A 57,671-nucleotide genomic window follows, 5' to 3' on the forward strand; every position below is an offset into this window, starting at 1 on the left:
TATGATATGTAAGCATGAGTTCACCTATTAAATATAATAATGATCTCTTACCATATCCATGACCTTGATAATCTAAATCAATCATGATGTCATCAATCCAGGCTTCATCATTAAATAATCCTATAACTGCAAATCCAATCATTGTTCTTGTTTCATTATCCAAATGGATAGATAAAACTTTCCAATTATCTAAATCTTTATAATCCTTTAAAATAACGTCTACTGAATCAAGATATGTTTTTTGATTCTCATTTAAATGTAACTCAAATAATTCTTTTGGTGGATTTTTTTTATCAATCAATCGATATTCCATAAAATAAAATATTCACTTCCCTATATTCTGAATTATACGCTTAATTTATATATAGTAAAGTAATACGTCTATATTAATAATTTTATTTAGTAATTGTAAACAATATTGTTTTTTCAGCAATTTCTATCAAATTTGAGTACACTTGTAATTATAAAAAATATTACATATGCAATATCAATAGTTATTAAAGAAAAAAGGCTTAAATAGGCCTTTTTATATAAATACATTATTTTTAAAATGATTAATTATTAATTTAGAAGGTGTTGCAAAACTCATAGGATTTTCTAAATCATCAGAACCAGCAAAGTTTATACCTACAATGTTTAAATCAAGATTAATTAACATACTTCCGCTTGATCCACTTTCAATAAGTGCTGTGTGAATAATCGCATCAAAATCTTTATATTCTATTCTGTCGTTCATATCATAAACATAAACTTTATTATATTTTACAACATAACCATTGGTTAATACGTTTTTTCGGTCGCCTGGATTACTTAAAACAATTACATGTTCATTAATCTCAACGAAACCATCAACAAGATTTAAAACTGTTAATTTTTCTTCCTTTTTCTCAAACACAATGATTGCAATATCCAACATTTCATCTTCACTATTGGGATAAACAAAACCATAGTATATGCGTTCATGATAATCTTCAACAAGTATTCGTTGATTACTTACATTTTCATAATTTTCAACAACATGTTGATTTGTCAAAGCATAATAGTAATTATCAGTTTCATAAAATATAACTCCACTACCATGAACTTCAGTATATGGTGAAAATATAGTTGATGAATAGTACATTCTATTTTTTATTTTAATATTTGCTGTTGAAATCTTTTCATTGACATCACTTAATGATATATCATTCCAACTTTGAGTTGTTTGGATATAAGGTTCAAAATCAATATTTGAAAGTTTATACGATTCATAATCAGGTATTTCATAATTAATACCCAAAACAAAATCACAACTTGTTAAAATAACTGATGAAAATAGTATAGAGATAAAGATAATTATTTTTTTCATATATTCTCCTTTATCTATCTATTATTTCATATATTATAGTTTTATTTACTTGATTTAATAAATACAATCTAAAAATCATCTTTGGACTGATTTTCATTATCATCTTTATTATTAAAAAGTTTAGACATTTCTTCTTTAATTTGCTTCATACTTACTCTTTTATCTAATAAAACAAATCGTTGAAATATAAGAGCAATAACTAATGTTAATGGCATTAGTGGTGTAAAAGGCGCTGTCCAAAATGCAAATATCCCAGCTCCAATCCCCATAAGATATGGATTTCGGAATATCCATCCCAAAATGAAAACACCTGAACCACTTAAAATTGTCCAAACAATAATAAAACTTATAATTCCCCTAATGCTACCTAATTTTTTAATAAGTATCCACATTGCAAGGAAAAACTTTTTCCAAAAGTTTATAAATTTCTTCAACATATTTTTCATCGCTTATGTGCATCCTTTTTCTTTTAATAATTATAACATACAAATATAGAATCATATTTTTATGTTAAAAATCATAGATAATTTATTGTTTATATTAAAATCTGTGCTAAAATAAAATAAACGGGAATGAAGTTCTCCCTTCGTAAAACGAAAACCGCTTAATGAGCTGATGACTTCTACGAATTTTTTTCGTAGGTCATCATTTTTTTTGGTAATTGGAGGTACATATGTTATTATCACTTTCACTTATGATTTTAGTAGGTTTAACCTTATCTGAAATATTTAAAAAATTAAGAATACCACATATTATCGGATATATTATAACTGGTATTTTACTAGGACCATTTGTTCTTAATTTAATTGATATCAATATACTTAATATCTCAGCTGATTTAAGACAAATTGCATTAATTGTTATATTACTTAGAGCAGGATTATCACTTAATATCGAAGATTTAAAAAGAATAGGAAGACCAGCATTATTTATGGCATTTATACCTGCAACATTTGAAATTGTAGGTATAGTTATATTAGGGTCACTTCTATTTAATTTAACACTTGTTGATTCACTTATATTAGGATCAATTTTAGCTGCTGTTTCTCCTGCTGTCGTAATTCCTAAAATGTTAAAATTGATGGAAGAAAACAAAGGTACTGAAAAAAAGATTCCTCAATTAATTTTATCAGGTGCTTCTGTTGATGATATCTATGTTATTGTACTTTTTACATCTTTTATATCATTTTCTTCAGAAGGTACTGCTTCAATTATGACTTTCATTAGTCTACCAATCTCAATTTTATTAGGAACTTTAATAGGGATTATTGTTGGTTATTTACTAAATATATCATTTAAAAAATATCATGTAAGAGATACTTTAAAGGTGTTATTTATTCTAAGTATATCCTTCTTACTTGTTGTTTTCGAAAAAGCAAACATCATTCCTTTTTCAGGTTTAATTGCTGTTATGTCATTAGGTATTACAATACTTGCTAAATATCAGGATTTAGCTCAAAGACTTGTCAAAAAATATGAAAAAGTTTGGATATTCTCAGAATTATTACTATTTATATTAGTAGGTGCTGCAGTAGATATTACTTTAATACCAAATATTGGTTTTACTGCAATCATTATGATATTTGGTGCTTTAATTTTTAGAGCTATTGGTGTTTACATATCATTACTTAAAACAGATTTAAATTATAAAGAACGATTATTTGTAATAATTTCGTATATTCCAAAAGCTACAGTACAAGCATCAATCGGATCAATTCCATTATCTTTAGGTTTGAATCAAGGTTCATTCATGCTAACAGTTGCTGTATTAGCTATATTACTTACAGCACCTCTTGGAGCATTTTTAATTGACTTAACAAATCGTTTGCTATTAACAATCAATATAGAAGAAAAAAGTGTTAGTTCAAAGGACTAACACTTTTTATTACATTTCTTCAATATAGTTTACGTATTCTAATGTTCTTAATGCTTCAATAATTTCTTTATGTGTTTTAAATTTCTTTAATTCTTCTTTTACAATCGATACTGAAACTGAATAAACACTTAATCCTGAATTTACGTATGCAGGATTAGATTCAATTCCATCAATTCTTAAACCTAATTCTCGAATAATAGTTGAAAAATCTTTTAAGAAACTTACACTTTTTAATTCAAGATGAAACTCAAAATGATTTGAACGATTTTTAAAATAAATTTCAAGTGGTGGTAATAAAGACAATACTGCTACAAATGCAACAAATGTAAATATTAAAACTGTATAATAACCAGTTCCCACTAATAAACCTAACGCACCTGTAACACAAAGTGCAACTGATGTTGTAAGTCCTTTAATTTGACTTTTTGAACTATATAACAATGTATTAGAACTAATAATAGCAATACCTACTGTTGTCGTAGCAGCAATTAACCACCCTTGTCCACCTGTTAGTTCAACTAAAACTAAATCAATAATCATTGCAAGTGTTGAACCTAAAGATACTAGAATAAATGTTCTAATTCCTGCTGCATGTCGTTTATTCGTTCTTTCAAAACCAATTATCGCAGCAAGAACAATCGATAATGAAATTCTAAAAATGATACTCCAAACATTCAATTCTGTAGACCAAGTGCCTAAAAGTTTACCAATTGGATCATTTAGTATATTCATAGATTACACACCTCCTATTTTCTTATAAATCCTGTTTTTTGAACTTGAGAATAATACTTTTCTGCTTCTTCTGTAAATGCTATTTCTTCTTGTTTAAGGCTTTGTTCATGTTTTGGAATTCTTTGTTGAATGTCATTAATTCGATCAATCAATTCCTCAAGTGGTGTCTTAATTGTTCCATCTTCCTTAACTAATGGTACTTCTGTTAAATCTTCGAGTTTATTTGAGTATGATTTAGACAAGTATAATGATAATTTAGCACATGCTGGACCAATTAGTTCATAAAGTACACTAGACGCAAGAATAATTGTTTCTAACGTTGTACCTGCTTCTCCACCTAATGCTCTAGCACCTAATGCAGCAAGCCCAATTGCAACCCCAGCTTGTGGTATTAACGCTAACCCTAAATAATTCTTAACTTCTTTAGATTTTTTAACACTTGCTGATCCTAAATAAGCACCAACATATTTACCAAGAATTCTTACAATAAAGTATACAATACCAATTACAACTAATGGTACTGCACCTGAAAATGTAGATGTATTTACAAGTGCATCCAATTTGAAATTAGCACCAGATCTAACAAAGAAAATTAACAATATTGGAGGTGTAAAGTAATTTAGTTGTTTAAATAATTTATCATCGTCTGTTAAATTGATATAAACAGTACCCATTGACATACATCCTAATAATGGAGATACATCGAATAAAGCACATATACCACAGAACATAAATATTAATGCGAGTGAAACAATTAAACGATTATCATTAGATCTTTTTTGTGTCATAAAAAGTTTCATAATAAACCCAAATAGTCCACCTAATGCGACAATTCCAATGTTTGTAATAATTGGAATAATGATAGAACCAATACTTACAGCTTCTCCACTATGAGATGCAATTGCAACAGAAATTGCAAGACTATATGCAACCAAACCAACAACATCGTCTAAGGCAACAACTTGAATTAACGTATCAACAAAGTCACCTTTTGCACCTGTTTGGCGAATAGTCATCATAGTTGATGCTGGAGCAGTTGCAGCAGCTAGTGCAGCTAATACAATACTAAATGCTAAATCCATTCTTAATACAAAGAATGTAACCAAGAATATTAATAGTGATGCCATCAATGATTCAAATATCGTAATGACTACTACTTTAGAACCATTTTTCTTTAAAACGGATAATTTAAAATATTCTCCTGTTGTAAATGCGATAAATGCTAATGCAATATCTGCTAAAAAATCCATACCACTAACAACTGTTTGTGGTACTAAATTTAAAACATAAGGTCCAATTAAAATACCTGTAACAATATAAGCAGTAACATTTGGAAGTTTTAATTTTTTAGTCAATCTAGTCATTAGAAAACCTAAAAACAACATTAAGCCTAATGACATAATGATAATTGCAACATTTGATGTTATCCCTAACTTTTCATAAATGTTCATAAATAATCCCTCTTTTATAAATACTTTATTACAATTATTATTAATTATCTCACATCTATATCATAAAGTAAAATAATTTTTTATTAGGTATATATAATTTATTCTTATAGTATGAAAACAATTGATAATAAAAAAACTTAACTTTTGAATGTTAAGTTTTAATGAATACGATATTGATCATAAAATGGTTTTAAAATACCACGATAATTATCTTTCCAAGGCTTATTACGTCCTAAATAATGAATGATAATTGTATTCTCTTTGACCCAATGCATATCAATTTTTTTTCGATGTTTTAAATTATATAGTGTAATAGCTCTATCTGATAAGTTATATTTAAGCGCATCAACAGTGATAATACGATTACCATATAATGCATTAATAATATCCTGGTCAGGTAATGTTAATACATATTTTTTATTTTTGATAAATGTATATATATCTGTTGATTTTATTACTTTTCGCATTTCCTTTAAATTCATCAATAGTACACCGGTATTAATATATTGATAATTTTTACGTGCACCATTTTTAACTTGATTAAATCTTAATAAAAAACCTTTAATATTTGACGAACCAACAAAAAGATTATCATACATTTCCATTTGATAAAGTTCATCTAAATTTCCTTTTACAATGATATCAGGATCTAAATATAAAATTTTATCAATTGATTCTGGAAGTAATTGAGCAGCAAAAAGTCTATAATATATAACTCTAGGATATCTTTTTGAAATTGGAGCACCCTTTAAATCCTCATCAGTAATATTAATTACTTCAAAATGATGTTCATACATTAAAAATTTTTTATATTTAGTAATATCCTCATCTTTTACGTCATTTGAAATAATATAGATTTGATGATTCCCAGGATTATCGGTTTCAAGTGAGCGAATTGTTTCAAACACATGAACCAAATAATTATTATTTGTCGTAAATAAAATATTCATGAAATCCTCCTAAATAATCCTGCCTACTATTCATTTTTTTAGTTCACTTACTTATCCATATTATAGGTTAATAAAGGGGGAAAGTCTACTGAGTTTATAATATTTAAATCTATTTTTTTATTTCATTACTATTATTAAACTAAAATAAAAAAAACTTGAAACAAGTGTTTCAAGCTTTTAAAATTTGACTTTCTTCTTCTAAAACATTTTCTTTATTTGCGCTTGTTTGAAGTGATTGAAATAACCAGTAATTTTTATTTTTTAGCGATATAAATCCTAACGTTGATGCAATTAATGCACCAATTGAGTCAATGATTAAATCTTTCATTGTATCACTTAAAGCCTCATGTCCAGTTAGAATAGTACCATCTGCTGTCATGTATTTTTGCATATTAAAACCTAATAATCCATCAACTGAAAATTCATATATTTCCCATAACATTCCAATCATACATGAAAAACAAAATGCAAACAATGCAACAAAAAATGGTGATAAATTTAATAAAAGTTTTGAATCCTTATTTAAATAGTCAATAACTAAAAATCCAAATAACCCTGTCATAATACTACTTAAAAAATGTAATATACTATCCCAATATGGTACTAAGTAGTAAAAACTTCTTACTTCACCTAAAAAAATCGCACAATGCAAAAATATTAAGTATGTAATAAATAAAAATGAGGGTATTTCAATTTTAAATTTCTTTTCTAAAAAAGATGGTATATGAACAACAATAACACCTAATACACACTGAACTAACATAAGCATATAATCAGCACGTGAATGAATAACAGTTGTACCATCAGTATCTACTAAATCTCCAATGATAAATCGTATCAATATATAAATAATAGTTGCAATAAGACTCGCGATCACATAAATATAAAGTCCAACAGCAACTTTTTCTTTTTTCGATAACTTCTTTTTATTAGACATGTATATCACACCTTTTTAGAATTGAAACTACAATTTAATGTAACATAAATGATATTACTTTGTAAAATTATTTATGTTTAATGCCATAAATATGTGATTTTTATATAACATAATTAATAACCAATAGTTATTGATTTAACTCGTTTTTGTTAATTCTTCAAAATGATAGCGTTTTTAATACTATATTTTCTTAATTTTAAGGATAGTAACGTTATAATTAACTTAAAGAGGTGTATATATATGAGTCAAGATATTAAATTTATATTACGTGAGAAAGATTGGCGTAATGGTGCATTAGTTTATCAAGTCTTAGTTGATCGATTTAATCCATCAAATGATTTAGAACTAAGAAAAGATTTATATCAATATCCAAAAAAATTAAGAAGTTGGAATGAATTACCTAAACCAGGTAAATTTTTAGAAGATGTTAGATATTGGTCTCACGAACTTGATTATTGGGGTGGTAATTTAAAAGGTTTAATTGAAAAACTCGATTATATCATTAATTTAGGTGTGAACGTTTTATATTTAAATCCAATATTTGAATCTTTATCTAATCATAAATATGATGCTTCAGACTATCTAGAAATATCTAAAGAATATGGATCTAAAGAAGATTTAAAATTATTAATTGATAAAATTCATGAAAATCAAATGAAGATTATGCTTGATGGTGTATTTAATCACGTCGGTGTATCCAATCCTTTATTCCAAAAAGCTTCAAAAGGGGAAGCTTATCAAGATTTTTTTGACTTTAATGAGAAATATCCTTATGGCGTAAGACTTTGGGCAGATGCTCCAAGTTTACCTGAACTGAATTTAGAAAGCGAAAATGTAAAAAGTTACATTTATAAAGCTAAAGATTCTGTAATTCGTAGCTATTTAAATTTAGGTATAGATGGTTGGCGATTAGATGTTGCTTTTGATTTAGGTTTTAATATTTTAAAAGATTTAAGAGATTATGCAAGAAATGAAAAAGAAGACGTCATGATTGTAGGTGAAATATGGAACTATCCAAAAGATTGGTTGAAATCTATTGATGGTGTGATGAATTTCACATTTAGACAAATCATCTTAAGTTTATTATCACAAGAAATATCAACTAAAAAAGCTATTGAAATGATTAGTGAAGTAATAGGTGATTCAGATTATGATGGCCTTTTAAAATCTTGGAATGTTCTAGACAATCATGATGTTCCACGCTTAAAAAATCTTATACCTGATGAAGCACTCCAAAAAATAGCTCAAGTACTTCAATTTACACTTCCTGGTTCTCCTAATCTTTATTATGGTACTGAACTAGGTATGGATGGTGGTGGTGATCCGTTAAATCGTGCACCTATGCGTTGGGATTTATTAAATGATGAAAACGAAACTTTCAACTGGATAAAGTCATTAATCAATCTACATAAGTCAGAAAGAGCTTTAAGAGTAGGTGACTTTATACCGATTTTTGCTAATGATTTATTAGTATTCATGCGTGTTACAGGACGTGTTGAGGATACTTGTATCATAGCAATAAATCCAAGTGATAAAACTATGAAAGAAACTGTTTTACTTAAAGATTCAAGACTAATGAACTACTCAAGATTCAAAATTCTTTTAGGTGATGTTGAACCTCTAAGTTTAAGATCAGGATTAATTACATTAGGTCTAAAAGCTAAATCATTTGTAATCTTTAAACCAGACATTGAACCAGAAAAAAGTTATACACCATATAAAAGAGTATAAAAAAGGTAACCGCACGGTTACCTTTTTCGTTAAACATTTTCGAATTGTGAATTGTAAAGTTCAGCATAGAATCCATTCTTACTTAATAATGATTCATGATTTCCTTGTTCGATAATATCAGCATTTTTAATCATCGCACGTGCGATAGTTATTTGTTGTTTTATAAGTCATATATTTTAGAAAATATAGTCTTCTTTTTTATTCCAATAAACTATGATTTAAAATGTTCTCTAAGTTATCACGAATGATAAGTTTTGCATATAAATCATATGGTGTTTTACTTTTATTAATAATAACTAGATTACTACCTTTAAAATAGGTTACTAATCCAGCAGCTGGATTTACTAGTAAAGATGTTCCAACAACTATTAATAGATCAGCATGTTCAATATGATAAATTGAATCTTCAAGTGTTTTTTCATTAAGCGGTTCTTCATATAGTATAACATTAGGTTTAATAATTCCACCACATGAGCATTTTGGAATATCCTTACTATTCATCACATAATCAATTGAATAAGCTTTATCACATTTTATACAATGATTTTGATAAATTGATCCATGAAGTTCTATGACATTTTTACTTTTTGCTTTTTGATGTAATCCATCAATATTTTGTGTAATAACGGCTTTAACATTTGGAATTTTTGAAATCATTTCATGTGCTATATTAGGTTTAGCATCTAAATAAATCATTTTATTTTTATAAAAATCATAAAAAGTTTTTGGATTTTTCATAAAAAATGAGTGTGATAAAATACGTTCTGGTGATAATTCACTATTTTTGTCACTGTAAATGCCACTAGAACTTCTAAAATCAGGAATACCAGAAGGTACTGATATACCTGCCCCTGTTAAAAATACAATATAATGACTATTTTTTATCATATTTTTTAATTCTAACTTTTTATCAATCATCTTCATCACTTCTTTCATGAAACACCTATAGCTATCCTATATAGTATACATCTATATGCTTAATTATTCAAAAATATAAAAAATACCATGACAAGTGGTATTTAAATTTGACTTATCATGAATGATGATTATTTTTTATTATAAGACCAACCAAAATCATTATGATAAATCATTCGTTTTGTCATCCCACCATCTATACAAATGTTTTCACCAGTAATAAACCCTGCTTTATCAGAACATAAAAACATAACCATTTCTGCGATATCATTTGGTGTGCCTATTCTTCCTGCAGGATGTTGAATATGATCTACTCTTGAATACTCATTTTGAGTTGTGTTAATCCATCCAGGAGATATTGAATTAACTCTAACACGACCACTTAGTGATATTGCTAGTGCATGTGTTAATGCTGAAATACCACCTTTAGCTGCCGTGTAACTTTCAGTGTTAGGTTGACTTTGACGATCTCTTGAAGATGCGATATTTATAATTGATGCATTTTCAGAAAAATATTTATTAAATAATTTTGTTAAGTAAAAAGGTGCTACGACACCAACAGCTAATGCATTTTGAAAATCCTCGTATGATGAATCTTCAATACCATGAGTTTGTGGTGGTGCATTATTAATTAAAAAGTCAATATTACCAAAATCATGAATCACTTTTGATGCAAACTTTTCCAAGACTTCCTTTTGACCCATATCACCAACAAAATAAGGGTTATCTTTTACATCAATAATTGCTACTTTAGCTCCTAATGAAATAAATTTTTCGACGATTGCTTTACCAATTCCGCTTGCTCCGCCTGTTACAACAGCTATTTTATCTTTAAATACCATTTTCTACTCCTTAATTATTTTTTATGATAAATCTTGACACTTTTAGTGGTTCTCATTAATATTTTAACAATTTATTTATAAGACAGTAATACCACATTCTATTATTATTGAATTTTCATTTATAGGATGCTAATGTATTGATATAAATTGAAAAGGACTTTTATATGAAAACATTAGCAAAAATTAGTTTTTTATAGCATTTTAGGTTTATTACTTGGTATTTTTATAGAGAATTTACCAAATTAAATGATTTTACTGGTCAAACAGTATTAGGAGGGTTACATACTCACGTCTTGGTATTAGGTACCTTATTCTTTTTATTAGTGTTGTTATTTGAAAAACATTTTAAACTTATCATTCAAACAAAAACATATAAAATGTTCTTAATTGTTTATAATATCGGTTTAATTTCTTTAGTTATAATGATGGGGGTTCGTGGTGTTTTTGAAGTATTAAGTACAAATTTACCTAATGCAGGCGATATCACAATTTCATGGTTGGCAGGTATAAATCATATGATTATGGCAGCAGGTATTGTAAAATTCTTCATGATTTTAATTAAGCAAATTGACAATATCGAAAAAGAAAATCAATAAAATAAAACCAGAACTTTTACGTTCTGGTTTATTTTTTAAAAATTATCCAAGTGCAACATCAAGAATCATCATAATAACAAAACCAACCATAACACTCCAAGTTCCCCAGTGGGAATCTTCACTTAAGTGTGCTCCAGGAATTAATTCTTCTGCAACTACATACATCATAGCACCTGCTGCAAATGATAAAAACCAAGGCATTAAAGTTGTTAATGAACTTGCAAGTATAATACCAACTAAAGCAGCAATTGGTTCAATTATCCCCGAGAAAACTCCATATGCAAAAGCTTTATTTCGACTTCCTAACTCTTCAGCCATTGGAAGTGAAACTGCTGCACCTTCTGGGAAGTTTTGAAGACCAATACCAATTGCTAATCCTAATGCAGATGCAAATGACGCTGCTTGCACAGTACCCTGTGTGGCTAATGCTACCCCGAAGGCAAATCCGACAGCTAATCCTTCTGGTACATTATGAATCGCAATAGCTAAAAAAAGCTTTGTAGATCGAGATAATTTATTTTTAACCCCTTCTTCCTGTTTGGAATCATTATGGAAATGTGGAACAATTTTATCGATTCCAAATAAGAATAAGCCTCCTAACAAGAAGCCTAAAGTTGCAGGTAAAAATGCTAAATTACCTAAAAAATCACTTTGCTCAATTGATGGGATTAATAAAGACCAAATACTTGCAGCAATCATAATACCTGCTGCAAATCCTAAGAATATTGTATTTAATTTTTCAGAAATACCATTTCTAAATAAATATATAAGCGCAGAGCCTGCGCTTGTCATTATAAAAATAAATGACACTCCAAAGATAATCATCTGTGTATTGTCCAAAATCATCACCGCTTTCTTTATACATTATAGCAATTTTCAGAAAATTTTACATTTAATATCATTAATTAAATGAAATATATTTTTTTATGTTTAGTTTATTCAATGTTATGAATTATATCTTCAAAATCCTTTGGTAAAGGTGCTTTTAAATCTTTATGGTTAAGATATTCTGCTATACCTGATAAACGATTAAAAGTAATACGACTATGATGAAGACAAAGCGTTTTAAATTGATCTTCTCTACCATACTTATGATCACCAACTAAAGGGTGATTTATACTAGATAAATGCACTCTAATTTGATTGGATCTACCTGTTTTTAGTGTTACTTTTAAGAGTGTATATTTACCAAATCTTTGAATAACTTCATATTGAGTGATCGATTTTTTTCCACTCTCTTCAACATGTACTAAACCACGTTTCTCATCTTTAACAAGATTACTTACAATTTCACCATCTTCTTTAAGATCACCATGTGCAAGTGCCATATACTCTCTTATGACTGTATTATCGTGTAGGGCTTTACTTAATTTTTGATGAATTTCTTGTTTTTTCGCGAAAATAACTACACCACTTGTATTCTTATCAATTCGATTAATTGGACTTGGCACATATGCACGAGATTTTGGATCAAATTCTTGTTTTTCATAAAGATATGTTAAAACTTGATTATTTAGTGTATTATTTTGTTCATGTATATCAGGATGTACTAAAATAGCACGTTTTTTGTTGATTACTAGAATATTTTCATCTTCATATATAATAGAGCTTGTTAATGGAACTTTTACAAATTTGTATTCCGTAATAAATTCATTTTTTTGATCAGTTGTTAAAAAAATAGTAATCTCATCATCAATATTGAGAATGTAATCCACATCCACCTTTTTATGATTTACTCTAACGTCTTTCAGCCTAAAAAGACGATAAATAAAACTAAGAGGTGCATTAGATAACTGCTTTTTTAAATATTTATCGATTCTATTATTTGCGTCAATCTCAGTGACAGTAAAAATTAGTTTTTCCATGTTTATATGATATCATATTACTTTTAATGTTGAAAGATTCAATATTCTTCTTTTCTTTGATGTTTATAATCTGATTAATTAATACGAAAAAAGACATACTAGAAAATTAATTCTTAGTATGTCTTTTATATTGGAAATAAATAATTCTATAAAATTAAATATGCATAAATCAATTTCAATGTATTTTCAATACCCTTGATATGCGTTCTTTCCATACCATGAGATGCACTTACACCACTACCTATTAATGCACCTTTCATATCAACCCCAGCTCTTCTTGCAGCACCAATATCACTACCATAGAATGGGAATATGTCAACTGTATATGATATATGATGTTCTTTTGCAAGATTAATTAATCGTGTTGTAAGTTCATAATCATATGGTCCTCCTGAATCTTTAGCACAAATGGATACAGCGTATTCACTTCCAGCTAAATCAAGACCTATACACCCCATATCTAATGTGACAAATTCATCAATATTCTTATCAACAATAGAAGCTCCATGACCAACTTCTTCGTATGTTACAAAATAAATCTTAGTGTCATACTTAAATTTTATTTTATGTTCAGATGCATATTTTAATAGCATTAACAATATAACCACTGATGCTTTATCATCAACAAATCTAGTCTTTAAGAAAAGTGAATCAGTAATTGTAAATTTTGTGTCATATGCAACAATATCTCCGTTTTGAATACCTAACTTAAGAACATCATCTTTTGAATAAACTTCTTCATCTAATCTTACTTCTAATTCATCAATGTCTCTTGATTTAGTATTAGCATCTTTATATACATGTACTGCTGGTGATGTTGAAAGTATTGTACCTGTGTATTTTCTTCCATCTCTAGTATATATTACACAGTATTCACCATCTAATGTTGGTGTAATCGGCCCACCTAAAGTTGTTAATGCTAATTTACCATTTGGTTTAATCGAACGAACCATTAATCCTAAAGTATCACAATGTGCTGATGTTGCAACAAGTTTTGATGAATCATTACCTTTTATAAAAACTTCTAAAGTCCCATTATTTAATATTTTTGATTCATAACCATAAGAATCAACATAACTCTTAACTAATTGAATGATATTTTTTGTGTAACCAGTCGGAGAATCACATTTAAAAACATCTTCTGCTAAACTTTTAAAATCATCTAAATTGAACTTAATCATTATATATTTCTCCTTTACATAAATATAATATCAATTAAGATATTAATCTTTTAAATTATATTTATTAACTCTATCAAAAAAGTTTGTGTAATTTTGAATGTATAAAGTTTTTTTAGTTATTCTTATTACTTTTAAAAGTAATCTTAAACTTCTTTTATTAAAATCATACATAATGTTATATATATAAAAATGTATTTATACAAAACTATACCTTGATATTCTTTGATATTTCTTCAATACATTATTTTATAAATCAATTTTCTCAAATGATTTAACAGACTTTTTATAACCTACAAAAGTAAATAATGCATATAAAATTATTCCTATGAATAGTCCTATCAATTGAATTCCTATATTATCAAAACCAAAAGAATTTAATACTTCTAATCCAGGAAAATATCTTAACGCTTCTGCAAGACCTACAACTAAAAAACCAATGATTCCAAATGAAACAAATGGTTTTCCAAAATTATATCCTGTTTTAAAAAATCCTCTTACAAAGAGTATGTTAAAACATCCGAAAATGATCAATGCGTATCCTAAAAATACTAAATTCGCGGTTAATAACGGGTTATTAACATATACTGATGCATCTTTTAGTAAAGTCATTCTTATTAATGTAATTATTGCCATTAAAGTAAGAGTCATAAGTTCAATTGAACTTACAAAAATGAATTTTGCTTTTACAATATCTTTTTTAGTGACTGGAAGTAAAATTGAGTATGAAATATCGTTTGATTCTCTATATGATTGAAAAGATTGAAAAATCCCTAAACATGAAAAGAATACACCTACTAAAATCGGATATCCAGGTATAAATGTCATAAAGCCAAATGCGATAAATAAATATGATAATATGTGCGCACTCAATTTAAATTCTTTTCTTACAAGATTAATCATGTTTGTCCCTCTCAAGTCTAAGAATAATACTTTCTAATGTTTCATTATCTTTTTTATATTTCTTAATAAAATCAACTTTACTACAAGCACCAATGATTTTACCTTTTCTTATATATACAATATCATCTGCACATTTTTCTAAGTCTGATGTTATATGTGTCGAAAACAGTATCGCAGTACCTCTTTTTTTAAGTTCAATAAAAATTTCTAATATTTCGTCTCTAGAAAAAGGATCAAGTCCACTAGTTGGTTCATCAAGAATTAATACTTTAGCATGATGACTTAAAGCCAATAATAAATTAAACTTAACCTTCATGCCTTCTGACAATTCACTTGGCGTTTTTGAAAAATCTAATTGGAATAATTCTTTATATTCATTCATCAAGTTATCATCCCAATTCTTATAAAACTTTTTAGTAACATTTATAATATCTATTAATTTTTTACGTGGATAATAATTTGTTGTTCCACTAGAATAACCGATTTGGTTTTTAATGATATTTTCATTATTCTTTAAATCCAATCCGAAAAACTTTACATCACCGTGTTTTGTTTTAACAATATTTAAGATAGATTTAATTGTTGTTGTTTTACCTGCACCATTTCTTCCAATAAAACCAACAATATGTCCTTCTTCAACATTGAAGCTCACATTATCTAATATAAATGTTTTATATTCTTTTGTTAGATTTTTAATTTCTATTGCATTCATTTGTCTTCACCTAAAATCTTTTTATATATAACATCAAATTCACTTTTAGGTGGAATTGCAATACCACGATTCTCATCAGCTAAAATAATTAAACTATCCCCTGGTTTAATATCAAAAATATCTCTTGCTTGTTTAGGTATAACGATTTGACCTTTTTCTCCAACAATAACTGACCATATATATTTTCCCTTATGTTTATCCATTTTTACCTCCTTGTATAACTTGTTATACTTTTCATACTTATTATACTATTTATTATATTATAAGACAATTAAGAGAATATAAAAAGTGTCTTTAATACATAAAAACTAAGTACCTGAATATAAATAATAAATTCTAATTAACGAATTTTTACAAAAAAAAGATGTCAGTAGCATTATTTGACTACAAACATCTTACCAATTCAATTATCTATAAAGAGCATACTTCTGATAGATTCTTAAACAACGTTTTTATATTAAATATTTTATTTTATTACATTTATAAAAAAATAATTCACATATCATTGCAATGATATGTTTCGATTTGATTTATTATCATGTCGATGATTTCACTTGTTGTAAATTGTTCAGCATCGATTTCATGCCCATCCTGTAGAATTAATATATTTTTTTCTTCTTCTGTTTGAATAGTAATATAAAAATCATTATTACTTTCAAGAGATGAGTGAATTTGGATTTCACAATAGTCATTTACTTCTAAAAAAAATCAATAACTAAATTATATTTTTCAACCAACAGCATAACATCCAATTCTAAACCATTAATTAGTAAATACATGGTTTCCATCGTTGAATTTTGATCCTTGTATGCATTTATGTAACTAATAAATTCGCTTTTAATTCTTTCTTGTGTTACTTTTAATCTGGATTTATTCTTATCTATTAACCACTTAAAAAAAATAAAACATAGGTTTTTCCATTATTTTTAATAGTATTAAATTGATACTTATCTTTTAAATTATCATCAATCTAATATATTTTTGCTCATATTAAATATAACATTTATTACCATTAATATCCGTTTTTTAGTTGAAATATTTATATTTTTAGACTTTATCGTGTTATTTTTTTAATACAATTTTATATAAGTATGTAACAACTTAATTACGAATACATATATAAATTCGTTTACTAATTTGAAACTTACGTTTAGGTTTTAATAAACCTGTTTGTTCTCTTACTTCTTTTACATACTTAAAGAATGATGAACTTTGGACATCAAATTCAGAAAAGTCATCTTTAATCCTTTTATATAAAACGGTATTGTTTATTTGAGGACTTATTTTCAAAATCTCAATGATGTATTGTCGATAGTTATCTAAAACATACTCATGATTCTTTTGAAAAGTCTTAAAGAATGCTTGGTCTTTGTCCCACCAGTTACAAATCGTCTTATAAGATAGGTTCAACTTTTTAGATACTTTTACTTTGGATAGCCCTAGTTCCTTATACTCTTGAAGCTTCTTGTACTCTTGTATACTTAACATTAATTTAACCTCCTACAGTTTGTTAGTACACAAATAGCTTTCAACCCTCATGTGACATCACTTCCTTAAATTTACCTTTATTATAGTGAAAAAACGGCTGCATTTATAGCCACCGCTCTAATATTAATAGAATAAATAAATTTAATAACTGTTTCTAATAGTAAGTTTTTATTTGTTCTATACTTCTTGTATTTTTTCAGATTGATAACATTTAAAATACAATTTTACCTACTTCAAACTGAATAAAATCATCCTCTTTTTCCAGTAATTCCCTAAATTTATCATTTACAAATACCACACCATTTTTAATGGTAATTTCTTTTTCAAGTTGGTTTTTCTCAATAAATTTTATAACCACTTGAGATAATCCCATTTTGATAAAAGTAAGTTTTCTTTTATCATTTGTACCATAGGTAAACATATTATATTCACTTTCTTCAATAAGGCTCAAATCAAGCAATACCTTTACAAATTTTCCAAGCTTAAATCCTACAAAATCGTCTTCAATTTTTGACTTAATGATTGATAAATTAATCTTTTCCTTTGGCGTCTTATTTTTTATATTAACATACACATTCCTAAATGGATTTATTTCCGATGGTATTTCTCCAAAAGATTCACCTATAAAATAATATTCATTTTTTGATTTTTCAAAATATGATTTGAAAAATCTAATCTTACTTTTCAAGTCCAAATGATATACTTCTTTAACATAACTTTTATAAAAATTAATTGTTGCTTGTTGGTTCAATCTTACTAGTTCAAAATCAGTAACATTTTCACAATCATTAAAAAACACTTTGCTTATCTTATTTATTAAATCTAAACCACGAATACTAGAGATATTGGATATGTTAGCTATATGCTGTGATATTGAATCCACGTCTTTATAAATTGAAGCAATACCGTTTTTAATCAATATTGTTTTTATATCTTTATTGAGATAATCATTAATAAAGCTGTTTTCTTGTTCTAAAATTTTTCGCCCTTTATTATCAAGATTTGCTTTTAATAGCAAGGGGTTTTGTACTTCATCATTAACATCAGATCTTAAAAGTGATATTTTGGTTTTAATGTTTGTATTTTTTAAACCATAATCTATAAAATGTATATCACAAAATAGTTTTGACAAGTCGTTATTTAGAAACACATCACTTAATCTGTTTATTCTTCCAACCAAATTAAATAAATCATTTTGTTTTAACCCATAAACATCAAATATAAACATTGTATCTAATGATAAATTCATACCTTCAAGAATTGATGAATTTGATATTAATATTTTCATTCCATGAACGGAAGTAAATTTGTTAATTAAATAATCTTTTATAACATCAGGCATTTTTCCGTGAATATAAATAATTCCAAAATTAATCAATTCAACAAGATTATAATCATTATCCACATATTTTGAAATCATATCAGCTATTTTTTTTGTTTCCATGTCGTTAGATTGGTTTTGAATTTGAAAAGCACCCATTTTAATATTAGATAATAATTCTTGAGAAAAATTCTCAATATCTTTAGGTCTGTTAAAATAAAAAAGGTTTTTCTTCCCAAGATTATTAAATATATAATCTAAATGGTTATCATATTTACATCCCATGAAATAATAACTATCAACAAATCTATTATATAGTTCTACAGAACCATCTTTATTACATAAAGCAACATTAAACTCTTTTATATTAAAATCAATTTTTTTCATATCGACATTATCATTTTCAAAAAATATTAAATTATTAGCATCTTTAATCAGTGGTGATAAGTATACAACTCTATGATTAGAATTAATCTTTTTATTCAATTTAATTAAGCGTGCAAGTAAAACATTTCGCTCGTCTTTTTCAAATAAATTATGTGCTTCATCAATATATAGTGTATCAAATGCAAATGATGAATCTTGAAGAAGTCTTATTGCTCTTTCCTGAGTAAAAATACAAATTACTTTTTCTTCATTATTATATTCTGTATCATGAAGTAAAATCTTGTAATGTAAATTCTTAACATTGTTTTTAATATTTCTAAATGTTTGCCAAATTAATGCTTTTTTAGGAACAATAATACCTATTTTATTAACAGGGTTATTAAAAATATCTTCTATTATCGCTGAACTTTTACCATAAGAAGTTGGAGCGATATATGCTCTATTTTGTGCAGCTGATTCTATCAACGCTTTTCTAGATTCAAATTGTTTTTTTAACTCATATATACCACCTTTTTTATAGAAATTAATACCTTCTTCAAATACGACATCATGAATATTTTTATCATAATCATAAAAAATACTTTTTGCAATCGGATATAATCCATTGTTTATAGAAAACATCAATAACGGATTAAAATCTTTTGTTTTCAATGAATACTTTAAGACAAGATAATATGAAAATTCCATATAACCTATTTTATCTTTTTTTAGATATTCATCATAAAATATCAAACTTAAAGATAAAATATAAGAATATTCTTCGTTGGAAAATTCATCATTTTTAGTTATCTTTTCTAATATTTTATTAAAAACATTATCTTCCTTATTTAATTTTGTAAATATCGTTTTTGTATTTGAATCCATAACTTATTCCCCTTTTAAATAGTCTATAAATTCATTATATATGTCATTGTTTACACATAAAACGATCATCGCTTTGATTTTTCTTCCAGATATAATTTCTTCTAATTCTTTTTTTATTTCACTAACCGATTGATTATTATTTACAAAAAGAGTTGAGGTTGGAATAAGATTAAATTCTGAAGAGTCATGGCTCACCTTTTTTATATAGTCACTTGAAAGAGATAAAACTTTTTTAGATAAAGAATCATCTTTCCTTCCATGCTGTCTAATCATAATGTGGTGTAATGCATTTTTCCAAGGATTATTACCCTCTGTATTTCTTACTTTATAATCAATATCAATTATAGCTTCTCTAATTTTATCTTTATGTTTAACCTCTGTGATTGCGCTTTTACTTTCAGCTATCCAAAACTCATTAGCAAATTCATAAAAACCATCGAATCCTTTTTTCATTGAGTTTTCTTCCAAATTAGAAAAGACACATTTTTGTTCGTAACCTAAATCACGTAAAAATAAATGCATGAAAAATTCCGCAACAAGTCCATGTTTTTGAATATTAGATTTAGATGTAATTACATTATAAATATCCCTTTTTACTACATCTAAAGTATAGCCAATATTTGTTTCCCAAATATCAACTATTTCATTTTCAATAGTATCCCTAATTGTTGAAAAATCAGATAAAACGAGGTGAAAAACTTTAATATCAATTTCAATATTATCAACATTTTTAATAGTTATTATTTCTGTTGTATACTCCACGTTTTCACCTCTTATCTGTTTTTCCAAGGAAAAACTTTTGTATAATAAACTATATTGACCTTCCCTATACAAATTGTTTATTTATTACTTATATGCTTTTTTTCTTAATAACAATTAGTCCATTGCTTTATTTATCTTTGAATTTCACTTGACCGTTCATAAGTAATGGTAATAAAAAATCTCTAAGTGATGATAATTCTTGGTTTTCTTTTTTTAGAAGATCTATTTTTTCAAGAAAAACATTAAACGGCTCAAGCAATTTATCATTTTTGCAATCCAGTATTTTTATATTTTGAATATCTCTTAGTGTAATAAACTTCACTATTGAACCATTTGAACCCTTAATAAATTTTTCAACTGTTTGTTTACAGCTTAAATGAAATACTCCAACGTACTTATCATTATGCGGTGTAATAACATAAGTTCTTTGATAAGCATTAAATTTCCCATTATAATGTTTTACATTAAAATCACCATTACCAGCAATAAGAATTACATTACCATCAAATTTATAATCATCACATCGCAAAACATCATTGGCGCAAGTAAAGAAAGGGTATTTACCATTTTTAGTTGCATGGTTTGCATCTTCTTTTCCGGTTTTTATATCAGCAATTTCATATGCATTCTTTACTTCCCACCCTTCAGGAATTTCTCTTTTTAGTTCCTCATTCCATACCATTTTTCCACCTGAAGTTCTATATGGCTTTCCTTCTTTATTTGGAAATTCAAATTGAAGAAACCAATAATCATATAATGTTTTTGACATTGATTCTAATTCATTGATTATTTTCTTATTATTCTCAATATTTCTATCAATTGTCCTCAATGTTGTAGTGATTTTCTTTTGAGTATCCAAATCAGGATACTCAATAATAAAAGACTTTAGTAGATCTCCTGATAAACTACCTCGAATTCCAGTAATATCTGACAGTTTACGTATTCTTCCATAACTATTCTTTAAATAATAATATAGGTACAAAGCTGTAATATCTTTTTTGGGGACTATTGAAATTAAAGACTGATTAATGTATGCATCTATTTCTAGATAACTAACTTGTCCTCTTGTTTTTCCTTCACCTGCAGTAGCGATTAAAACAGAATTTTTCTTTGCTAACCTTGTTGCAGAATTATCAACTCCCTCTTGAGTGATTGTAATTTCTGATGAATAAATAAAATCTTGATTCGAAACAGCTGATGATAACCATGGAAAATTTCCACCCCAATATTCAGAACATTTTGTTGATGGTGTTCCACCACTGTATAAATTACATAAATCACCTATTTTTGCTCTATTCATATTTAATCTCCTCTAGTTGATGCTTGATTTCATCTTCTAAAACCTTACTCTCATCAAATAACTTAGTGAGATTATTCTTGTATGTGACCATTTTTTCTCGAAACTCTTCAGGAGTTAATTCAACATACTCAATTTTTACATCAAAATATTGACCAGCACTAAATGAATAGTTTTTCTCTTTAATTTGATTATATGTTACTGAGACAGAAAAATCATCTTCAATTTTGTGGTTAACAAAAACATCAACAATTTTATGAAGTTCTTCTTTTGATAAAACTGTTTTCTGATTTTTCCCAACCTTAACTTTTTCACCTAGTTTAGAAGCATCCATTAATAAAACTTCGCCGTTAATGTTTGACTTATCAATAAATAAAACTGAAACATTCGTTCCTGTATTTGCAAAAATATTAGAAGGCATGGAAATCACGCCACGAAGCCATTGATTATTAATTATATATTGTCTAATCTTTTTCTCAATACCAGCTTGTGCTGTTAAAAAACCAGTAGGTACAACAATAGCTGCTTTTCCACCATCTTTTAATGAATATAAGATGTGTTGAATAAAACAAAGGTAAATTGCCATAGATTCTTTTTTAGCATTTGGAATCTTTGGTACTCCAGCAAAGAATCTTGTGGTTTTTTCCCATTTTGTTTCAATCTTATCTCTAGTAGATGAAAAGTCCGTTTTAAATGGAGGATTTGAAGTGATAAAATCAAACTTTTTCAATCCTGAGGTATCATCACCTTTTATTCTATAATGAGCTGGTGTTTCAAGGGTATCACCTTCAATGATATTTTCTAAGGATTCTTTTAAACCATTTAGAAGCATATTGATTCTCAAGAAACGTGATGACTTTTGAGAAATATCTTGTGTATATACTCTGGCTTTATTACCAAATTTACCATCTCCTAGTTCGTTTGCTAAGTGAAGCACTAAAGAACCAGAACCAGCAGATGGATCATATATTTCATAAATTTTATCTTCGATTGGTGACATATGAACTAAAATTTTAGCAATCGCACTGGATAATGCTTGCGGTGTAAAATATTCAGCATAGGTTCCACTTGCTACGTTATAGTTTTGAATAAGGTATTCGAAAATAGTGCTGAAAAAGTCATAACTGCCTTCTATGGTCTCACCAAAATCAAAACGATCTCTTGTGATGTAAGAAAATATGTTTCTTGCAAAAGCATTTCTTCTTGATGCTTCAACTTTGTCACATATTTCTGTGAATAAAGGTTTCTTTTCACCACCAGCTGTTTCAACACTGAAGGATTGGTTTTCTTTATAATTTGATATTCTAATTAAAGTAGTATCAAATTGCTTATAAAAATCATCATCCTTAATATGTTGAACTAAATAATCAATGGTGTCTTCATATTTGAATGCCACATCTTGAGGATATGCGGCATAAAAAGCATCAAGCATATCATCTTCATTTTTGATAACTGATTGATAGTCTAAACCTGTATCCTTACAGAACTTGCGAAGATTAGCCATGAACTTATCATTTAAAAACTTATAAAGGAATACAGAAGTAACAACCACTTCTTCATAAGCCGTATTGGATAATCCATTGGTTGAACATAAACCTTGGAGATCATCAATAATGGATTTTATATTTTTCTCTAACTCTACATAATTTAGCATATTATACTCCTCCTAAATGCTTTCTTTATACAGTAGTAAATTCACATATAACATTTCAAGAATATCGTCATATGATTCTTTTACTTTCTTGAATAACTTTTCTTTAATTAAAATAATAGTTATCTTTGCTTTTGTTGCATCTACGAATCCTTTTTTACCTTGCACGATTAAAGCATCATCATAGATTGTATCTTTAATGTTATCATAAATAATCTTCAAGAATGACTCAATGTCCGATCTATCAATAGTTGTTTCAAGAACAGCATCGCTTAATGTTTTTACAAAAGCAAAACTTCCACCGTAGGCTTGAGATAACCGTTCATTTTCTTCATTGATTCTTTTTGCTTCTTCTAATGCGGCCTTTAATTCATCTGACAACTCATCTATCGTTTCATATTCAAACACTTGAAGTTTTTCAAATATTTTCTTAAGTAAATCTTCTAGTTTTTGAATCTTAATGTCTTTTTTATTCTTATTCTTTTGTACTTCTCTTTGAAGATCTGTTAATACATCTTTAACTTTATTAAAATCCTCATCTTTAAGTATAAATTTGCCTAAATCTAAGATAGTGATTTTGGTTTTAATAAATTCATAAACCACTTTGATGACCTCTTCATTATTCATAATATCTAGAGTATCAATAACTTTACTTGATAAATTGATAAATGAAATTCTGTTATTGACAGCCTTTAAGTATTTGTTAACTTTGTCATCATCAATAAGTTTTGAATATTCTTCTGCTCTTGAAAGTTTGAATTCAACAGAACAATCTTTAACACCTGTTAATAACTTTCTAATCTTTAATAGTGCATCCTTATTGAAGTATTGCATCATATTAACAAACATTTCAATATTATCTGCAGGTATAAATTGTTTTAGTTCAGTTGTAAGTTTATCAAGTTTTCTCTTAATATCTTCTTTATCAACAACAAGACCAGATAATGAAACTTCATCATCGCCATCTTCACTCATGTCGGCTTCAAGTTCTTTTATGTAAGCATCTAGGGTATTATTATATTCTTTCTCAATGTCAACAAAATCTACAATATAACCATATTGATACACCTTACCTGTAGGACTCTTATATGGCCTGTTAACACGAGAGATTGTTTGAAGTAAGTTTTGTGCTTTTGGTCCTCTTAAAAGATACATTTTTTTTAATCGTTTCACATCATATCCTGTCGTTAGCATATAATGAACAACTAAGATATCAGGGAATCCACTTTCTCTAAAGTTGATTTGATGTTGTTTATTTAGTGCACTTTGAACTGCATTATTTTCACTATCAGACATTACAAGGCCACTTGTTAATTTACTGTTATTCTTAAACCATTCATTGATTTTTCTTGCTTGCTCATTTGAACGACAGACAATCATTCCACCTATTGTATTATCAGTGTTAACTAATCTAAATTGTCTGAAATCTCTCTCGATATATTTAGAAACACCTTCTATATAATCATCAGATTCATAAACATCCTTGCTATCTAGGTTTTGATTTTCGATATCAAGATTTTCTTTAATCTCAGTTTTTGCAGCAGTATCGATTTGCTCTTTCTTAATTCTTAATGTGTAACCATCAGCGATTGACTTGTCATAGAAATACTTGTGTATGTAATCACCAAACTTTAAGTTAGATCGTTCCTTCTTGGTTAATAACGGAGTTCCTGTCATGGCAATATAGATACCATTTGAGTCACAAGTCATAAGGTTCTTAAAGAATTCACCATGAATGCTATATGATCTATGAGCTTCATCTACAAAGAATATTCTTTGAACCTTGACATTGTAAACATTCTCAACTACTGGCATTTTTGATTCTTCCATCAACTTGTGAATGTTAACAACACAAATTGTACCAATACCATCATTATCTTCGTCAAGTGGTTTCTTTAGTTCCTTTGCAAATTCAGTTTTACTTGAAACGTTTGTTACTGTAAAACCTCTATTTGTAAATTCGGTAGTTGCTTGAGTCATAAGGTCAAGTCTATCTACGATAAAGAAGAATCGGGTATTAACGTTCTTCTTAGCGAAGTAATCAGAAATAACCTTAATTGAGTATGCTGAAAGAGCAGTTTTACCAGAACCTTGAGTATGCCAAATAATCCCGTTCTTATCTTTTTCACTTAATCGTTTGATGATGGCCCTAGTTGCAAAGAACTGAGGATATCTCATGATATGTTTTTGCTTAATTGGAATTTCTTCTTCTGTGTTGGTTGTAACATTACGAACCTTTTTGATTTCAGTTAAAAACATAATGCCATAACGGAGCATGTACAAAAATCTCTCTTTATCAAAAAGAGATGTTATAAATCTGTTACATGGAGTTAGGTCAGAAAGATTAGTGTTAAATTCTGGTGTCTCAGTTTCATCTGGATTATATCCACCATCTCTAACGACATATTTGATCATTGTTTCATCGATTTCTTTTAGTTTATATTTGGAATGATACTCTTTGATATCTTCTCTAAAGAATGAGAATGTTGTGCTTTGTCCATTAGGAGTTGTATAGAATGAACCTGCTTTAACTTCATCAGCAATGTCATCATCAGCATCTTCATATTCCATATTATTTGAAAAAGAAATAACTTGGATTAAATTAAAGTACTTTTTATAATCATCATTCTTTAATCTCTTATTGATCATTCTTTCAAACTCAACTTGTATTCCACCACTATTATCAGGATGCTTCACTTCTAAGAACGCTAATGGCATACCATTGATTAGAATATTAATGTCTGGTCTAAATGATCCTTCTTCTGTTCCTTCTTTTATGCTAAAAGGCAATTCATTAACAACTGCAAAATCATTGTTATTAAAATTATCTAAATCGAGTAATCGAATTGGATACTCAGATGAAAGCAGTCTCTTATAGAATTCTTTACCTAAATCATTATTTTTAATTAATGTGTTAATTTCAGCTAATAGAGCAAACAATTCGTCATTTGATATTTCTCTTTTATTGATTCTTTCTAACGATGTTTTAAATCTATCAATAAAGATCTTAGTTTCAAAATCAATTTTTGCACCTTTAAGAGATTGATATTCATAACCCAATCTTAAGAATTGAATGGTCGCAGGAAATTTTACTCTTGTGTCCTCATTAAAATGTAACATTATTTATCCCCCGCCAAATCTATGTTATTTTCCTTACAAAGTTCGACTATCTTTCTCTTGATTTTAGTCGTAGGCTCATGTTTACCAGTTTCCCATCTATTAATCGAAGCAAATGAAACGCCTAAAAGAGTTGCTAACTCTTCTTGAGTGATAATCAGCTTTTCTCTTATCTCTTTAACTAATTTTTTATAATTCATAATATTCACCTTTTCGCTTGTAAACGTCTTGTAATTAGTATAGCACTTTTTTATCAATCCGTCCATAATTTATTAAATAAACTGTCAATTTAAGTCATGTTTTTCTCAAATCTTTCAAAACTTCCCCTAATCGTTCATTTGTTGAATAATCGTTCAAAAGTAGCAAATCGTTAAATTGTTACATAAAAAAGTAAAAAAAGACCAATAATTAGTCTAAAGATTGACTATTACTGATCTTATTAAAACTGGCGGAAAGGAAAAATCTCCCTATCCGCTAGCAACTATTTAATGTTTTGTATTGTATCAAAACTTGTAATTCAATATGGCTTTAATTACCTATTTTGATACAATTACGCACCCTTTGGTAATTTTACGCACCATTAACTGATTTTTAGCACCCCCTGTAAATATGGCTTAACAAGGCTGTCAATATCAATTAGTTGTGTTTTTTATTGACTCAATGATTAAATCTATAGCAACACCAATGTCTATCATGTGGATCAGATCCTTTTCGTACACTCTAAGAGTCATTGTTCTATCTTTCATGGTTGCATATCCAACTTCAATCCAGTAAAAACAAAACATAAATTTATTAGGTAGATTGTGTTCTTCAGGCATCTCTAATTTAACAATGATTGGTGAAACAAGTTCCCAATCTTTGATGTTCTGATTATCAATATCCTCTTTAATACGTAATGAATAGACTCCATTTCTGAAAAAGTAATGTCTTGACTTAATCTGATTCTTTTTAAGATAAGAGATCAATTTGCTGTCATTTGTAATGGTGACAAAATCTCCTTCTTCTCTATAAAAAACATCAGTGTACATGCCGTTGATTAAATCAACAACATAGTCTCCGTCACCATATGGTTCAGGATGCGGATAAAACTTTTGAATCAAGTTCCTTGGTACTTTAATTTCAATACTTTTCATAAGTATCTCCTTCTGGCACTTGCCATTTTATTTACAGGTCAAGCCTGTATTACCCTTTGTACCAAGGAATTAATAAATTAAATTAATTTGAGTTGAGCCCAAAGGCTCTAGTACCTAATGTTTTCTTCCACCATGACTCACGGCTTAAAATCACTTGATCATCAGTTCTAGCGTTATAGTTTTCTAATATTGAATATTAAAAGTATTTTTTTATGTAGTCAAACCCAAATTCACTTACTATTTCTTTTAGTAGTTTATTACCCCCGTGTCCATTTGATACATAATTTTTCCATCTGGTTAACAGCATTCCAATATCAGAAGTAGCAGATCCAACATACTGATTTCCATTGCTGGTATCTGTAATTAAATAGACTGCTTTTTGATTCTCCAGCGCTGCTATCCAATCACGTTTATTCCTTACAATTATTGTTTCCAATTGTGAAAAAGTCAATCTCACATTGTCATAACCAGGAAAATCATCACCATCAAATGTGGTGGGCAAAATTTGAACAACTTCCAACTGATCTATAATCTTAGAAAGATATCTCCCTTGACCTTGATGATATTTATGGTATTTTACTATGACTCGGCCAAAATACTTACTATATTCTTCAACTGAAACACCTTTATAGTTGACACCATGCTCAATGTTAAGATCCTCGGTTACTTCTTTTATAGTCGTTAACAACCAAGTATTATACGTAAGTCTCATAAAACTAACGGCAAATTGGCCTACTCTAAAATATCTTTGTGTCTCTCTCCAAAACAGCCACTGGTTATCAATGACTTCTGGATCTTTTTTGTACTCATCCATAGGATTTTTACCTTCGCGATTAGGTTGATTAAATTTTACTTTATATAGTTTTATTTCTTCGTTTGACAAGTGTAATAAATCATTTAGCAATATTTGATTTGACATCAATTAGCCATCCTATTAAGTGATTCAACTAGATACTCCTTCTATTATGAATGAAATTATCAAGACTCAACATATCGATAAAAACGCACCTCAAATCAAAAGGAATTATATGTATCTGCGTATTTCTGTTTTCTTCCATTATTTATTCTTCTCAAACTTGATGCTCTTGCTTTCACAATAATTGTAAAACTTACACTCCAAAACCCAAGTAGGGTTATGACCATTCTCCCAACGATTTAACGTAGGATAAGAAATGCCAATTTCCTTTGCAAGTGCCTCTTGACTTAACAGTAATTTGACTCTAACATATTTGACTTTTTCAGCGAATATCATTAAATAAACGCTCCATTTTTGGTAATGTAAAAGATTATATCACATTATAAATATAAACACAAGATTTTAACGGCTCAATTTAATGTAAACAACAAACTGTCTTGAATACAAAAATTAGCCTCTTTTTAAGTTTAGGAAAGAGGTATAACCCGTTTAATTGCCATTAACTTGCGTACAGCTATCTATTACGGCCCATAGGTACTTGAATGTCGAGCACACGAATACTTAGTGCCGCTTCGGAGCATATGCATCTGTTCATATTATATATTAGCAAATTTATACACTTTTCCATAGACAAGTTTCATTATTCGTTATCTTCTTCTGCAAACTCATCAGGTAATCCGTAGAAATCACAAAGAACTAAATAAGCTGCATACCTTTTGGCTTCTTTTTTAGATGTTGCATAAGCAGTGTGTTTCATTGCCCAGCTTCTAATGTAACAAGTGCACTCCCACATTAAACTTCCATCATTCATCAATACTTGTTCTTCTGATTGATCGTATTCAGGAATAGAGCATCTACCTTTTTCTGATAGTTCTTTTAAAGTAGTCACCGCATTCTCTAACTGAAACTTTGATGGTCTTGGCTCTTCAGTATCGACATCTTCTAGGAAGTCATCTATCTGAAGCATATACTCTACAACATTTTGAAGTTCATCTTGATTCCAATCACTGTCAATTGCAACTGCACCAAGTATAGCTTCAAAAAGATCCGCCTTAACTTTTATCAAATTATCTTTGAACTTTGGATTTTCTAAGTCTGTATCACCTAAATACATATACTTAAATAACCCTAATTTATCAATTGTTTTTGCGAGTGTTTCATTAGATACTATTTGTTTTTTTAGTTCTGTAAAAGCTGCTTCATTCTTATGAGCAACGATACAGTATTCGTCAAGATCATTCTCTTCATCATAGTAATCAGATTGAGATTTCACAAAGCCAAATCTATCAGCGATAATTTTTACTACATAAAAATCTAGAACCCTATCGCCTAAAAATTCTAGTACTTCATTGTTTTCACCACCATATTGTGATGAATATGAGCTACGGGTGAAAGCTTGTAAAAGCAAGTCCTCATTATCAAACCAGTAGCCAATCTTCTTTTGAACAACATCTAAGTGTTCACATAAATCTTGCATTTTCATTTTGATTCCTCCTATTTATTTTATTGTCCGAGAGGAAACAAAAAAGACCTATGCCGATAAGAGGTCCCCACTTCTAGCAGTAAGTAGAATAACCCCAGTTGCTTAAGTCTTAATTTCATCAAAATAATAATTGTAAGTTTATCTATCTAAACTCTACCACTCGCATAGAGGAGTCAAGATAAATCCCGTTACTCAAATACTTTGAGGAAACTAATCCTTCAATCGGACCCCTATATTTTATCACTTGTTTAAGTTTTTGTCTATAAATTAATAAAGAAGACCCTTTTGTCAAGGTCCTAATTTTATACGGTAATTTCAGTTCCACTTGTAACCTTAAAAGTTATTGATTTGTCTCTATTAACAATTGCTTTTTCAACCATTATCATCCACACATCATTTGACCATTCAGGCAGGTAGTTATCTGTAATGTTTATGTTTTCATATATGTAGATCTATGATAGATTTATCTAAGGTATTTGTATCAGTTGTTTATTTTTTTACTTAAATCCTTGATAGCAATATTCATTATATCCATTAAGTCTTGAGCTGAAAGAGTAAATACTAGTTTCACCTTTCGCTTTTTATTTTCATCTATAAAAGAAAATTGATTGTTTCCAAGTGGCTCAACATCGCCATGAGCAATTGCATTTCTTAAGTTTCGTAAAATAGGTTTTACAGTTCCGTTTAATGGTTCTATGACATTTGCTTTAGACATTATTGAATTTATTTACTTTAAACAATCCTCACTATAATAGTTGTTTTCTTTGCATAAAAAAAAGCATATAGAAGGCTGCATAAATACTTCCAATTTGGAAAGCACCTCGTTCAACATTATCTCCAAAAATTAACGGAATTAATAGTGGTTCCTTTTTAAAATGATCTGATGTTTTATTCAATAATTTAACAATACTAAGAGTGTTTACTAGTAATATGACCTTTGAAAAATGGCCCAATATATTAGGTAATGATGAAATGATTACTAAAGCAATTTTAGATAGAATTCTTCATCACTATTATCTGTTTAATATCACTGGTAACTCTTATCGTATTAAAGATAAACTTAAATACAATAAAACTGAGGAATCTTAACTGCACACAATTGTACATTCTTAACTTGACTTTTATAATATTCTAGAGAAGCAGCTAGATACATCATTGATAATAAGAAAACTTATGTTGATGAAACGTCTTTCTACATCTACGGCACCATTTGTGCTAAAAAAAGATTTATTATTGCAATGTAGGAATGAAAGTGCGAAGTCTGAAACATCACTAGTTTTTAGAAACGCGCCAGAATTATTTATATAACGCAAAAAAGGAGCCACCACTACCCGATTAAAGGTAATGATGACTCCTTTATTTTTTTATATTAAATATGGTTTAACTGCTGTTCTTAGTTTAACTAATAAGTCAATAGTTTGATTCATTAATTCTTTATAATTATCTTGATGTTCAAAGTCTAATCCTGGAATAGATGCTGTTATATTTGACGCTTTTTTGCTATCGTTTCGATTCCAAACATATGTGTAACCAGTTGATGATTCAATTTCATCTTTATGAGCATATATTGCATCATATTGTTCTTTAGAATCATTAACCCAAATATAAACATGAATCTTATTATCTTTATTAATCAAGCCAATACCTAAATGGCACTTTGAACTTCCGATTGAAACATCGTACCAATGGTCAGTTGTTGGCTTTCTTTTGTTAAAAGGATTGCCTCTTTCTGTTAAAACATCATTAAATTTTGTCCAGAAATCTTGTCTATAATTCATTGTTTGATTGAACTTTTCTCCAGTTTTATTACTCTTTTTTACTTGTACAGCAAAATCATTAGGCTGCTCTATAACTTTAAATTGAGGTGCTGGATCTGAGTTACCAATCTTATATGCATGAACTTCAATTAAGAAGAAAGAAACATCGCTATCAAAATGTTCATTTAACCATTCAACAGCTCTAGCATCCTCAGCTCTTGCTTCTTTAACAATCCAAACAACAATGGAAGCATCCAAACCTGAAGCGTATGTAAGGATTTCACCTAAATGGCGGTGATCAGTTGCTTCAAGTTGATTTTTGATTATAACCTTTTTATCAGAAAACTCATCTTTACAATAAATGTCACAACTAAAAGAACCTACTTGTTTTTCAGTTTCTACATCTATAAGAGAAAGGCCAAGAATCTCACCAAGATCCGAAATATTTCTTCTTTAGCTAGCCATTTAGAAAAATCGTATTCTTCATGTTTCCAAATATCTCTTAATTCAACTTCTTTTAATTTTCCTATTGCAATAACATATCTCCTAACAAAAAATTATAAGTGTGAATAAACATCAAAATTATCGAACAATTCCTCAAAAGAACTATAATCTCTTGATAGACTTGTTTCGTAGTTATCTGTCAGGCTTTGAGTACCAAATCTTGTATAACTTCCTTTTTTGATTACATTGCATTTTCTAATAGATGTTTCATTAGTAAAACCAATAATATCAATTTGCTTTAATTCACTATATGCTTTCCCATCATTAGTTATGAAATAGACTAAAACCATATAATCCTTTCCATCTTTATTTGCTTGAACCACAGGATACATAAAATCCCAACTTAAAGATGGTGTTAACTTTGTTAATGCAGTTTTTACATCAATAAATACCCTTCTATTACCATTAATTATTTCTATATCATATGGATCATAAAAATATTCAGCTACTAATTGACTACTTTTTTCTGAATAATCATTTGAATAAACAATTCGATTAATTTCATCTAAATCAAAGTTATCACTCCATGTACGCGTAATAAAACCTCGATCACCAAATTTCCATTCGATTAATTCACGAATGTATATTTCAGTAATAAATCCAACATATGAATCGTGAGCTACAACAGTAAACTTATCATAACATAAGCCTACTCTCCTTAAATAATTTTTACAATCAGCTCTAAAATTTTCAAAATTAACTGCAGCTTGCTGTAATTCTTTAGTTAACTTGAATTCAAAATCTTTCATTCATATCACCTCACTCACAGCAGCTTCTTATAAAAGTAATAAAAGTGTCTTTATTCAATACTTCTTCTATACCGTTAAAAGACTTATAGATAACCCAATCAGCATTTGATTTTATAGGAAGATAAAAGTATTGATTTGTTATTCTAGACGCATGTAAAAACATTTTCCTTAAAGCATCAATTTTATCCTTATATTCAGTTTCATCTATCGAATAGCCAAAACCACTATTAACGCTTTTAACTTCAATAATATGAGTATCGCCATTTTTATCTTTCAAAATAAAATCTGGATATGAGCTATGCTTTGTATGTAAAACATACTCAAATTTTATTGTTGAGTTAGGATAATAGTTTTTACCCCAATACGAAGTACCTAATTTTTTTAGAATTTTTGCAAATTCTTTTTCCGCCTCAGAATCAAAATCATAATCCTCATCTGATTCATCATTTAATTTCCAAGCCCAGTCGCTAATTTCTGTCGTATTTCCTGTGATTTCAAAATAGCTTGTTTTAGGGAAAGTTGCAACATCATCAAGTTCCATCGAACGCTCATAGTCTGCCATAAACGAATTATTCTCAATATCAATTTCTGAAACGAAGTTGGATATTTTTAGCCAATCATCGTACGTTTTAATTTCATTCCAGCATAGAGAATTTGTTTCTGGGCTAATTTTATCCCACTTTCTATATAATTCAAAAACGGATGTTGTATTTGTATTAACAACCTTTGATTCAATATATTTCTTAACGTTAAATGAACTATTCTTTGATAAAGTTCCTAATTTTGTAGTTTTAACTTCAATATTTCTTTCGTCAATTCTGTTAACTTTTTTAAACTTTCGCATGTTGCCATCAACAAGTCCCCAAACCCAGCATGTCAATGCTAATTCATGAGCTTCTTCATCAAATTTTTCCCAATCAACAAGAATTGGATTTCTTCTAACTCGTCCAACAACCTGCTCATCCATTTGCTTACTTTTTGAATCTCTTACCTGGTATAACATACACGCACGAGGAATATCCCATCCTTCTGTTATCACCATCTTAAAAACTATTATATCAATTAGAGATTCATTGTTCTTAACATAATCCTTCCATCTATTAACAGGAAGTTTCTTTACACTGTCATTCGTATCGCAGCCTTTCCCATTATTATCATCAACGATATACATCCACTTTAGGTTTTTAGCTGGATCCGTAACAATTTTCTTTATTCTTGCCCATTCTTCTTCAGCCTTATCTTTATTAGAAATCTGAATAATCAAGCAAGGATTTACTTTCAATTTATTAATATACTCTGTTTTAACTTGTTGAAATTTCTCAATAGCCTCCTCAACTGACGCATCTGGATCTACTGTAAAAATATCACCATCTTTTGATTCCTCTGCCAATCGCTTAATCAATTTAGCATTAACTGCCTCTTCATTAGTAATCTCTACATCTGGTTTAAACTTAGGAGTTGCTGAAAAATTTATTATTTTTGTAAACTGATCATTAAGTTCATCCAAATTACTTGTTGCTATATGACATTCATCTTTAATTAAATATACAAGTTTTCCATTCCATCTTAAAGTTATAAGCAAATTAGATAGTGCTCCACTTGTTTTTATTCTGGCTTTATCCTTGTATAAATCACGTGGCAATACATAAACATTGTATGTATCTGGTATATAAACTTTTTCATCTTCAGCAAAATCGCTATTTATTAAATATGGTCTTATATTTGGAAATGAATATTGATACTCAATAAATTTATCATAATTTTGCTTACCTAATCCAGCTTTAGATAAAGTACTGACTATGAAAACAACATCTGGATTGGCTAGAAATCTATTCATTAAATCTGCCATCATGTATGTTTTTCCAGAGCCTGTTGGAGCTTTGAATGTGGTTTCTCTTTGATTAATTATCTTATTTTGAAGTGCAGTCACGGCATTTCGTTGTAATTCTTTAATTTCTTGAAGCATCTTTTAGTTTCCTCGCTACTTTTTCAAAATTTGTACAAACCCATTCAATTTTTTCCTTAATATTATTGAATTTTTCATGACCATATAGAGTTTCATCAATTTTATCAAAAATCGAGTGATCATAAATTGAATATTCAGTCATTTCAAGAACTTCTAAAGAGCCATCAAATTTTTTATTCTTTTTAATCCAATCATAATTATTTCTGCCATCATATCCTTCGCCTTTTATTACTCTACGTAATCTATCTGCGGTAATGTATGCTAAATTATGTGGCAATCCATATGAATCAAGTAATTCAATTTGATTTTTTACTGTATCGCTCTTTGTATCAGTTGCCAAAGTTTCAGGAAGTTGCACTAAAATAAAACTTCTATTTCCACCATCTTTTCTGTTTAAGTTCATAACAGCTTGACCAGTAGTCCCTGATCCAGCAAAAAAGTCTAATACTACAGCGTCTTTTTTATCATAAGTTCGCATGTTTACCAAATATTCAATCAATGATGATGGTTTAGGGAAATCAAACATTTTTTTACCAAAAATTGAATCTAATTCCTTAGTGGCTTCTTCATTTGTGCCAACACCACATTCATCTTTAGAAATTATATTCGAAGGAGTTTTGATACGATCTCCAGATCTTGCATATCTTATAGCAAATTTTGTACTTTTAATATAGAAAGCTGTTCCCTTAGAGGCTTCTTTAAGAATTGTCTCTTGTGTCCATTTCATAGGTCCTTTTATGTGTAAATCATCAACAGGCATGCCTTCTCTCACTGCGAAACTTTCTTCCAATTCCACTCTATCATATTGTCCTGCAGGATAAACACCATCTGGAATCTTACAAATTATATTTTCTTTTGGAACTACCACACTAATTACTCTATTACCATCATTTAACAGAGGCATATCTCCACCAGATACAACTCCACCAGATAGTCCACCATCCATCTGATATTTTTTATAGCATAAAACATATTCAAACTTTTTTCTTACATTTGGAGATAAGCTAGGTGGCGTTGCAGTTTTCATCCAATGAAAAGTGGCAAGATAATTTCTTTCTCCAAAAACCTCATCAAACAAGCATTTGATGTAAGCATAATTTTTATCATCTATACTGCAGAAAATTACACCAGTATCTGATAATAATTGTAATGCAATCATTAGTCTGGATTGCAACATACTTAACAGATTATCTCTGTTTATTTGGTTTTCATAATTTGTATGTGCAAACTCACCTAAATCGTTTGCTCCATATGGAGGATCAATGTAAATAACATCTATTTTTCCTCTATACTCGACAAGTAAATTTAATAACGCATAATAATTATCACCTATGATAAGCTTGTTTTTTGTCCCGTTTCCATCAAAAGATAATTTTTCATTTTTGTTAAAAATATAAATGCCATCTGAAGGGACTTCAAGCTTTTTATCAAAAATTAATCCTGTCTTATAAAATGTTGTTCCAAGTTTACATATAGAAATTGCTTCATCCTCTGATTCGGCTTTAGATAATAATTTTTTTAAAAATTCCAAATTGTTTGGTTCTAGTATATGTTCTTCCACTCTTTTTTCTAAGTCTGCAATTAAGTTTTTAACCGTTTTGTTTTCAATGTAATTTGCCATATTATTTCTCCTCTACAACTATATTGTTTTCTTTGCAAAGTTTCTCAATTCTGATTCGAACTATCTTTATAGGAATAGCTCGGCCGTTTTCCCACCTATTTACCGATGGATAGGAAACGCTCAAAATATCAGCCATTTCAGTTTGAGAAATATTTAATACTGATCTTAATTCGAGTAATGCTTTTGCATAATCCTTTTCCATTATTATTCCTCCATTTAATCGAATTGCATTCTAAATCAAATTATATCATCTTTAATCATTATTATCTATTGTTTAAAACCATTTTCTCATTTTCAAAATGGAAATCCCTCTAAAAATAGGCCTAAATTTTGCAACCCCCTACCTTTTACGATGCAACCCCCTCTATTTTTGGCATAAAAAAATGCAACCCCCTAGCATTTTGAGCATTTGGAATTGCAACCCTCTTAATTGATGATTTGGTTTATATTGTTAAAAATGACACTAAAAATAAGGCAAATCCCCTATTAAGCGGTATCGAACCCTGCTATTTTGGCCATTTTAGCCCTAAAAACAAAAAAATTGTGACAGATTTCTCGTATCACAATTCTAGTTCTTTTATGGTGGAGCTGATGGGATTTGAACCCATGTACGAGATTCTTCCAATAATGTAGTCTACATGTTTAGTCTATTTAATAATTTAGTACTTATCTAGTAAATAGACAAAATTAATAAGTACGAGTCTAGTAATAATTCATTCATAAACCTAGACATATTTATGAATATAGCTTGCCAACTGAGGTCAGCCAATAGCGGCAAGCACACTATTGGGGACCACGCGCTATATTATATTAAGCAGCGTAAGCAAATGTTTGGTTTCCGGATATTTAATCCTCGGCGTTTTATACTGCGCAACCAGTACATGCATACAAAATCTTCTAAACCCCGGCGAATCCATAAACAGCCCCGAGCGCTCTTATTATATATGAATAGTAAAAAAAATACAAGAAATAAAAATAATATGATTTAATTTAATCTTAAATTTTTATATACCATATGTTTAAAAACTTCCGTGTTAAGAGTTTAAAAAACCAGAAACTAATATATCATTCTGGTTTTTTTAAGTATTTATTTAAATCATTTTTTTATATTTGTACTTTACTTCTTAAACTATAAGTCTTAATTGGTGTATAAGTCAATTCATTATTTACACGATGACTTTCATATAAATGAACTTTATCAATAATGACGTTTTTAGGTTCTACTTTAATGGAATCTAAATGAAACGACTCATGAAATACTGTTTCTCTTGAAAGCGTAATATGTGCTTTAAAATGATTTGGAAATTTATATCCCATATTATTTATCTTTTCAACAATACGTTTTTGAAGTTTTTTTAATGGCTCGCTTTCTTCTATTCCAAGCCAAACGATTTTCTCATGATTTCTATCAAATGATCCTAAGTGATTAATTGTTAAATTAAAAGCACTTATATTTTCTATAAACTTTAATTCTTGTTCGATTAATCTTTGTTCAACTAAATCAATTTCACCTAGAAAAAGCAAAGTTAAGTGGTAATTCTTTTTAAGTGTTGTTCGACTTTTTGTAGTATGCTTTACTATTTGATTTTTTATATCATCAATCATATCGATTGCATCATCACTAAAAGGTATACCAATGAAAGCTCTCATAAAATTCTTTCTTTCTTAATAAAGAATTCAATATTATCTTAATCGTTCTTGAACCATAGGTAAACGATTTAAAGTAATATAGATAGGTGTGCCAATTGCAACCGCAGTCAATGCTTCAATTAATCCATTACTTGCAGCAATACCATAAATTAAAGTGACAGCATCACCAAATGCCATCTTAAACGCATCTGCAAAAAGAATCACTGATGCTAATACCAATACAGTATGAATTAATGTTCCTACAATAAAACTAGAACTTACTGCTAGATCTTTATAATTTTGGTTTGAAACTAAATAGTAATAACCTGTAATAAATAATGCAATGATGACAAGTGATATAGGAATTACAATCTTTAATACATTATTTTCAGTTGTTGATGCATTTTCATATAACTCTACTAATGTTTCTTCTGATACTGTTTCATCTAAAACTGCAGTATTATATTCATTCCAAATTGCATTCTTCGTAATTTCTAATGATCCAAAATAAACTGCAAAAATTGTAATTAAACTAACTAATCCAAATAAAATGTATTTTCCATATGATAATTTAGATAAAGCTAAAAATCCTTGATAAACAGTCCAAGCAGCTAAACCAAATAAAGCTCTTGGAAGCACTGAAACTAATGGATTTTGGAATGCTAAATCAAATGCTGTAGCTGCATACATATAAGATGCCATGAGTGATCCAATTCCAAAAACAACACCCAAAATAAAACCATAACGGGGTTTTAAAATAAAAATACCAATCATTGTAGGAATGTGCACTAAAGTAACCGCAACCCCTGGAAGAAATGTAACAAATCCAAGCTGTGGAATTAATGACATTAATAAAATGATGGCAACAAATGTACTTGTTAAAACAAGTTGAAATATTTGATTTTGTTTCATGTTATACTCTCCTTTTTAGGCCAGTTATCTGGTCCCATAAGACACGTCAATTATAACATAATCATCTCAATAAATATATTTAAAATACATTAATATTTTTCAATAAGTTGAATTTGTAATAAACGTGCACTTAACGTAATATCTACTGATTTAGTCTCATATTGTATATATTTTAATATATAATTCATAGATAAAAGACCATATTTTTTATCATTAATGACTTTAAATGCACATCTAAAACTTTTATATAAGTTATTCATCTTAGGTTCACTTATTTTAGATTTAACTAAATATTTTTCTTCATATTTTTTCTTCAATGAATTATTCTTAATAAAATCGTTAAATTCTTTTAAAAATATATCAATCTCTTTATTCAAGATATGCGTATCAAGTTCACTAAAAAAAGATTTAATCCAATCTAAGATTTGATTAATATTTAATTGATTATATTTTTTTATAAGATATTCATCTAAATTAATATTTTTATTTAATATTTTTTTCATATTCACCACTTATGTTTATTTTAACAAAAAATAAAAAATATCACAGTCGCCTGTGATATTTTAATTAAATTATGCATAAATTCTTTCAAATGAATGATATGATAAATGACTTATAGAAACTTGATGAATACTTGAAAAATCAATTTCTAAATCGCGTCTCCAGGTTGTGTAACCTTGCTCTTTTAAGTATAGTAATGCCCAGTATGTTAATTCCATAACTTCAACATTATAATATTCAATTGCTGATGCGTTTTTAAATGCATTATTATTTCCAAAAATGTAATCATTTGTGACAACTTTATACATTTGATTTACATTAATCGAATTTTTAGTAAGACCTGGTCTCATGTAATATGAATTACGACTAAGTTGATTTAATAAATCTCTTCCTGACATCATTACACTTACAACTGTATTGTTAAAAGGTGAGATTTGGAACATCTTAGCATAAGATAAATCTTCGCCATTATCAATATCTGCTCTTGTACCACCGTTATTATGAAATCCTACATCACTGTTTGTATATTGAGTCATCAGTTTTGCAATATAAACCGCATAATCACTTTTTGAAACATATTCACCTGATTTTAATATAGGTTCATATAAATCACTAATCTCATTTATTGAAGATTCTATCATAGCTTGAATGACTGGATGTTCATATTTTACGCGATTATCATAATATCCAATATTTTCAGCTTGACTTGAAACAACACCTGAGTCAGAACGATATGTTAATGTAACATGTCCTAAATAACGACTATTTGATGCAGATTGAACAATATGAATTGGTGCTGCATTTGATCTTGTTTTTTGTCTTACATAATAATAATGTGTGTGTCCATTAAATATAATGTCTACTTTGCTTAATCCAGTAAATGCTGCTACTTTATCATTATATGACGTATCATCTTGATGATTTACTGCAACAACAATGTCTACATCTTCATATTGTCTTAAATGTTTCGCATAAGATTCTGTAATTTCAATTGGGTTTGCAAAGCGATAATCATTCACTCTAGTAAACGAAATAGATGATTCTAGACCATAACCCATTGTACCAATGATACCTATTCTAATACCATTTCTTTCAATAATCGTATATGGTTCAAAGCCTTCTACCATTTGGTTGGTTGCTTTTGAATATACATTTGCTCCTAAAATTGGATAATTAGCTTGAACTTCATGTGTACCATTAAAATATTGTAAAACTTTATCAATTCCCCAGTCAAATTCATGATTACCAATGACATATGCATCTAGGTACATAGCATTTAACATTTCAATCACATTTGCACCCCAAAAATAATTAGAAATGATATCACCTTGCAACATATCTCCACCAGTGATAAATATTGTTTGATCAGGATTATTTTCTTTTTCAGTGAGTACAACATTTGCAATTCGGGCTAAACCAATATGAAGTTCACTTGGATTATTTAGTAATGATCCATGCATATCATTCATATAATAAAAATTGAGTTCAACTTGCTCATTTAAAATCAATCTATATTTTGCATATAGTGTAATATCCTCATAAATTTGAGTTTCAAAATCAAATTTATGAGTTAAATTACTGTCGATATACCATCCAACAAATGTATATCCTTCAAATGTTGGTTTTTCAGGCTCTAAAACTTTTTCACCCTTTTTAACACTTACAATATAAGGATCTGAATCATTTAATGCATCAAAAGTAATTTTGATATATTCATAAACAATATCTACATATTGAGCGTATAGTGTTAAATCTTCAAGAACAATTTTTGAAAAATCAAATAAATTTTTACCTTCTTTATCTAGTGACCAACCAATAAATTGTTTATCTTTAATTTCATCATGTGTTGGTTCTGATAATAAACTGTTTTTTTGAATTTCAAATGTTTTAATTAAAACATCTTCCAACATTAAAGTAATTTTGACATACTCAATTGATTTTTCTTTTACATTTACTTTAATAAATTTTTGATATTTTTCTCCTTGAAAAGTAACCGTTACAAATATTGTATATGTTCCAATTTCTGAATAATTGACATATTGATCATTAATTTCTACAACATTTATTAGATCTGTTCCAATCGACGTTTTAGCTATAACATGATCATAATAATCTGGTCTTTCATCACCAATATAGTATTCCATTGTCTCAGGTACTTCAAAAGTCAAAGTTTCTGTATCTTTACAACTTACCATACCTAATGATATGAATACTAAAAATAATAAACTTAATATTTTCTTCATTTTCACTTAACCTCATTGCCATTATATCAAAAAAAGATTAGATAATTCTAATCTTTATATACATTTCCACTATTGTAAAACAATTCAAACGATATTTACATATTTAACGATTTTTATGAAATCTCTTTTAAAAACGCGATTTTAGCTTTTAAAGTTTGTTTTTTATCATAAAAATTTACATAATATCCTTGACTTGATTCATAAACTTTAATGTGAATTGTGTCATTGAGCATATATGCATCAAGATACTCACAAATTAAATATTGATATATAAAGTTTTGCGGTATATGATTAGATGCCTTCAATACATAGATGGCATTATTCATATGCTGATAATAATCTAAATCAGATATTAAAACTACATCATTTACTTCTTTTATCAATTTTAAATTTTTAGGTTCAATAATTTTTCGACCAAAATATTGCATATCATATTTATCATATTGTCCAATACTTTTTAACGTTTGTTCAGAAATACGATGTGGTCGATAAGTATCTAGATTCATAAAAAATCCAACACAATAGGATTCAACAACTGGCCTTTCATGTTCATCATAAACAATTGTATTACGATAACCATAAAATGGTTTAGTTTCGTATGGATAAGTTTTTAGTATGAGTTGTTCTTTATATTTTGGCCAATAGTTAATTTTTAAAAACCGATATGTTAAAACGATTGCCATATTATAAGTTTTTGCTTCATGTGATAGTTCAGTTAAACCATCAATATGGTTTGCCTCAACATCTTGAATATAATCAACTAAGTCCTTAATTCTTACAATATTTTGATGCCCAATAGATGATGCTTCTACTTTTCTTTTGTCAATATACATAAACATACCTCAAATGTATTATACGAGTTAAATTAAAAACTTTCAAATAATGTATCCAATTTAAAAATTTTGTGATAGTATATCAATAGAAAGAAGGGAAAGCATGCGTTTACTATATCGACTATTCATTAATCGCTTCATATTATCATTATTAGTATTAGCATTGTTTGCATTAGATTATTTTTTTATTCAAGTAATTCCAATGCGCATTATTTCATTTACTGAACCTAATGTTACTGCATCAGAATATTATGAAGTTGAGCTTGGTGAAGCTAAAATCTATGTATTAATACATTATGACGGAGATAAAATACATTTAGTACCAACAACAATAACTCCTGATAATTCTCTAACTCAAAAAAATGTCAAAATTCCATATTACTATTATGCTTTAGCATTGGTAATTGTTAATATTATTCCTTGGAAAATATTTTTCCCATCCAAAAAGAAAAAGAAAAAAGATAAAGTAATTTAAGGAGGAAGTAATTTGAAAAATTTTTTGAAATCAATTCATAGTTTTACACATTCAATCGGTGGATTATTAGTTTTAATTCTCTTATGTATACTTTATGTAAGCTTTGATTCATATATTTATGAGCTTCATAATTTTAATCTAACTGCAATAAGCGCTTTAATCTATGCAATATTAATTGTTTTTGCAATGCTTTGGAGCCAAGTACGTAACAAAGTATTATTAGCACATATTCTTGCAATGATTATTTTCGGTAATGTCATTTCTCAATTTATAAATAATTTATCAACTGGTACTTTTGATTTTTCAAATATACGCACATATATTCAAATATTAACTGTAATCTATTTAGTATTCGTTATTTCAGCAGAATGCTTATTTACAAATATATCTTCTGCTTCATTCAAATTAACTGAAATATATTCAATTATTGCATTATTTGCAATTTCCTACGTCTTTAATGGTGTTGGTTCAATGATGGTTCTAGCTTTCCCAATTTTAGTAGCACTATTATTGGGTTCTAAAGCTGTTGCATTCATTGTTGCAACAGCAGCTGCCCAAAGAGAACTAATTTTTAATATAAATGTTATAGTCCATTCACCAAACTTTGCAGATAGTTGGTTAAATTATGTATTAGTCGTATTATATGCAATTATTTTTGTCGTATTATTTATAAATATGTTTAAAAAACTTAAAGTTTAATGAATATAAAAAAACTCAGTCCTTAAAATTGACTGAGTTTTTTTATAAGTTCACTTCAAAACGAACATTTTTCAATTCACTAATATTTTTTGCACCAATAATAATCATGATTTTTTTTAAGACTAAGATGAAATCTTCAACAGCTTTAATAGATTCTTCAAATGGTAATTTTGTTAAGTCTAAGAACCATTTAGATAAACCTACTGCTTTGGCACCAAGTACTAAAGCCTTAATAACATCTAATGGATTTCTTATACCACCAGAAGCATAGATTTCTAGTTCTTTCTCATTTATTAAATCTAAAAGAATTGTTGCTGTATCGATTTCAAAATCTTTAAGATAGTTATAATTTTTATTTGCACGTGTTGATTCAATATCAATAAATGATGTTCCACCACTTCCAGATACATCAATATACTTAATTCCAATTGATTTTAATATCTCAATTGTTTTTTGGCTCATGCCTATACCGACATGTTTGACTAAAAGTGGTAAATCAAGATTTTGATTAATCTCATCAATATTTTCTTTCCACATACTGAAATCTCGATCACCTTCTGGCATAATAAGCTCTTGTATCGTATTTAAATGGATAGATAAACCATTTGCTTGAATCATATTTATTGCTCGTTTAGCATCTTTTAATCCATAATTTGGATTAATATTTGCTAATAAAATACCATGATGATATTTTCTAATTACTTCAAATGACTCTTTTTTTGATTCATCTTTTAATGCAATAGATTGACTTCCTGAAATCATTGGTATATCAAAATACTGAGCTAATTTAGCAAGATACTTATTAATCTCATATGCTTTATCAGTACCCCCTGTCATTGCATTGACATAAATAGGATATGGAATTTTATATCCTAAAAAGGATGTGCGTAAATCAATATCACTTAATTTAAGTCCTGATAAATCATTTGATTCTAAACAAATTCTATCAAATGCATTTGATTTAGTTTTTTGATTCATTGCAATCGCAATATGTTCATCTTTTCTATTCATCATAACTCCATACCTTTAAATTTAAAGGTTCAAGATTTTTATTTTTCCATGTTTCGAATAACTGATTGAGATTTTCTTTATCATGAACTAATGCAAATCCACAGTCACCAAATCCTGCACCAGATGTTTTTGCAACATAACCAAGTTTGTTTGCAGATTCAATCATATGTTTAAACGGTTCAGATTCTATAATTATACCTGCTTCGTTTTCTAATTCTAATAAAGCTTCTCTATAAAAGTTTGTGTAAAGTTTAATACTTGCATAATCGTTTCTAACAAATGCTTCTTTAAATTGAGCAACAATAATATGTGTTTTATTTAAAAAGTTTGAATACCAAGGACTTGATGAAAATTCTGTAATTTTATCTGTATATTCATTAGTTATTTTTGATATACCACTATAACAAACAGCTAAATCAAAATTAGGTTTTGGTAATTTTTCTATCTTTAGTAATGGCCATTCTAAATTCATTAACTCATCAATTTTTCCTTTATGGTTTAATACCCATATCAAATCATATCTTTGATATAAAATCCATCCCCCATAAATACTTGCAGCTAATTCACCACCAGATGTAACATCGTTGACTTCAATTTGAGCTAATACACTTAATTTAAATATATCAAGCGATTTAAGTTCTAGTCCATGATATTTAAGGATGGCTTTGATAACTGCTACAATTACAGCACCTGATGAGCCTAAACCATATTTTTGATTTTTTTCATTCATGAGTTCACTTCGTAAGTTAATTTTATATATTTTAGGTTCAATATTTAAATGTTTTAAATAAGTGTGTGATATATGTATAGCTGCTTTAACATGTTTCATCGTGTCATACATTACAACAGGCAATCCATCAGATAACATCCATTTGAAATGTCCATATTCTGATTCGAATTCATAGACTTTTGATTCTTGAATTTGAACTTTAATAAATCTATCGACAGCAACCAAAATTGCTTCATTGCCTGGTTTTAATATTGAATATTCACCAATAATAAATAATTTACCTGGTACTTGAAGTTGCATCATATTAAATATGCTCCTTTACCTTTATTACAAACCACGACTTCTGTTATTTTTTGATAAAGCGGTAAAACATCCTTGATACTTGATTTTTTCGTAAATATTTTTACATTCGGTCCTGCATCCATTGATACATAAACAGGATAACCTTTTTCTCTTAGTGCATGTGTATATTGAATAATTTCACGACTTTTATCTGTTAAATATGTTATACCTGTTTTTTCAATTAACTCATGCATTTTAATTGCATGACTTTCAAGTGTTGTTCCAATTATATTAAAATCTTGATTTATAAAACCTAACTTAATCCGTTCTAAATGATCGTTAGTTAATGTAATCCATTCGTTTTTTAGTTCAGGAAAGTCAGTTAATATATTCATCGCATCTCTTGAACCAACTTTTTTCTCGTTTTTATCAACAAATGCAATTATTACTGCAACATCATTATAATCATAAAACGATTCTGCATAACTAGATTCATGGCTATCACCTTCATGCCATATAGCAAACCCAGAAATAATTGATCTTGAGGCAGATCCTGAACCAAGTCTAGCTAAACTCGATAATTCTTTTTGACTTAGATGGACACCAAAAGCTTCTGTTGCTGCCAATGCTAAAGCACTAAATGCACTAGAGCTTGAAGCTATACCTGCTTTTTTTGGTACATAGTTATATGAATCGATTAAAGCATAATATGGAATGTTATATCTTTTTCGTATTTCATCCATAAAATTTGATACACGTTTTAATTCATCCCCTGTAATAAAACGTCCATCAATATATAAATGGTCTTCAGTAAGTCCTTTTTTATATTCAACTGTTGTTGTTGTATAAAATTGATCAAGTGTTAATGAAACACTTGATGTTAAGGGTAAGTTTAAAGTTTTATCCTTTTTTCCCCAGTATTTAATTAATGCGATATTTATATGACTTCTAGCTGTTTTTTTCATGTAATAATTTCCTTTAAATCATAAAACCATGTAGAAACGGCGCCATTATTTCTTAATAAATCAGATAACTTAATTGCATCATCAATATTTTTAACAAGTGCAATCATACATCCGCCACGACCGCCTCCTGTTAATTTGGCACCTAATGCACCATTTTTTAGACTTAAATCAACAAACTTTTCTAATTTTTCATCAGAAACATTCATTAGTTTCAATAATTGATGTGCTTCTGTCATAGCTAATCCTAATCGAATGACTTCATTGTTTTCTAAAAAGTTTTTAACATTCTTTGTTAATTCTTCTAATCTATCTAATATTGGATTAACAACTGTAGGATTATCTTGCCATAGTTTTCTTACCTCACTAACAGCTTCTTTAGTTAATCCTTTTTTACCTGTATCAGCAACAACTAACACAGCATCCATTTTTAGTGAAATGACACTTTGTCCTAAATCTTTTTGGAAAAATAAAGCTTTTCCTGAAGTAATCGTCATTGCATCTAATCCAGATGGATTTTCATGATGAATTTGCTCAGCAATATCTACAAAATAATTAAGTTTTTCTTGAGTTAATTCCACATCAAATGCATCAAATAAAGATCTTACAACTGCAATGGATACAGCAGCTGATGATCCCAACCCTCTTTGAACAGGAACATTTGATTCAATATCAACATGAATACCAAAAAATGGTTGTTTTAAATAAACCATGACAATTTGAATTAACTGTTTAATGCCAAACAACTCTTTAGGTGCTTCGTCTAATAAACCATTATGATAATATGAAGATATTGTAATTGGGCGATCAGTTTTATAAATTTTTACAGATATCTGAACTTGATTAAATGGTAATGCAATCGCAGGTTTTCCATATACAACGGAATGTTCACCCATTAATATGATTTTGCCTGTTGCTATTCCCTGTCCAAAATTGTTCATACAATTACTCACTTTCCTATATCATTATATCATAATATGATACAATGATAATAGCCAAAGTCGAAAGGATTATTAAACAATGAGCAAAATACAAGTATCAATGAAAATTAAAAACTATGGTGAAATTCTTCTAGAATTATATCCTGAAGTTGCACCAAATACTGTTGCTAATTTTTTAACTTATGTAAATGAAAACTTATATAATGGCTTAATCTTTCATCGAGTCATTAAAGGATTTATGATTCAAGGTGGTGGAACTCATAAAAATTTAAAACCAATCAAAGGAGAATTTGCTTCAAATGGTTTTAAAAATGATTTAAAACATGAACCAGGAGTTATTTCTATGGCACGTACAATGATGCCAAACTCTGCTACTTCACAATTCTTTATCATGCATAAATCAGCACCTCATTTAGATGGAAATTATGCTGCATTTGGTAAAGTTATCGAAGGATTTGAAATAGTTGATAAAATAGCAAATGTAAAAACAGACCAATTTGATCAACCTTTTGAAGATGTAATTATAGAAACTGTTGAAATACTAGATAAAGATTACCAAATTAAAGAAGTTGAGTACTTATGAAAAAAATAGTTGTTGTAGGATGTACAAACATTGATATACTTGCACATTCATATAATCAAGCAATATTATATGAATCAAACCCTGGAGAACTTAAACGCTCTTGGGGTGGAGTTGCAAAAAACGTTGCAGAAAACTTAGCGCGACTTAAACTCCCGACAACTTTAATAACGGTATTAGGTGAAGATGCCAATGATTTTATTTCTATGGCAAAATCTATAGATTTAAAACTTTTATATCCAACCGTTGAGTTTTCATCAACTTATCTTGCAGTTCATGATAAAAATGGTGAGTTAATCATTGGAATCAATGATACGGATATTATTACAAAACTCGATAAAGAATATTTATCAAAAAACCAAAGAACTTTTGAAACTGCTTCTATGATCATATTAGATGCAAACTTAAGTGATGAAGCACTTAAATTTATTTTTGATAATTTTTCTCACATACCAATTTATGTTAACTTAGTAAGTAGTGCTAAAGCACTTAAGTTCTTACCTTATATTCCACAAATCCATACACTTAACTTAAATACTTTGGAAGCGGAAACATTAACCAAACTTAAAAGTCCATTTGAAATGGGACAATCATTACTTGATCAAGGTATAAAATCTGTTTACTTAACATTAGGTAAAGATGGTGCATTACATTTTTCTAATCAAGGTATAAATTTCTATCAAAAAACATTAGATGAGAAAGTGAAAAATGTTACTGGTGCCGGAGATGCATTCTTTGCAGGTGCAATATATGGAGAACTAAATGGTTTAGATCCACTTAAAACAGGAACTATCTTAGCACAACTCACGCTACAAACTTATGATCCAGTTTTTAGAAATATATATCCTGAAAAACTAAATTCTTTAATAAAGGAGTAAACATATGAATCAATACATAGATATTCATCCTAAAGTGTTAGATGCAATCAAAAATAATAAACCTGTTGTTGCATTAGAATCAACAATTATTTCTCATGGCATGCCATATCCAAAAAATGTTGAAATGGCATTAAATGTTGAAAAAATCATCGAAAATGAAGGTGTTGTACCTGCTACTATTGCTATTTTAGATGGACGTATAAAAGTGGGTTTAACTCCAGATGAAATTACTAAACTTGCAAAAGTTAAACCTGTTTTAAAAGTTTCTAAACGTGATTTAGCTTATTGCATTAGTAAAAAATATCATGGTGCAACTACTGTTTCTGCAACAATTTTAATTGCTGCAATGGTAGGAATCAAAGTGTTTGCTACAGGAGGTATTGGTGGCGTTCATCGTAATGCACAAGAAACCTTTGATATTTCTCGTGACTTAGAGGAATTAGCAAACGAAAATGTATGTGTTGTTTCGGCTGGTGCTAAATCTATTCTTGATTTAGGATTAACATTGGAGTATTTAGAAACTAAAGGTGTTGAAGTTATTGGTTATAAAACAGATATATTTCCAGCATTTTATACACGTACCTCACCATTTAGAGTTCTTTATAATTTGGATACTCCACTTGATATAGCAAAACTCATGAATGTAAAATGGAACTTAGGATTAAAAGGTGGGGTTTTAGTTGCTAATCCAATCCCTGAAGTATTTTCTTTAGAAGAAGAAAAAATCAATAAAGAAATTGAAAAAGCTATCGAAGAAGCTAATCGTTTAGGTGTTAAGGGAAAAGATATTACACCATTCCTACTTGATCGCATTAAGACAAATACACAAGGCGAAAGTTTAGATGCTAATATTCAACTAGTCTATCATAATGCTAAACTTGGAGCTTTAATTGCTAAATCATATGCTAATTTATAATTAATAATAAAGATATTGTTTAATTTTATATCTTATGATAAAATACAAACAGTTGAAGGGGAGTAGTTTGCCAAAATTAATCGTCAATACGGCTAATGCCCGGTTAATTTTCAAGTAACAACTTGTAACGAGACCTTCAAAGTCATTATGGCTTTGAGGGTTTTTATTTTTAAAAATTAAGGAGGAAAATATGAAAACCATATATCAAAAAGATTCTCAAGAATTACTATTAGAATTACAGTCAACACCAAATGGTTTAACTGAAGATGAAGCATTAAAACGTTTAGATCAAAATGGAAAAAACAAACTTGATGAAGGTAAAAAACGTAGCGTATTTCTTAAGTTTTTTGATCAACTTAAAGATTTTATGGTTATCGTATTAATTATTGCAGCACTCATCTCTTTTATGATTGCGATAATTGAAGGTAAGAGTGAAGAAATTTTTGAAGGTGTTTTAATTATATTAATTGTTATTATTAATGCCATATTAGGAGTTGCTCAAGAAGCGAAAGCTGAAAAAGCATTAGAATCTATCAAAAAAATGTCTTCTCCTCATGCAACTGTTATTCGAGATGGTAAAGAAAAACACATTGATGTTGAAGATTTAGTTGTTGGAGATATTGTATTGCTTCAAGCTGGAGATTATGTACCTGCTGATGTTCGTATCATTGAATCTATCAATTTAAAATGTGATGAATCTGCATTAACAGGTGAAGCAGTTCCAGTTGAAAAGATAAGTGATCCTATTTTAAAAGATGATGTTGCATTAGGTGATAGAGTAAACTTAGGTTTTATGAGTACCGTAGCTACTTATGGACGTGGTAAAGCAATCGTTACATCTACTGGTATGAATACTGAAATTGGTAAAATTGCAACCATGTTATCTGAAACTGAATCTGAAGATACACCACTTCAAAAATCAATAGCTCAACTAGGAAAATTCTTAGCATATGTCGCATTTGGTATTGTTGCTGTTATCTTTATCATTCAAATTATCAATGACTTAAACGCTCACCATATGGATTGGTCTAAAATCAATTGGATTGAAGCATTTATGGCTTCTGTTGCATTAGCAGTTGCAGCAATACCTGAAGGTCTACCAGCGATTATTACAATTGTTTTAGCTCTCGGTATGCAAAATTTAGTTAAACAACGTGCAATTATGCGCACCTTATCAGCAGTTGAAACATTGGGTTCTACTTCTATTATTTGTAGTGATAAAACTGGTACACTCACACAAAATGTTATGACAATTACAGATGTATATTTATATGGTGCTTCATATAAAGTAGCTGAATTAACTTTAAATTCATCAATACATAAACTCATTGATTTTGGTGTTTTATGTAATGATACAAAAGTTAATTTAAGTGAAAATCAAACATTTGTTAAAATTGGTGATCCAACTGAAATCGCATTAACAGATTTAGCAATCGCAACCAATTTAAACCCAATTGACACTTTGAATAAATATCCAAGAGTACATGAACTTCCATTTGATTCAGAACGTAAATTAATGACAACCGTTCATAAAATAAATGATGAAATTATATCAATCACTAAAGGTGCTCCTGATATTTTATTAGATCGTTCTACACACGTATTTATCGATGGTAAAATTGAACCAATTACACCAGAAATAAAACAAACATTCCTAAATCAAAATAATGATTATGCTGATAAAGCATTAAGAGTTTTAGCTTTAGGTTATAAAGTATATAAATTAACTGATCCATATCAAGAATATGAACAAGATGAATTAGAATACAATTTAATTCTATTAGGTTTAGTAGGTATGATTGATCCAGCAAGACCTGAAGTTAAAAATGCAATTATTGAAACAAAAAAAGCCGGTATTACAACAATTATGATTACAGGAGATCATAAAAATACTGCAGTTGCAATCGCGACTGAACTTGGTATCTTATCTTCTAACCAATTAGCTATTACTGGTAAAGAATTAGATAATATGTCTGATGAAGAGTTCTTATCAAAACTTGAAAATATTAGAGTATACGCTCGTGTTTCACCAGAAAATAAAGTAAGAATTGTTGAAGCTTGGAAAAATAGCGGAAAAATTGTTGCTATGACTGGTGATGGTGTAAATGATGCACCATCTATTAAACGTGCTGATATTGGTATTGCTATGGGTATATCTGGTACTGAAGTTGCCAAAGGTGCTGCAGATATGATTCTTACAGATGATAACTTTGCAACAATTGTTGGTGCTGTTTCCGAAGGTCGTGGCATCTTTGCAAATATCAAAAAAGCAATCCACTTCTTATTATCATGTAACGTAGGTGAAATTATCACAATTTTCTTAGGTGTTACAATTGGTACATTAATCTTCAAAAATGCTATTGGTGAATTAGGTGCACTATCAATCCTTACTGCAGCTCAAATTTTATGGGTTAACTTAGTTACAGATTCATTTATGGCGATTGGTATTGGTCTTGAACCTAAAGAACCAGATATCATGGATTACCCACCTAGAGATCCTAAAAAATCAATTTTCTCTGATGGATTAGGATTTAGAATTGCGTATCAAGGTATAATGATTGGTACAATTACATTCTTAGCTTTCTTTATTGGTTATCAATTCGGATTAAATAATCATCCTGAATTAACAGGTTATGCTTTACAAGAAGCTGCTGTTAGACATGCTCAAACTTTAACATTCATGGTTTTATCAATTTCTCAATTATTCCATGCATTTAACGTTCGTTCAGTTCGTCATTCAACATTCAGTTTAAAACCTAATAAATTTTTATTCTTCGCGTTTTTTGGATGTTTAGCACTTCAAATGATTACTGTTTTAATTCCACCAATTGCAAACAACGTATTTGGTGTAGATTCAGTATTAGCTTGGGATATCTTTGACTGGTTAGTCGTTTTCGGATTATCTATTGCACCTTTAGCTATTGTTGAAATCGCTAAGCTTATTGAACGTCTTGTTAAAAAGAATCACTAATAAAGTAAAAAAGCACTCAATTAATTGAGTGCTTTTTGTTTGGTTTAAAATTGTGCATAAGCCATGTTCTGTAGAAGATTTCTCTTCTTGTGACTATTAATCTCAGGTATAAACCTGCAAGAAAGATATTACTACCTTTCTCGTGCCCCTACCATAATTTGGGTTGCTAGCTTGTGGGGTTTACCGCGTTTCACATCTTTTATTTCTAAAAGACTCGTCTCTGTGGCACTTTCAGAAGTATTATCATAGGTTTCCCTTTAGATAATTAACTTCGCCGTTATGTTACCATACCCAAAGTTATTGTTTCCTTTGGCACAAACACTACTCACCTTCAAAGGTGAGTGCTAGCATGGACTTTCCTAACAAGTATGAGAACTTGCTCAGTCACCTTCCAATTTTAAACCATAGTCATTTTATATAAATATTCGTAATTTGTCAAATTACATAGCATCTTTACGAGATAAATCAACACGACCCTTGTCATCAATCTTAATAACTTTAACAATGACTTGATCTCCTATGTTAACTTGACCTTCTAATGATTCTGTTCTTTCTTTATCCCATTTTGAAATATGGATTAAACCTTCAGTACCAGGGAAGATTTCTGCAAAGACACCTTGAATCTTCTTTCCATCTTTATCCATGAGTAAGCGTGTTACTTTTGCTTCATAAATTTCGCCAACTTTTGCTTCACGAACTAAGTTTGTAATGTATTCAGCAGCAGCATCAATCCATTGTTGATCACTATGCATAATAAATACACGGCCATCTTGTTCAATATCAATTTTAACTTGATTGAAGTCTTCAATGATTTGAGTAATAATCTTACCACCTGAACCGATAACATCACGAATCTTCTCAGGATTAATACGAATCATCTTCACTTTTGGAGCATATTTACTTAAAGTTTTTCTTGGTTCAGAAATTGTTGTAGCCATGTGATCTAAAATTTGAAGGCGTGCAACACGAGCTTGTTCTAAAGCTTCTTCCATGATTTCTTTTGTAATACCTGTAATCTTAATATCCATTTGAAGAGCTGTAATACCATCTTTAGTACCTGCGACTTTAAAGTCCATATCACCTTCATGGTCTTCCATACCTTGGATATCAGTTAAAATAGTATAATAGTCACCATCTTTAATCAACCCCATCGCAATCCCAGCAACAGGTGCTTTAATTGGAACACCTGCAGCCATTAAAGCCATAGAACCTGCACAAATAGTTGCTTGACTTGATGAACCATTTGATTCTAGGATTTCAGATACTACACGAATTGAATATGGGAATTCATCTTCTGAAGGTAATACTTGTAATAATGCACGTTCACCTAATGCACCATGACCAATTTCACGACGTCCAGGGCTTGTATATCTACCAGTCTCACCTACTGAAAATGCTGGGAAGTTATAGTGTAACATAAATCGTTTAGTAACTTCTTCAGTTTCTAATCCATCAATAATTTGATTTTCACCAAGTGAACCTAATGTTACAACACCTAAGGCTTGTGTTTGTCCACGTGTAAATAATGATGATCCATGAGTTCTTGGTAATAAATCAATACGACTTGATAAAGGTCTAATTTCATCAATTTTTCTTCCATCAGGACGAACTTTATCAACTGTAATTAAACGTCTAACTTCTTTTGTAACAATACCATCTAATATTTGATTAACTTGTTTTAAATAATCCTTTTGAGCATCATAATCAAATACTTTAACACCATCATATTCAACCCAAAATGCTTTTTGTTTGAAATGTTCTAAAGTATTAGCTTTGATTTCGTCAATTTTTGCATAACGTTCTAATTTTTCTTGAATGCTTACTGCTTCAATTAATGCTTTTTCAGCGATTGCTTTAACTTCTTCAATTAAAGCGGGTTCTGGTACATAAAGTTTTGGTTCATTTTTAGGTAAACCAATTTCCTTTTGAATTTCCATTTGGAATTTAGTTAAAGCTTTAATCGCTTCATGTCCAAATAAAATTGCACCTAACATATCTTTTTCACTAACTTGTTTTGCAGAAGATTCAACCATGTTTACTGCATCAAATGTACCTGCAACAGATAATTCAATATCTGATGATTCTAGTAAAGTGTTTGATGGGTTTAATACATATTCACCATTAATACGTCCAACTTTAACACCAGCGATTGGTCCTAAAAATGGAATACTTGAAATGGTTAATGCTAAACTCGATCCAAAGATTGAGGCAACTTCAGTTGGTGCTTCTGGATCATTGGATAATACCATATTAATAACTTGTACTTCATTATAGAATCCTTCAGGGAACATTGGACGAATTGGTCTATCAATTAAACGAGCAATTAATGTCTCATGTTCAGAAGGTCTTCCTTCTCTTCTTAAAAACCCACCAGGAATTTTACCTGCAGCATATAACTTTTCTTGATATACAACTGTTAATGGGAAAAAGTCTGTTTGTGTAGCTTCATCTTTTGAGACAACACTTGTCAATACAACTGTATCTCCATAATAAGTAAGGACTGATGCCCCAGCCTGTTTGGCAACTTCGCCAATTTCAACTCTTAGGGGTTTTCCTCCAAGTGTTGTTTCAAATATTTTCTTTTCCATATAAAATCTCCTTCATTTTATATAAGTTCTTCACCTATCTAATTATTATCTTAACTATTATATCATTTATTCAAAATTTTTATTACAAAACTGTATGTTTTTATTGATTTATGTTAACTAGTGTTAAATACCAATAAAAAATCCTATTTTAATAAACGAAAGAAAAAAAGGACAATCAATTGTCCTTTTATCTTCTTAATCCTAGTTCGTTGATTAACCAAGCATAACGGTTCACATCAGTATCTTTTAAGTATCTTAATAAATTACGTCTGTGACCAATCTTCATGAATAAACCACGTTTTGAGTGGAAATCATGAGGATGTTTTTGTAAGTGATCGTTTAACTCATTGATTTCATAAGTTAAAATTGCGATTTGCACTTCTGGTGAACCAGTATCGCCAGGTACTCTAGCATATTTTTCGATAATTTCTTTTTTTAACTCTTTAGTTAATGCCATCTTTCTTTCCTCCTAATGTCTCGTATAGCTGAAGAATTGCTTGGCAATGCATATTCCTCGCTATCGACCTGAGATATCATATCATAATAATTATCTTTTTGCAAGAGAAATATCAAAAAATGGCTTATATAAATAGAAAATATGACAAAAATTAAACTTTTATAAATTGATCGACGTTAACAACAAAGATTGTAGCTCCACCAACTGATACTTCGATTGGTAAAGCTGAAAATGCACCAAATTCATTAACAATAGCATTCGGAACAATTTTATTACGCGTTTTTGAATGTCTTTCAATAATATCAATGACTTCAGGAACTTTCTCATCATTGACACCAATTAAGAATGTCGCATTTCCTTCTCTTAAAAAGCCACCTTTTGTTGTAAGACGGGTAGCAAAGAATTTTTGTTGAATTAACCCCTTTTGAACCTTATTCGCATCATCATTAGATACGACAGCAATAACTAACTTCATAAGGATACCTCCTATAGTTATATTGTAACATATTAAATTGGATTTTTTTGAAAGAATTCTTCAGTTTCTTCAACATCTTTTTTGATTTGTTCTAACAATAATGGTAATGAATCAAATTTTTCTTCATTTCTTAAATATTTTTTAAATGTAATATGAATTTCTTTATCATATAAATTACCATCATAATTCAATATAAATACTTCTAATCTTTTAGTTGCAGAGTAATTTAATGTTGGATTATGACCTAAACTTGCACAACCTTTATATTTTTTTCCGTCCATTTCAACTGTAACAATGTAAACACCAATTTTTGGTAAATAATAGTGATCATAATCGATATTTGCTGTAGGAAAACCAATTAAAGATCCAATTTTATCGCCATGGACAACCTTTCCATGGATTGAATATTCTCTATTTAAAAGCGTTTTTACTTCTTCTAAATCACCTTGATCTAATCTAGATTTAATATAAGTTGTTGAAACACGAATATTCTTAAATAAATAATCTTCGGCAATAATTAATTCAAAATTACTTTC

The 57,671-nt window shown here is 28.8% G+C and carries 55 protein-coding genes, 2 other RNA genes and 1 riboswitch (2 of these 58 only partly in view); of the genes, 10 read left to right on the forward strand and 47 right to left on the reverse strand.

Features of this window, described 5'->3' with window-relative positions; all coding sequences use genetic code 11:
• The 3 genes from T434_RS0101130 to T434_RS0101140 all read right to left on the reverse strand — a co-directional run.
• On the reverse strand, window positions 1–313 hold the 5' portion of the coding sequence (locus tag T434_RS0101130) for a GNAT family N-acetyltransferase (protein ID WP_026399545.1). Its footprint begins 128 nt before the window's first position; 313 of the gene's 441 nt are visible here — the first part of the coding sequence; its start codon is at window positions 311–313; its stop codon lies off the left edge, out of view.
• A gap of 213 nt (window positions 314–526) precedes the next feature.
• On the reverse strand, window positions 527–1,348 hold the full coding sequence (locus T434_RS0101135) for a S1 family peptidase (protein ID WP_026399546.1): 822 nt from the start codon (window positions 1,346–1,348) through the stop codon (window positions 527–529).
• A gap of 68 nt (window positions 1,349–1,416) precedes the next feature.
• Window positions 1,417–1,794 carry a hypothetical protein gene (locus T434_RS0101140; RefSeq protein ID WP_026399547.1) on the reverse strand — a complete coding sequence of 126 codons (378 nt, stop codon included), beginning with the start codon at window positions 1,792–1,794 and terminating at the stop codon, window positions 1,417–1,419.
• 113 nt (window positions 1,795–1,907) lie between these two features.
• Window positions 1,908–1,980: riboswitch (Fluoride riboswitch) on the forward strand.
• 41 nt (window positions 1,981–2,021) lie between these two features.
• Here T434_RS0101140 and T434_RS0101145 point away from each other — a divergent pair.
• Window positions 2,022–3,224 carry a cation:proton antiporter gene (locus T434_RS0101145; RefSeq protein ID WP_026399548.1) on the forward strand — a complete coding sequence of 401 codons (1,203 nt, stop codon included), beginning with the start codon at window positions 2,022–2,024 and terminating at the stop codon, window positions 3,222–3,224.
• A gap of 9 nt (window positions 3,225–3,233) precedes the next feature.
• Here T434_RS0101145 and T434_RS0101150 read toward each other — a convergent pair whose 3' ends face one another.
• The 4 genes from T434_RS0101150 to T434_RS06380 all read right to left on the reverse strand — a co-directional run bounded on the left by T434_RS0101150 (window position 3,234) and on the right by T434_RS06380 (window position 7,294).
• The gene (locus tag T434_RS0101150; protein WP_026399549.1) at window positions 3,234–3,956 is read right to left on the reverse strand and encodes an MgtC/SapB family protein; all 723 of its coding nucleotides are present in this window, start codon (window positions 3,954–3,956) and stop codon (window positions 3,234–3,236) included.
• 14 nt (window positions 3,957–3,970) lie between these two features.
• On the reverse strand, window positions 3,971–5,407 hold the full coding sequence (locus tag T434_RS06375; RefSeq protein WP_084301002.1) for a cation:proton antiporter: 1,437 nt from the start codon (window positions 5,405–5,407) through the stop codon (window positions 3,971–3,973).
• A 158-nt stretch (window positions 5,408–5,565) separates the two neighbouring features.
• Window positions 5,566–6,357 carry a glycosyltransferase family 8 protein gene (locus tag T434_RS0101160; protein WP_026399550.1) on the reverse strand — a complete coding sequence of 264 codons (792 nt, stop codon included), beginning with the start codon at window positions 6,355–6,357 and terminating at the stop codon, window positions 5,566–5,568.
• 169 nt (window positions 6,358–6,526) lie between these two features.
• Window positions 6,527–7,294 (reverse strand): DUF2238 domain-containing protein, encoded by a 768-nt coding sequence (locus tag T434_RS06380; protein WP_210997079.1) that lies wholly within the window; start codon window positions 7,292–7,294, stop codon window positions 6,527–6,529.
• Window positions 7,295–7,534: 240 nt separating this feature from the next.
• Between T434_RS06380 and T434_RS0101170 the strand changes: the two genes are divergently transcribed.
• Window positions 7,535–9,025 (forward strand): glycoside hydrolase family 13 protein, encoded by a 1,491-nt coding sequence (locus T434_RS0101170; RefSeq protein ID WP_051614280.1) that lies wholly within the window; start codon window positions 7,535–7,537, stop codon window positions 9,023–9,025.
• Between the two features lie 198 nt (window positions 9,026–9,223).
• Here T434_RS0101170 and T434_RS0101175 read toward each other — a convergent pair whose 3' ends face one another.
• Both T434_RS0101175 and T434_RS0101180 read right to left on the reverse strand, forming a co-directional pair.
• On the reverse strand, window positions 9,224–9,943 hold the full coding sequence (locus T434_RS0101175; RefSeq protein WP_026399552.1) for an NAD-dependent protein deacylase: 720 nt from the start codon (window positions 9,941–9,943) through the stop codon (window positions 9,224–9,226).
• A 128-nt stretch (window positions 9,944–10,071) separates the two neighbouring features.
• Entirely contained in the window at window positions 10,072–10,782 is a 711-nt protein-coding gene (locus T434_RS0101180) for an SDR family oxidoreductase (RefSeq protein WP_026399553.1), read from the reverse strand.
• A 209-nt stretch (window positions 10,783–10,991) separates the two neighbouring features.
• Here T434_RS0101180 and T434_RS06385 point away from each other — a divergent pair, with 209 nt between their 5' ends.
• A complete protein-coding gene (locus tag T434_RS06385) occupies window positions 10,992–11,378 on the forward strand; it encodes a DUF2871 family protein (protein WP_084301003.1) in 387 nt (128 codons plus the stop codon).
• A 42-nt stretch (window positions 11,379–11,420) separates the two neighbouring features.
• Here T434_RS06385 and T434_RS0101190 read toward each other — a convergent pair whose 3' ends face one another.
• From T434_RS0101190 to T434_RS0101280, 18 genes are all read right to left on the reverse strand, one after another.
• Complete coding sequence (locus tag T434_RS0101190) at window positions 11,421–12,203, reverse strand: ZIP family metal transporter (RefSeq protein WP_245588309.1); 783 nt, start codon at window positions 12,201–12,203, stop codon at window positions 11,421–11,423.
• A gap of 110 nt (window positions 12,204–12,313) precedes the next feature.
• On the reverse strand, window positions 12,314–13,243 hold the full coding sequence (locus tag T434_RS0101195) for an RluA family pseudouridine synthase (RefSeq protein ID WP_026399555.1): 930 nt from the start codon (window positions 13,241–13,243) through the stop codon (window positions 12,314–12,316).
• A 146-nt stretch (window positions 13,244–13,389) separates the two neighbouring features.
• Window positions 13,390–14,424, reverse strand: coding sequence for a M42 family metallopeptidase (locus T434_RS0101200; protein ID WP_026399556.1), 1,035 nt, complete (start codon window positions 14,422–14,424; stop codon window positions 13,390–13,392).
• A 246-nt stretch (window positions 14,425–14,670) separates the two neighbouring features.
• A complete protein-coding gene (locus T434_RS0101205) occupies window positions 14,671–15,324 on the reverse strand; it encodes an ABC-2 transporter permease (RefSeq protein WP_026399557.1) in 654 nt (217 codons plus the stop codon).
• Window positions 15,317–16,036, reverse strand: coding sequence for an ABC transporter ATP-binding protein (locus T434_RS0101210; RefSeq protein ID WP_026399558.1), 720 nt, complete (start codon window positions 16,034–16,036; stop codon window positions 15,317–15,319). The genes T434_RS0101205 and T434_RS0101210 overlap by 8 nt, the downstream gene beginning before the upstream one ends.
• Window positions 16,033–16,239 (reverse strand): AbrB/MazE/SpoVT family DNA-binding domain-containing protein, encoded by a 207-nt coding sequence (locus T434_RS0101215; protein WP_162150581.1) that lies wholly within the window; start codon window positions 16,237–16,239, stop codon window positions 16,033–16,035. The genes T434_RS0101210 and T434_RS0101215 overlap by 4 nt, the downstream gene beginning before the upstream one ends.
• 898 nt (window positions 16,240–17,137) lie before the next feature.
• Window positions 17,138–17,524 (reverse strand): hypothetical protein, encoded by a 387-nt coding sequence (locus T434_RS0101225; protein ID WP_026399560.1) that lies wholly within the window; start codon window positions 17,522–17,524, stop codon window positions 17,138–17,140.
• A 211-nt stretch (window positions 17,525–17,735) separates the two neighbouring features.
• Window positions 17,736–20,096 carry a DEAD/DEAH box helicase gene (locus T434_RS0101230; protein WP_026399561.1) on the reverse strand — a complete coding sequence of 787 codons (2,361 nt, stop codon included), beginning with the start codon at window positions 20,094–20,096 and terminating at the stop codon, window positions 17,736–17,738.
• Window positions 20,097–20,099: 3 nt separating this feature from the next.
• Window positions 20,100–20,885 (reverse strand): hypothetical protein, encoded by a 786-nt coding sequence (locus tag T434_RS07365; RefSeq protein ID WP_162150582.1) that lies wholly within the window; start codon window positions 20,883–20,885, stop codon window positions 20,100–20,102.
• A gap of 100 nt (window positions 20,886–20,985) precedes the next feature.
• Window positions 20,986–22,158 carry a restriction endonuclease subunit S gene (locus T434_RS06395; RefSeq protein ID WP_051614284.1) on the reverse strand — a complete coding sequence of 391 codons (1,173 nt, stop codon included), beginning with the start codon at window positions 22,156–22,158 and terminating at the stop codon, window positions 20,986–20,988.
• Window positions 22,151–23,809, reverse strand: a complete 1,659-nt coding sequence (locus T434_RS0101245; protein WP_026399562.1) for an HsdM family class I SAM-dependent methyltransferase — start codon at window positions 23,807–23,809, stop codon at window positions 22,151–22,153. Before T434_RS0101245 ends, T434_RS06395 begins: the two co-directional genes overlap by 8 nt.
• Window positions 23,810–23,821: 12 nt before the next feature.
• The gene (locus T434_RS0101250; RefSeq protein WP_026399563.1) at window positions 23,822–26,926 is read right to left on the reverse strand and encodes a DEAD/DEAH box helicase family protein; all 3,105 of its coding nucleotides are present in this window, start codon (window positions 26,924–26,926) and stop codon (window positions 23,822–23,824) included.
• On the reverse strand, window positions 26,926–27,123 hold the full coding sequence (locus T434_RS0101255) for a helix-turn-helix domain-containing protein (RefSeq protein ID WP_026399564.1): 198 nt from the start codon (window positions 27,121–27,123) through the stop codon (window positions 26,926–26,928). Before T434_RS0101255 ends, T434_RS0101250 begins: the two co-directional genes overlap by 1 nt.
• A gap of 432 nt (window positions 27,124–27,555) precedes the next feature.
• A complete protein-coding gene (locus tag T434_RS0101260; RefSeq protein WP_162150583.1) occupies window positions 27,556–28,056 on the reverse strand; it encodes a hypothetical protein in 501 nt (166 codons plus the stop codon).
• Window positions 28,057–28,252: 196 nt separating this feature from the next.
• Window positions 28,253–28,975: a GIY-YIG nuclease family protein gene (locus tag T434_RS06400; protein ID WP_210997083.1), complete on the reverse strand. Its 723-nt coding sequence runs from the start codon at window positions 28,973–28,975 to the stop codon at window positions 28,253–28,255.
• Window positions 28,976–29,113: 138 nt separating this feature from the next.
• Window positions 29,114–29,308, reverse strand: coding sequence for a helix-turn-helix domain-containing protein (locus T434_RS08065; protein ID WP_026399566.1), 195 nt, complete (start codon window positions 29,306–29,308; stop codon window positions 29,114–29,116).
• Between the two features lie 304 nt (window positions 29,309–29,612).
• Window positions 29,613–30,455 carry a ribonuclease III domain-containing protein gene (locus T434_RS0101275; protein WP_026399567.1) on the reverse strand — a complete coding sequence of 281 codons (843 nt, stop codon included), beginning with the start codon at window positions 30,453–30,455 and terminating at the stop codon, window positions 29,613–29,615.
• 481 nt (window positions 30,456–30,936) lie between these two features.
• A complete protein-coding gene (locus tag T434_RS0101280; RefSeq protein WP_162150584.1) occupies window positions 30,937–31,170 on the reverse strand; it encodes a hypothetical protein in 234 nt (77 codons plus the stop codon).
• Between the two features lie 200 nt (window positions 31,171–31,370).
• Between T434_RS0101280 and T434_RS07610 the strand changes: the two genes are divergently transcribed.
• Complete coding sequence (locus T434_RS07610; protein ID WP_281172666.1) at window positions 31,371–31,544, forward strand: ATP-binding protein; 174 nt, start codon at window positions 31,371–31,373, stop codon at window positions 31,542–31,544.
• A gap of 275 nt (window positions 31,545–31,819) precedes the next feature.
• Here T434_RS07610 and T434_RS06405 read toward each other — a convergent pair whose 3' ends face one another.
• The 11 genes from T434_RS06405 to T434_RS0101335 all read right to left on the reverse strand — a co-directional run bounded on the left by T434_RS06405 (window position 31,820) and on the right by T434_RS0101335 (window position 43,170).
• On the reverse strand, window positions 31,820–32,470 hold the full coding sequence (locus tag T434_RS06405; protein WP_051614285.1) for a DUF4268 domain-containing protein: 651 nt from the start codon (window positions 32,468–32,470) through the stop codon (window positions 31,820–31,822).
• Window positions 32,471–32,769: 299 nt separating this feature from the next.
• Window positions 32,770–33,465, reverse strand: coding sequence for a hypothetical protein (locus T434_RS0101295; protein WP_026399569.1), 696 nt, complete (start codon window positions 33,463–33,465; stop codon window positions 32,770–32,772).
• A gap of 10 nt (window positions 33,466–33,475) precedes the next feature.
• Entirely contained in the window at window positions 33,476–35,395 is a 1,920-nt protein-coding gene (locus T434_RS0101300; protein WP_162150585.1) for a DEAD/DEAH box helicase, read from the reverse strand.
• 19 nt (window positions 35,396–35,414) lie between these two features.
• Entirely contained in the window at window positions 35,415–37,052 is a 1,638-nt protein-coding gene (locus tag T434_RS07370) for a site-specific DNA-methyltransferase (RefSeq protein WP_051614286.1), read from the reverse strand.
• A gap of 1 nt (window position 37,053) precedes the next feature.
• Window positions 37,054–37,254: a helix-turn-helix domain-containing protein gene (locus T434_RS06415; protein ID WP_035357903.1), complete on the reverse strand. Its 201-nt coding sequence runs from the start codon at window positions 37,252–37,254 to the stop codon at window positions 37,054–37,056.
• Window positions 37,255–37,632: 378 nt separating this feature from the next.
• Window positions 37,633–37,979, reverse strand: a transfer-messenger RNA (tmRNA) gene (ssrA, locus tag T434_RS07615).
• A gap of 177 nt (window positions 37,980–38,156) precedes the next feature.
• A complete protein-coding gene (gene thpR, locus T434_RS07375; RefSeq protein WP_051614287.1) occupies window positions 38,157–38,702 on the reverse strand; it encodes an RNA 2',3'-cyclic phosphodiesterase in 546 nt (181 codons plus the stop codon).
• 33 nt (window positions 38,703–38,735) lie between these two features.
• Window positions 38,736–39,593 (reverse strand): ECF transporter S component, encoded by an 858-nt coding sequence (locus tag T434_RS0101320; protein WP_026399571.1) that lies wholly within the window; start codon window positions 39,591–39,593, stop codon window positions 38,736–38,738.
• Window positions 39,594–39,682: 89 nt separating this feature from the next.
• A complete protein-coding gene (locus T434_RS0101325) occupies window positions 39,683–40,096 on the reverse strand; it encodes a hypothetical protein (RefSeq protein WP_026399572.1) in 414 nt (137 codons plus the stop codon).
• Window positions 40,097–40,165: 69 nt separating this feature from the next.
• On the reverse strand, window positions 40,166–42,337 hold the full coding sequence (locus tag T434_RS0101330; protein WP_026399573.1) for an InlB B-repeat-containing protein: 2,172 nt from the start codon (window positions 42,335–42,337) through the stop codon (window positions 40,166–40,168).
• 113 nt (window positions 42,338–42,450) lie between these two features.
• Complete coding sequence (locus T434_RS0101335) at window positions 42,451–43,170, reverse strand: acyl-ACP thioesterase domain-containing protein (RefSeq protein ID WP_026399574.1); 720 nt, start codon at window positions 43,168–43,170, stop codon at window positions 42,451–42,453.
• A 103-nt stretch (window positions 43,171–43,273) separates the two neighbouring features.
• Here T434_RS0101335 and T434_RS0101340 point away from each other — a divergent pair, with 103 nt between their 5' ends.
• Together T434_RS0101340 and T434_RS0101345 are read left to right on the forward strand one after the other, a co-directional pair.
• Window positions 43,274–43,645 carry a hypothetical protein gene (locus T434_RS0101340; RefSeq protein ID WP_026399575.1) on the forward strand — a complete coding sequence of 124 codons (372 nt, stop codon included), beginning with the start codon at window positions 43,274–43,276 and terminating at the stop codon, window positions 43,643–43,645.
• A gap of 12 nt (window positions 43,646–43,657) precedes the next feature.
• Window positions 43,658–44,344 carry a hypothetical protein gene (locus tag T434_RS0101345; RefSeq protein ID WP_026399576.1) on the forward strand — a complete coding sequence of 229 codons (687 nt, stop codon included), beginning with the start codon at window positions 43,658–43,660 and terminating at the stop codon, window positions 44,342–44,344.
• A gap of 42 nt (window positions 44,345–44,386) precedes the next feature.
• Here T434_RS0101345 and fni read toward each other — a convergent pair whose 3' ends face one another.
• Genes fni through mvk form a run of 4 tightly spaced genes read right to left on the reverse strand, consistent with a single transcriptional unit; the run spans window position 44,387 to window position 48,270 of the window.
• The gene (gene fni, locus T434_RS0101350; RefSeq protein WP_051614288.1) at window positions 44,387–45,358 is read right to left on the reverse strand and encodes a type 2 isopentenyl-diphosphate Delta-isomerase; all 972 of its coding nucleotides are present in this window, start codon (window positions 45,356–45,358) and stop codon (window positions 44,387–44,389) included.
• Window positions 45,348–46,388, reverse strand: a complete 1,041-nt coding sequence (locus tag T434_RS0101355; protein ID WP_026399578.1) for a phosphomevalonate kinase — start codon at window positions 46,386–46,388, stop codon at window positions 45,348–45,350. Before T434_RS0101355 ends, fni begins: the two co-directional genes overlap by 11 nt.
• Complete coding sequence (mvaD, locus tag T434_RS06425; RefSeq protein ID WP_162150586.1) at window positions 46,385–47,332, reverse strand: diphosphomevalonate decarboxylase; 948 nt, start codon at window positions 47,330–47,332, stop codon at window positions 46,385–46,387. Before mvaD ends, T434_RS0101355 begins: the two co-directional genes overlap by 4 nt.
• Complete coding sequence (mvk, locus tag T434_RS0101365; protein ID WP_162150587.1) at window positions 47,329–48,270, reverse strand: mevalonate kinase; 942 nt, start codon at window positions 48,268–48,270, stop codon at window positions 47,329–47,331. Before mvk ends, mvaD begins: the two co-directional genes overlap by 4 nt.
• Before the next feature lie 79 nt (window positions 48,271–48,349).
• Between mvk and T434_RS0101370 the strand changes: the two genes are divergently transcribed.
• The 4 genes from T434_RS0101370 to T434_RS0101385 all read left to right on the forward strand — a co-directional run bounded on the left by T434_RS0101370 (window position 48,350) and on the right by T434_RS0101385 (window position 53,615).
• Complete coding sequence (locus T434_RS0101370) at window positions 48,350–48,853, forward strand: peptidylprolyl isomerase (protein WP_162150588.1); 504 nt, start codon at window positions 48,350–48,352, stop codon at window positions 48,851–48,853.
• Window positions 48,850–49,728 carry a carbohydrate kinase family protein gene (locus tag T434_RS0101375; RefSeq protein ID WP_026399581.1) on the forward strand — a complete coding sequence of 293 codons (879 nt, stop codon included), beginning with the start codon at window positions 48,850–48,852 and terminating at the stop codon, window positions 49,726–49,728. Before T434_RS0101370 ends, T434_RS0101375 begins: the two co-directional genes overlap by 4 nt.
• 4 nt (window positions 49,729–49,732) lie before the next feature.
• Complete coding sequence (locus tag T434_RS0101380) at window positions 49,733–50,644, forward strand: pseudouridine-5'-phosphate glycosidase (RefSeq protein ID WP_026399582.1); 912 nt, start codon at window positions 49,733–49,735, stop codon at window positions 50,642–50,644.
• Between the two features lie 190 nt (window positions 50,645–50,834).
• The gene (locus tag T434_RS0101385) at window positions 50,835–53,615 is read left to right on the forward strand and encodes a cation-translocating P-type ATPase (RefSeq protein ID WP_026399583.1); all 2,781 of its coding nucleotides are present in this window, start codon (window positions 50,835–50,837) and stop codon (window positions 53,613–53,615) included.
• Between the two features lie 52 nt (window positions 53,616–53,667).
• Here T434_RS0101385 and rnpB read toward each other — a convergent pair.
• The 5 genes from rnpB to T434_RS0101405 all read right to left on the reverse strand — a co-directional run.
• An RNA gene (gene rnpB, locus T434_RS07620) (RNase P RNA component class B) lies at window positions 53,668–54,011 on the reverse strand.
• A gap of 44 nt (window positions 54,012–54,055) precedes the next feature.
• Window positions 54,056–56,203, reverse strand: coding sequence for a polyribonucleotide nucleotidyltransferase (locus tag T434_RS0101390; protein WP_026399584.1), 2,148 nt, complete (start codon window positions 56,201–56,203; stop codon window positions 54,056–54,058).
• A 187-nt stretch (window positions 56,204–56,390) separates the two neighbouring features.
• The gene (gene rpsO / locus T434_RS0101395) at window positions 56,391–56,660 is read right to left on the reverse strand and encodes a 30S ribosomal protein S15 (RefSeq protein ID WP_026399585.1); all 270 of its coding nucleotides are present in this window, start codon (window positions 56,658–56,660) and stop codon (window positions 56,391–56,393) included.
• 151 nt (window positions 56,661–56,811) lie between these two features.
• Window positions 56,812–57,135, reverse strand: coding sequence for a cyclic-di-AMP receptor (locus T434_RS0101400; RefSeq protein WP_026399586.1), 324 nt, complete (start codon window positions 57,133–57,135; stop codon window positions 56,812–56,814).
• Between the two features lie 32 nt (window positions 57,136–57,167).
• Window positions 57,168–57,671, reverse strand: partial view of a bifunctional riboflavin kinase/FAD synthetase gene (locus T434_RS0101405; RefSeq protein WP_026399587.1) — the 3' portion only. 399 nt of this gene lie beyond the right edge of the window; only the last 504 of its 903 coding nucleotides appear in the window; the start codon falls outside the window, past its right edge — the gene reads right to left on this strand; it ends in the stop codon at window positions 57,168–57,170.

Source organism: Acholeplasma equifetale ATCC 29724 (genome assembly GCF_000687735.1).
Taxonomy (GTDB): domain Bacteria; phylum Bacillota_I; class Bacilli_A; order Acholeplasmatales; family Acholeplasmataceae; genus Acholeplasma; species Acholeplasma equifetale.

Bases quoted from the DNA above. Each gene is read 5' to 3' on its own strand.
- T434_RS0101375 (WP_026399581.1), top strand. From the start codon at position 48,850: ATGAAAAAAATAGTTGTTGTAGGATGTACAAACATTGATATACTTGCA.
- rpsO (WP_026399585.1), bottom strand. From the start codon at position 56,660: ATGGCATTAACTAAAGAGTTAAAAAAAGAAATTATCGAAAAATATGCT.
- T434_RS0101370 (WP_162150588.1), top strand. From the start codon at position 48,350: ATGAGCAAAATACAAGTATCAATGAAAATTAAAAACTATGGTGAAATT.
- T434_RS0101295 (WP_026399569.1), bottom strand. From the start codon at position 33,465: ATGAAAGATTTTGAATTCAAGTTAACTAAAGAATTACAGCAAGCTGCA.
- T434_RS0101320 (WP_026399571.1), bottom strand. From the start codon at position 39,593: ATGAAACAAAATCAAATATTTCAACTTGTTTTAACAAGTACATTTGTT.
- T434_RS0101200 (WP_026399556.1), bottom strand. From the start codon at position 14,424: ATGATTAAGTTCAATTTAGATGATTTTAAAAGTTTAGCAGAAGATGTT.
- T434_RS0101170 (WP_051614280.1), top strand. From the start codon at position 7,535: ATGAGTCAAGATATTAAATTTATATTACGTGAGAAAGATTGGCGTAAT.
- T434_RS06375 (WP_084301002.1), bottom strand. From the start codon at position 5,407: ATGAACATTTATGAAAAGTTAGGGATAACATCAAATGTTGCAATTATC.
- T434_RS0101330 (WP_026399573.1), bottom strand. From the start codon at position 42,337: ATGAAGAAAATATTAAGTTTATTATTTTTAGTATTCATATCATTAGGT.
- T434_RS06380 (WP_210997079.1), bottom strand. From the start codon at position 7,294: ATGTCTAATAAAAAGAAGTTATCGAAAAAAGAAAAAGTTGCTGTTGGA.
- mvaD (WP_162150586.1), bottom strand. From the start codon at position 47,332: ATGAAAAAAACAGCTAGAAGTCATATAAATATCGCATTAATTAAATAC.
- T434_RS0101325 (WP_026399572.1), bottom strand. From the start codon at position 40,096: ATGAAAAAAATATTAAATAAAAATATTAATTTAGATGAATATCTTATA.
- T434_RS0101215 (WP_162150581.1), bottom strand. From the start codon at position 16,239: ATGGATAAACATAAGGGAAAATATATATGGTCAGTTATTGTTGGAGAA.
- T434_RS0101340 (WP_026399575.1), top strand. From the start codon at position 43,274: ATGCGTTTACTATATCGACTATTCATTAATCGCTTCATATTATCATTA.
- T434_RS0101280 (WP_162150584.1), bottom strand. From the start codon at position 31,170: ATGTCTAAAGCAAATGTCATAGAACCATTAAACGGAACTGTAAAACCT.
- T434_RS0101335 (WP_026399574.1), bottom strand. From the start codon at position 43,170: ATGTATATTGACAAAAGAAAAGTAGAAGCATCATCTATTGGGCATCAA.
- T434_RS0101190 (WP_245588309.1), bottom strand. From the start codon at position 12,203: ATGATTATCTTTGGAGTGTCATTTATTTTTATAATGACAAGCGCAGGC.
- T434_RS0101355 (WP_026399578.1), bottom strand. From the start codon at position 46,388: ATGATGCAACTTCAAGTACCAGGTAAATTATTTATTATTGGTGAATAT.
- fni (WP_051614288.1), bottom strand. From the start codon at position 45,358: ATGATGAATAGAAAAGATGAACATATTGCGATTGCAATGAATCAAAAA.
- T434_RS0101175 (WP_026399552.1), bottom strand. From the start codon at position 9,943: ATGATTGATAAAAAGTTAGAATTAAAAAATATGATAAAAAATAGTCAT.
- T434_RS0101255 (WP_026399564.1), bottom strand. From the start codon at position 27,123: ATGAATTATAAAAAATTAGTTAAAGAGATAAGAGAAAAGCTGATTATC.
- T434_RS0101380 (WP_026399582.1), top strand. From the start codon at position 49,733: ATGAATCAATACATAGATATTCATCCTAAAGTGTTAGATGCAATCAAA.
- T434_RS0101385 (WP_026399583.1), top strand. From the start codon at position 50,835: ATGAAAACCATATATCAAAAAGATTCTCAAGAATTACTATTAGAATTA.
- T434_RS06400 (WP_210997083.1), bottom strand. From the start codon at position 28,975: ATGTCAAATCAAATATTGCTAAATGATTTATTACACTTGTCAAACGAA.
- T434_RS0101245 (WP_026399562.1), bottom strand. From the start codon at position 23,809: ATGCTAAATTATGTAGAGTTAGAGAAAAATATAAAATCCATTATTGAT.
- T434_RS0101135 (WP_026399546.1), bottom strand. From the start codon at position 1,348: ATGAAAAAAATAATTATCTTTATCTCTATACTATTTTCATCAGTTATT.
- T434_RS06395 (WP_051614284.1), bottom strand. From the start codon at position 22,158: ATGAATAGAGCAAAAATAGGTGATTTATGTAATTTATACAGTGGTGGA.
- T434_RS07370 (WP_051614286.1), bottom strand. From the start codon at position 37,052: ATGGCAAATTACATTGAAAACAAAACGGTTAAAAACTTAATTGCAGAC.
- T434_RS08065 (WP_026399566.1), bottom strand. From the start codon at position 29,308: ATGATATTCGCTGAAAAAGTCAAATATGTTAGAGTCAAATTACTGTTA.
- T434_RS0101250 (WP_026399563.1), bottom strand. From the start codon at position 26,926: ATGTTACATTTTAATGAGGACACAAGAGTAAAATTTCCTGCGACCATT.
- T434_RS0101225 (WP_026399560.1), bottom strand. From the start codon at position 17,524: ATGTTAAGTATACAAGAGTACAAGAAGCTTCAAGAGTATAAGGAACTA.
- mvk (WP_162150587.1), bottom strand. From the start codon at position 48,270: ATGAACAATTTTGGACAGGGAATAGCAACAGGCAAAATCATATTAATG.
- T434_RS0101160 (WP_026399550.1), bottom strand. From the start codon at position 6,357: ATGAATATTTTATTTACGACAAATAATAATTATTTGGTTCATGTGTTT.
- T434_RS0101205 (WP_026399557.1), bottom strand. From the start codon at position 15,324: ATGATTAATCTTGTAAGAAAAGAATTTAAATTGAGTGCGCACATATTA.
- T434_RS0101400 (WP_026399586.1), bottom strand. From the start codon at position 57,135: ATGAAGTTAGTTATTGCTGTCGTATCTAATGATGATGCGAATAAGGTT.
- T434_RS0101195 (WP_026399555.1), bottom strand. From the start codon at position 13,243: ATGGAAAAACTAATTTTTACTGTCACTGAGATTGACGCAAATAATAGA.
- T434_RS0101230 (WP_026399561.1), bottom strand. From the start codon at position 20,096: ATGGATTCAAATACAAAAACGATATTTACAAAATTAAATAAGGAAGAT.
- T434_RS0101260 (WP_162150583.1), bottom strand. From the start codon at position 28,056: ATGAAAAGTATTGAAATTAAAGTACCAAGGAACTTGATTCAAAAGTTT.
- T434_RS0101150 (WP_026399549.1), bottom strand. From the start codon at position 3,956: ATGAATATACTAAATGATCCAATTGGTAAACTTTTAGGCACTTGGTCT.
- T434_RS0101275 (WP_026399567.1), bottom strand. From the start codon at position 30,455: ATGAAAATGCAAGATTTATGTGAACACTTAGATGTTGTTCAAAAGAAG.
- T434_RS0101210 (WP_026399558.1), bottom strand. From the start codon at position 16,036: ATGAATGCAATAGAAATTAAAAATCTAACAAAAGAATATAAAACATTT.
- T434_RS0101140 (WP_026399547.1), bottom strand. From the start codon at position 1,794: ATGAAAAATATGTTGAAGAAATTTATAAACTTTTGGAAAAAGTTTTTC.
- T434_RS0101180 (WP_026399553.1), bottom strand. From the start codon at position 10,782: ATGGTATTTAAAGATAAAATAGCTGTTGTAACAGGCGGAGCAAGCGGA.
- thpR (WP_051614287.1), bottom strand. From the start codon at position 38,702: ATGAGAGCTTTCATTGGTATACCTTTTAGTGATGATGCAATCGATATG.
- T434_RS0101390 (WP_026399584.1), bottom strand. From the start codon at position 56,203: ATGGAAAAGAAAATATTTGAAACAACACTTGGAGGAAAACCCCTAAGA.
- T434_RS0101145 (WP_026399548.1), top strand. From the start codon at position 2,022: ATGTTATTATCACTTTCACTTATGATTTTAGTAGGTTTAACCTTATCT.
- T434_RS06415 (WP_035357903.1), bottom strand. From the start codon at position 37,254: ATGGAAAAGGATTATGCAAAAGCATTACTCGAATTAAGATCAGTATTA.